The organism is Glutamicibacter sp. V16R2B1 (assembly GCF_005774635.1).
GTDB lineage: Bacteria > Actinomycetota > Actinomycetes > Actinomycetales > Micrococcaceae > Glutamicibacter > Glutamicibacter creatinolyticus.
The window spans coordinates 1-57,671 of the sequence record NZ_VATX01000011.1 but is presented as its reverse complement, the minus strand read 5'-3'; the positions used below and the strand labels follow the sequence as shown (position 1 = coordinate 57,671).

The window sequence follows — 57,671 nt, the reverse complement described above, 5'->3', positions numbered from 1 at the left end:
CGCATTCTGAATTTTCTGTGTTTTAACTTCCAGTCCCTCTTCACGGAAAAATCCCTCCTTCTGCGCGATGTATACGGGAGCAAAGTGGGCAACCGGAATCATCCCCACCGTGAGCAAGCCGTTTCCAGTGCCTGAACCGTTAGGAGCAGACTGCGTGGGACTTTGCCCCCCACATGCAGCCAGTAAAGGCGCGGCAAGCATTAGGCCTAAGACAGATCGGCGTTTCATCATCTGGGTCCTCCGTTAGAAAACTGCCACGTCCGTAAATCGGATGTGAGGTATCTAACCTAACGATCCCAGCACCCTTCCTATACGACAAGAAGGAATAACTTGCCTACCCTATAGGTTTTTCCTATATAACCTCTCGGGTTTCGTCCAAAGCCATCTCCAGAAACAGCTTCATGACCGCAGTAAACTCCGATTTCCGGCTATAAATCACAGCCGACTCGAGATGCGGTAATTCTTGCCTCAGTTCACGAAGCATTACTCCTCCACCCGGCATAGTACGAACCGGCTCCGGTACCAGAGATAGCCCTAGCCCTGCCGCGATAAGAGGCATGGCAGTGGGTACGGACTCCACAGTACGCACTCGGCCGGGACGCAGATGATAGTCACGCCATGCGCCAGTAATTATCTCAGGAAGGCTATCTACGCCGAGAGTAGAGCGAACCATGAACCACGTCGCACCATCGAGCTCCCTTAGATCTATCGGGGCATTTCCGCTGCTAAGTGCGGAGGGCAAAGCTGCAATTAGAGGAAATGATCCAGCCTTAACGATTTGTAGTTCGTGTCCCCAACGCTCTTTGAGTTCACTTGCCGCCGTCACCGAGACGACGCCGAGGTCCGCCTTCCTGGTTCGCACGTCCTCTAAGACTTGCAAAGGGGCTGGCGAAGTCACTGTCACGTCTACTTCAGGTGCAGCTTCGGCGAAGCGCTTCAACAAATCGGGCAAGGGGCCCCAGAGGAATGGCGAAACGACCGCAAGTCGCAGATCCCCTACACCACCCGCATCAATCAACTGCAACCGCTGACGCTCATCGTCCATTGCGCCCATCAGCTCGTTAGCGAATCGAGTCAGTTCCCGACCAGCCTGTGTGGGAATAATTCCCCGCGCAGCTCGTGTCACCAAGGATACTCCGAGGTCTCTTTCCAACTGGCTCAACGCAGAGCTAAGTGGCGGTTGAGTCATGTGCAGCCTTACTGCAGCACGGGAAATTGACCCTTCCTCCACGATAGCGAGGAAGTAGCGGAGTAGTCGTGTATCCATATCTTGCGAGTATACCGTTGTGGCTTTATTTGTATTGGATATATATCTCGACTGCTGGAAAGCTCGTTTCAGAATCTATTCCGAGGAGCGGGACGTGGACACTTTGCAAGATCCGAATAAAAGCGCTGGGAGAAATGACGCCGGCCCAAGACTGGGCAGGTTCCTCATTGACGGAAACTGGATTGAACCGTCTTCCGGCTCAGTACACTTGTGCACGAATCCAGCCAACGGTGAGGTCCTTGGCACGCTGGGTGAGGCGAGCACAGCTGAACTTAATGCGGCAGTCACTGCAGCACGCCGGGCCTTAGACTCGGGCCCATGGCGCAACATGCTTCCCAACGAGCGAGCCCGACTTCTATGGAGGGTTGCCGACGCAATCGAGACGAACGCCAGTGAATTGGCGCGTTTGGAATCACTGGATCAAGGACAGCCTCTTAGCCTTGCTATGAACATGTCTGTGCTTGGCGCGGCTGAACATTTCCGCTACTTTGCTGGATGGTGTACAAAACTTGATGGACGAGTGCCTTCGGTTTCTCGACATGATGCCATGCTGTACACAAGGCGCGTTCCGGTTGGTGTTTGCGGTCTAATTACACCGTGGAATTTCCCCTTGCTCATCGCTGCATGGAAATTAGCCCCCGCGTTGGCCACAGGAAATACAGTTGTTCTAAAGCCGGCTGAGCAGACTTCATTAACTACGTTACGGCTTGCCGAACTAATGCATGATGTTGGAATTCCCCGGGGTGTGCTGAACGTGATCACTGGGGCTGGACCAACAGGGCAAGCTATGACCGAGCACCCTGGGATCGACAAGATCTCGTTCACTGGCTCCACTGCAGTCGGACGATCTATCGTCCGAGCTTCGGCAGGAAACTTCAAAAGGCTCTCGCTGGAACTCGGTGGTAAGGCAGCCTCCGTGATCTGCCCAGACGCGGATCTTAACAAAATCGTTCCTAAGAACATCGCCAACGTTATTAACAATGCGGGTCAAGTTTGTGGCGCTCTTTCACGTTTCTACGTTCACCAGTCGTTACATGACGAATTCGTAGAACGGGCCGCTGCCGAACTGTCATCCGTCAGGGTAGGCGCTGGCCTGAACAAAACCAGTCAAATGGGTCCGCTGAATAGCGTTGAACATCTGGAACGGGTGGACCACATGGTGAAAGCCGCTATAGCTGAAGGAGCAACGCCTATCGTAGGAGGCTCCCGTTTGGATGGAATATACGCTTCCGGCAGCTTTTATCCACCAACGATGCTTGAGGGAGTCACAGAAGACATGTCGGTAGCTCGTGAAGAGATATTCGGGCCTGTGATGCCCATTATGACTTACAACGATGAGGAGGAGGTCATCTCCCGGGTCAACAACTCCGATTACGGTCTCTCGGCCTCGGTTTGGACTGAGAATCTCGCACGTGGACATCGACTCGCTTCCCACATTTCAGCGGGTGCGGTGCGCGTGAATACGGTGTCTGGCCTCGACCCAGCAGCCCCCTGGGGCGGTATGCGGGCCTCCGGATGGGGACGTGAGATGGGCGAAGAAGCCCTCGAGGCCTACACAGAGGTAAAAGCTACCTGGATTGGATTGGAATAAAAATTGAAACTAAAAGCTGCAGTCGTCGAGGCCGTCAATGCTGAGTGGGAAGTGCGTGAAATTGAACTCCGTGAGCATGATCTCCGTCCCGGAGAAGTCTTGGTTCGGATGGGCGCGGCAGGACTTTGCCACACCGATGAACATATCAGACACGGAGAGCTACCCGCTCAATTCCCTCTCGTTGGAGGGCATGAAGGTGCCGGTGTAGCAATATCTGTGGGAGACGGTGTAAGCCATATTTCTCCGGGCGATCACCTGGTTTTCACCTTCCGTCCGAGTTGTGGGTTATGCCATTATTGCGTAAATGGCATGGCCCACCTCTGTGTGGAAATCAATGAAATCAAGAACGGCGACCCCAATCCGCGATTCCACCACGCCGGCGAAGGACTCAATGCTCAAAGCCTCATCGGCACCTTTGCCGAATACGCAATTGTGAAAGCCACTTCATGCGTCATTGTTGACCGAGACGTTCCAATGGACGTCGCGGCGTTGCTAGGTTGTGCGATTCCTACGGGATACGGCGCCGCCGTCCACGCTGGAAGGGTTCGTCCGGGCGATCACGTAGTGGTGGTTGGAATGGGTGGCGTGGGCACGAACGCAGTTCAGGGAGCCAAAGTCTCTGGCGCTTCGACAGTAGTAGCTGTTGACCTATCCACAGATAAACTTGCACTCGCTCGCACTTTCGGAGCCGATGCCGCCTTCAAGTCGCTGGGTGAGGCCGCCACGTTCATCAGTGAATCGAGCAGTGGCGGTAAAGCGACCGTGGTCATTCTCACCGTCCCGGTAGCGCAATTAGCCATCCAGGCAGTGTCCGTCCTTGAGCAGGGTGGACGCTTGGTACTCGCAGCGCTCGGCGATCCATCCAGATTCCGCCTCGATTTGCCCATTAACCAATTGGTCATGAACGACATCACTGTACGGGGAACGGTAATGGGTTCTTCGTCTTTGCGAAGGGACATTCCAACAATTTTGAACCTATACCGTCAAGGCAAGTACAAACTTGACGAACTCATCACACACCGTTTCTCTTTAGATGAAATTCGTGAAGGATACTCGCGGTTGGATCAGGGAGACGTTGTACGTGCAGTAATTCAATACGGATAAGGAAGCAGGGGGCGATCGTAACTAAGCGATCGTCCCCTGTCTGCGTACGCCGCGTCGGATTGATCAGCCGGGCCCATACTCTCGTCTTCAAATCATCGAGATCCCACCGCTTGAAGTTCGCAAATGACGTCGTGTCCCGGCAGCAATTGGTCGGCGCGGCTAATGGCCGACCGGCTGACGCAGCTCATCCACGCGCACCAGCACGACCCCGCCGACGATCAGCAGGCCACCGAAGAGCTGGATCAGCCCGGGCAGTTCTCCAAGCAGCAGCCACGCCCACAACACCGCAAAGAGCACTTCGGTCAGTGAAATGAAACTGGCGACCTTGGATCCCAGGGCCCGGGCGGCCATGATCCCAGTGACATAGGCGATGACCGTAGACAGGATGATCATTCCGCCCAGGGCGACCCACCATTGCGTCTGCAGAGCAGCCAGGTTCACCTCAGTAAACGTCACCTCCATGGACAGGATGCCGAACAACCCGATCAGGGCCATCATCAGCGAACCGACCAGCAAACCACCGGCGGACAGCATAATCGGCGGCAGCGCGCCGTTGACCCGGGCACTGACAAAGAAGTAGACGGTCAGGCCAATGGCTGCGCCGATTCCCCACATCACCCCGATGGGATCAATGCTCGTGGTTCCGGCAATATCCAGCACGGCCATGAGCCCCACCAGTGCGACCAGGGTGCCGGCGATGGTGGGAATGCGCGGACGCTTCTGGTGCCTGATCCACAGCACCAGCACAATGAAGACCGGCGCCAGGTATTCGAGCATCAGCGCCACCCCGACATCCAGCCGCTGCACGGCCAGGAAGTAGCACAGCTGGCAGGCGGCCACCCCGAACAACCCAAAGAGCAGGATCGGTGCCCAGTTCGTGCGCAGCAGCGTCCAGCGTCCCCGCATCGCGATGATTGCGGGGATGGCCAGCACCAGCGCAGCACCGGCCATTCGCCAGGTCACCGCCGCGGCCGGAGACCATCCGGCCTCCATCAGGGCCTTGGCGAAAGAACCGGATAGGCCGAAGACCGCGGAGGACAGCAGCGCGATCCACACTCCGACCATGTTTCCGGTCTTGCGGGGCTTGGAAGCAGCATGCGGAAGGGCCTCGGGGGCTGAAGATATCTCGGGCATGGGTGCTGGCTTTCGGAACGGGCTCCCGGTTCCCGCGCGCCCCTCAGAGCACGACCCGCGCACGGGAGTCAGGAGTCATTGAATGTATGATCATGACAATACGATTCTGCCGAAATGCTCGTCAATCCATGACGACTTACAGGAGTCACAATGACCTTTGCACCTGACACACAGGCTTCGCTGCGCACTGTGGTCAACCTGCTGAACACCAACTCCGGACTGGTGGACAAGCTCGAAACCGTCGGGGACCTGGACTACTTCCTAGACACCGAACGCTTCACCGGGGCCCGGGCGAACAACCTGGCCGAGCTGCGTTCCATCCGCCAGCTGCGCTCCCAGTTGCACGACATCTGGACCGCGGATGAGGACAACGCGGTGCGCCGGGTCAATGCCATCCTGCGCAACGCGCAGGCCCTGCCCCAGTTGATCAAGCATGACGAGTGGGACTACCACCTGCACGCCACCACCCAAAGCGCCCCGCTCTATGACCGCATGGCTGTGGAGGCCGCCATGGCCGTTGCCGAGGTGATCCGCTCCAAGGGGCTTGAGCGCCTGCGCATCTGCGCTTCACCGGACTGCCGGGCGGCGCTGGTCGACCTCTCCCGCAACCGGTCGAAGCTGTACTGCGACACCGGCAACTGCGCCAACCGCGAGCATGTCCGGGCCTACCGGGCACGTAAGGCCAGGCGCGCCTGAGGTTTTCACGCACGGGATTATTCCCGTGCCGGTACTCGCCGCAAAACTGCGGCACCTTTAGGATGAAACCACGAACAGACTTGATCTGCAGATCCACTTCCCGGTGTGCAGGACCTGGCACCGGAAAGTACGTCGGAGGGATGGACCATGAACGAGCACCACGCGTCTGAGGACTATGAAGCACGACTGGAACGCACCGATGATTCGCCCTTGAAGGCCGCAGCCCGCTGGACGGCGGCAGTGGCTTCGGCGGTCCTGGGCGATGCGGAGTTTGAACCCTCCGGTTCCAGCGTGGTGGTCTACTCGCGCACCGATGATTCCCGGGTCCTGACCCTGCCCACCTCGAACCTGGAAGAAGCCGAGCGGCTAATTGCCCTGGTGCGCCGGGATCTGGGGGAACTGAGCCCGGAGGACTTCCTCTCCGAATGGGGTCCGGCCGACGAGCCGGAGGAGTAGGCGCCGGCCCGCCGCGGGCGGCGGCAAGCCGAAACCCGGCCGATGACAATGGTGGGCCGCCCCTTGCTCAAGGGGCGGCCCACCATTGTTTATGGCTCTGCGGGTGTTTCCGGCGCCTAATCAGTCCTTCTCGTGCGGGCGATCCGAGGCGCGGTTCACGCCGGATCCCTTGCCGAGGGTCGGGTCGTTTTCCTTCGACGCCATGGTGAGCACCGAGATCACCAGCAGGCTGGCGATGAAGGCGATGCCAAAGCAGATCAGCCCGACATCGATGCGCAGGTCGTTCTCGGAGCCGCCGGTCACGCTGATCATCCCGACAAAGGCGGCAACGATTCCCAGCACCAGCGAAAAGACCAGTGGAGCCTTGATCGACTGACTCCATGGTTGCTTCTTGGGTGAATTATTTGACACCAGGATCTCCATTTCTATTTCCTCGTGTTGCCATCAAGTCTAGTCAGTTTCGGCCGCAGGGTTTTTGCGGGAGTCATGCAGGTGCCCAAAGGCCGCGATCAGTTCAAAGACGGCAAAGACCACAGCGCTGCCGCCAATCATCCCCAGTACCCCATGGGTGTCCAGCTGTCCGGCGAAGGCCAGAGCCACACCGACCCCAGCGGCCACCGCGCCGCTGATCAGCTGGTTGCGGAACGGCGGGAACTCATGACGGTACTTGGCGAACACGACGATTTCCGAGACGCCACCGACCAGCAGGCCGACCGCAGCCATGTAGGCGACCATGGCCGGGGTGGAGGCGAACAGCGTGGTGATGCCGGCCAGCAGCATGATGCCGGCACCAAAAGCATAGGGGGCCCGCGCCTTGGCCGGAACGGTGGCCACGGAGGCGTACTGCCACATGAACACGCCGGTAAGCACCAGCAGGCCGGCGGTGGAATAGGACAGGACCTTTAGGTCGGCGCCGATCCAGAAGATGGAAATCAGCGCGTAGGCGGCGGCAGTCAGGCCGCGCAGCAGTACGGGCCGGAAAACTTCTTGGGCTTGGATTGCAGTGGATTTTGGTGCAGGCACACGCCTATTCTACGCGGTATAGAAGACCCTGACACCTGAGCCTGGGCTGGGTGACCGGCGGCACATTTAACAACGCCGGTCACCGCGATGACCCGCTAGCGATTCAGTGCCGGACTGGCCGTACGCCCGGCGCGCACCCGGATGAGCTCGGGTGTCAGTTCCCGGATGGATCCGGCTCCCATCAGCTGCATGTTGACCTCGACTTCCTTGGCCAGCAGCTCGATGGCTCTTTCGACCCCCTGCTGTCCGCCGGCCATCAGCCCGTACAGGTAGGCCCGGCCGATAAGCACGAAGTCGGCGCCGGCGCACAGGGAGGCGACGATGTCCGCCCCGGACATGATGCCCGAGTCGAGGATGATTTCCATCTCCGGACCCACCTCCTGGCGCACCTGCCCCAGCGCCTCGAACGCGATCGGGGCGCGGTCCAGCTGCCGCCCTCCGTGGTTGGAGACCACCAGTCCGTCCGCTCCGGCGGCCACCGACTTGCGGGCATCCTCCACGGTGAGCACCCCCTTGACGAACAACTTGCCCGGCCACAGGTCGCGGATCCAGCGCAGGTCATCGAAGTCCAGCGAGGAGTCGAACATGGAGTTGATGATGGTGGGCAGATCAGAGGAGGTATTGGACAGTGAGGCAAACTTCAGCGAATCGGTGGTCAGGAAGTTGAACCACCATTCGGGCCGGTAGGAGGCATCCAGCACCGTCTTCAGGCTCAGTTCCGGCGGGATCTTCATCCCGTTGCGCACATCGCGCAGCCGCTGGCCGGCCACCGGGGTGTCCACCGTGACCAGCAGGGTGTCAAAGCCAGCCAGCGCGGCCCGTTCCACCAGGGCCCGGGACTTCTCGCGGTCCTTCCACAGGTAGAGCTGGAACCACTTGCGGGCGTTTGGGGCGGCGCTGGCCACTTCCTCAATGGAGCGGGTGCCCATGGTGGACAGGCTGAAGGGGATCCCGGCCTTCTCCGCGGCCCGGGAACCGCCGATCTCACCCTCGGACTGCATGAAGCGGGTGAAGCCGGTCGGTGCGATCCCAAAGGGCAGTGCCGAATTCCCGCCGGCAATCGTGGTGGACAGATCCGAGTGCGCGGTGCCGTGCAGGATGCGCGGCAGCAGCTCCACCGAGTCAAAGACCTCCCGCGCCCGGTCCGCGGTGATTTCCCGGCCGGCGGCGCCGTCCACGTAGTCGAAGGCCGCGGCCGGGGTGCGGCGCTTGGCGATCTTGCGCAGGTCCCACAGGTCGGCGGCCTTCGCCAGCCGCGCCTGGCGGCGGCGCAGGGTGGGCAGGGAGAACTTCATCAGTGCGGCCAATTCCTTGACATCAGGTATTTGGCGCTGCAGGTTCGACACTGCGGGTTCCTTTCATTGACAACAAATCTGGTTCTGGGGGCCCGGCTCGCCCCGGCGTTCATCTATGCCCGGCGGGAGACCCTGGTTCCAAGGAAGATCGCCACCGCGGAGCTCAGGCAGCACAGGGCCAGGAATCCGGCGGGCAGGGTAATCGCCCCGCCGCCCAGCTCCAGCAGGGTGGCGGCAATCAGCGGTGACATGCCGGCGACCAACGCTCCGTTGAGTTCCCGGGCAATCGCGATCCCGGTGAAGCGCACCTGGACCGGGAACAGTTCGGTGAGAAACGCGCCCTGCGCCCCACTGGTGCAGGGGATGACCAGCGCATAGCCCAGGGCAATGGCCAGCATGCCCAGCGTGAACTGGCCGGTGGCCAGCAGCCAGAAGATGGGGAAGGCCAGCAGCAGGCCGCTGATGTTCCCGGCCGCCAGGGTGCGCGAAGTTCCCCAACGGTCGGCCAGCCGACCACCGACCGGGGTGAGCACCACCGAGACCAGGGAACCGACTGTCACGGCCAGCAGGGCATGGCTGCGTTCCATGCCCGAACCGACCATCAGGCTGATGGAGAACACGGCCAGGATGTAGTTCACGGCGTTGTGCCCGGTGATGGCGAAGAACCCGAGCAGCACTTCGCGCCAATGCCCGGAGAAGACCTTCAGCACCGGGAGCTTGCCGGTGTTGCCGTGCTCTTGCGCCCGTTGCATGGCCCGAGCGTATTCGGGGGTCTCCTCCAGCCGGTTGCGGATGTACAGGGCCAGCAGGAACAGCACTGCGGAGATCAGGAAGGGGATTCGCCAGGCCCAGCCAAGCAGGGCGGCGTCCCCGAGGGCTGCCACGGCAAAGAAGCTCACGGTGGCCAAGGCGATGCCCAGCGGCGGGGTGGCCAGCACCAGTGAGGTGTACCAGCCGCGCTTCTTCGGTTCCACGTATTCGGCGACCAGTGTCATGGCACCGGTCAGTTCGGCTCCGGCCCCGAAGCCCTGGATGAGGCGGAAGAGCACCAGCAGGGCCACCGCCCACACCCCCCAGGAATCGGCCGTGGGCAGCAGGCCAATGCCGACGGTGGCAATGCCCATCAGGATCACCGAGAGCAACATGGCCGGACGCCGCCCGAACTTGTCCCCCAGGTGTCCAATGATGACCCCGCCGAAGGGGCGGGCCACGAAGCCCACCGCGAAGGTGGCGAAAGCGGCCAGCGCCTCACCGGTGGAACCGGCGGCCGCGAAGAACAGCGGACCGATCACCACCGAGGCCGCCGCCCCATACAACGCGTAGTCGTACCATTCGATGGCGGTGCCCAGCACGGAGGCGAAGATCGCCCGACGGCGCTGCTGCGCATGGTGCTGCTGGGCGGGGCCAACGCCAACGCTTGTGTCCTGCGGTGCCATGATGCGCTCCATTGGAAGGTGGGGAAGGTATCCGCCGATGACAGATACCTGAAATATCTTTCAGGTCAGACTAAGGTGTAGCTAGGGTCACAGTAAAGACCCGAGGACAAAGATTACGCGCCAGACTCTGGCGGGAGCCGGGATGGGAGATGAGATGGCCACCTCGCTCACCGAGAAGCTCACCGCCGAACTGCGTGAGCGGATCCTGTACGGGGTGATTGCCCCGGGAACCATGGTGGTCGAGCCGCGCCTGGCCGAGGAATTCAAGGTGTCCAAGACCCCGGTGCGCGAATCCCTGCGCCAGCTGACCAGCGAGGGACTGCTGCAGATCCTGCCCAAGAAGGGGTACCTGGTCCGCGGGGTGACCCTCAATGACGTGTACGAGACCCTGGACATGCGGATGCTGCTCGAGCCCTTTACCGCCGCCGGTGCCGCGCGGCATGCCACCGCGCCGTTCATTGCGGCCCTGCGCAGCCAGCTTGACGAGCAGTCCCGGCTCGCGGCGGAGGATCCAATCGGCTCGATGCGCTGCGCCCAGCAGTTCCACCGGCAGCTGGCCGAGGGGGGACGCAATTCGCGTATTGCCGCCGCGCTGGAGCGCTGCTTCCATGACACCGCCCGTGCCCATTACGTGCTGCCCGGAATGCAGGCCTACATGTCCACTTCTCGGGAAATCCAGGAACATGAGGCCATCTTGCAGGCGATCGAAGCCGGTGAGGCCAAGGCGGCCCAGCAGGCGATGGCCGAACACCTCAAATCGATCCGCAACGCCATGCTCGACCAGTTCGAAACCGACGACATCTGGAGCTAGCGCCACTGGATTTGGCCTTGCCCGCCAGCAGGAATCCGCTCTTGGCTACTTGGTCTGCGCGGCGCGCAGGACCTCGGCGCGGTTGCTTCCGGATTCGGCATCGATTTCCCGCAATGCGGGGACCGCATGGCGCGGGATGAGCACCGCGAAGGCCACGAAGGCGCAGAAGATGACCAGCACCGTGGCCATCCACGCGTTCCATCCCAGGCTGTCGGCCACGTGCGGTGCGAAGAGCACCGAGGTGAGGATGAACAGGTTCTTGACCACGTCGTTGAAGCCGAAGGCAAAGCCGTGGCCCTCCGGATGGATTTCCTCAATGGCCTCGGAGAAGCTGGCCATCCACGGGGAGAACACCGCGCCCAGTGAGCCGCCGATGAGCACGAACAATCCCATGACCAGGATGCCCGGGGTGCTGGGCCAGGTGAACATCACGGTGACCAGGGTTGCCAGCAGCGCGGCGGCCGTCAGTCCACCGCCAATGACCATGCCGCGGCGCACCCGCAACCGGTCCGAAAGCCGGGCGAAGAACAGCGAGGCGCCCAGGTTCGCCACCCAGAAGCCCATGGCGACCACCGAAGCCATGCGCACGCTGAAGCCAAAGAATTCCACGAGCATCAGCTGCGCGTAGGCGTTCATGGTGGCCAGGAAGAAGTAGAGGCAGGAGATGGCCAGGACGTGGGTCCAGAAGGCCCGGCTGGTCAGCAGGCTGCTGCGTGACCCGGCGCCCCCGGACAGGGATTCGCGCGTCGCCCCTTCGGTGTCCCGGATCTGTCGGCGCACATCCGGGTGCAGGTCGCGAAGGATCAGCACGATGATGATGGCCCCGAGCAGCGCCACCCCGGCCATCAGGTAGATCTGCGCCCGCCACGAGTAGTCGAACAGCTGCAGCGTCAGCGCGGCAATCGCGGCGGCAAAGAAGTTGGCCCCCACCGGCCCCCAGGTCCAGAAGGCGTAGGCCTGGGCGCGTCCGGTGCGCGGGGTGAAGTCGCGGATCAACGGCGCGGTGCCGGCCATGGCGATGCCCTCGACGAAGTTCATCGAGATGCGCGCCGCCGTGAAGTGCAATACATCCGGGGCCATGGCCATGTACAGGCAGGAGGCCGCCGAGATGAAGGCGAAGGGGATCAACACCCTTACCCGCCCAATGCGGTCCACCATTTCCCCGCCAAGGTACCCGGCCAGTGCGCCGGCGAGCAGGGAGACGGCGGTAATCGAGCCGTAGAACGCCGGGGTCATTCCAAGGTCCTTGAGCAGCAGCGGCAGCACCGGTGCCAGCTGGCCCTCGAAAGCGGAGATGAACACGGCCAGCACCACCACGCCCAGATAGACCCGGCGCCGTGCTCCGGTCGGGTATTCAAGCAAATAGCGGCGCGAGCGCATGTCGGGGCACCTTCCACTGAAAGAAGTTAGACAGAACGTCTAAGACTGATCTACCCCAAGTTACGTGATGTGAACCAGCTCACGCAAGGTCTTACGCGGAAAAACTTTTCCGTGACGCGCAGCGGGCGCCGCAGCGGCAGTATGACGATTTCTTCGCCCCGCTGGGCGCGGCTCACCGCGGGCCCCGCTGGAGCACACCCTGCCGGGGCGGGGACTGCGAAAACGTGCCCACGAGGCAAAAAGCCTGCCCCGCACGAAGCCTTTCGTACGGGGCAGGCGATGCGGCCCTGACCGGCCGCACTATGGCGTGACGCTGAATCCCGAGGCCCAGTGGCGTCCGTAGCGCGAGAGGTCGGCCAGCGTCTGCACCACCTGGTCCAGCCCCGGACGCGGCGCCGGGGCATCCAGCCACCACAGCAGGACCGCCACCTGCTCCCCCGCCCATGCCTGGGCGATGACCCGCAGATCCACGCGCGGACGCACATCCTGCGCATGGACACGGTCGGCGAAGATCTGTTCGGCGACCGCGGCCCAGCGCTCGATGAGCAGGCGAAGGCCGCGCCCGTCCCCCTCCCCGCGCAGGATCATCCGATAGGCGTTGGGGTTCTTCGAGGCGTGCCCAAACAGCGCCCGCACTGGCTGGCCGGTGAAGCCGGCGTGCTCGCGGTCCACATCCTCCAGCAGCAGGCGCAGCTCGCCCAGGATGCTCTCCACCGTGTAGTCATACAGGGCTTCCTTCGTGGCGAAATGCGTGTAGAACGTTGCCCGCCCCACTGCGGCATGCGCCGCGACATGTTCGACTTTCACGGCGGCATAGCCCCGCTCCAGCACCAGTTCCACCAGTGAGTTGGACAGGGCGGCGCGGGTGCGCACCGTGCGCGGGTCTTCATAGCTCATGGTGCATTCATAGCAAACAAACTCCCCTCTGGACACTTCCTAGACAGTGTGTCTAAGATCATGACTAATCAATCGTTCTCTGGAGTAGGCATGAATCTTGGTACTTATCTGAATCGCTCGAAGCGCTACTGGCCCGACACCGAGGCCCTGGTCGCCGGGGACCGGCGCTGGACCTACCGCCAGCTCGACGATGACGCGAACCGCCTGGCCTCGGCCCTGGGCGGGCTGGGCGTGGAGGCCGGCACCAGCGTGGCCACCCTGGCCAGCAACCGCGGGGAACTGGTTGTCACCGAATTCGCCCTGGCCAAGTGCGGGGCGGTCCGGGTGCCGCTGAGCGTGCGCCTGGCCCCCACCGAAATCGCCCACGTGCTTTCCGACGCACAGGTGCGGGTCATCCTGGTGGATCCCGAGCAGCTGACCACCGCCCGCGACGCGATCAGCGCCGCCGGGGCGGACTGCCAGGTCGTGGTCTTTGAGCCGGTACCCGAGGCAAGGTCCGGAATCCTGGCCTACGAGGACCTGCTGGCCTCCGGCTCCACCGAGACCGTGGAGGTGGACGTTCCGGTGGACCACCCCGCGGTCCTGAACTTCACCTCCGGGTCCACCGGCACCCTGAAGGCCGCGGTGCAGACCGTGGGCAACCGGCTGGCCAACCTGCGCAAGATGACCATGAACCCGCAGGGCTCCATGTCCGCCGGCAGCATCTACCTGGTCACCGGGCCGATCACCCACGCCTCCGGGATGGGCGTGCTGGCGTGCGTGTTCCGCGGGGTGAAGGTGGTGGTGCTGCCCCAGTTCAGCGCCGAGGAGTTCCTGGCCACCGTTGAGCGGGAACGGGTGCAGCTGACCTTCATGGTGCCGGTCATGCTCAACCGCATCCTCAGCTTCCCGAGACGCGAGAAGTACGACATCTCCAGCCTCAAGGGCATCACCCTGGGCGGTTCGGCGATCTCCCCGGCCCGGCTGCGCGAGGCCTACGAGGCCTTTGGCCCGATCGTGAACCAGGGCTACGGGCAGGGCGAAACCACCAGCGCCGTGCTGTTCCTGACCAATGACGACGTCAGGCGCGGGGTGGAGGAAGACCCGCAGATCCTGCAGTCCTGCGGCCGGGCCGTGTACGACACGGAGGTGCGGGTCATCGACGAGGACGGCCAGCAGCTGCCGCCGGGCGAGGTGGGCGAACTGGTCGCCCGCGGCGCGGACTGCGTCACCGAGTACTTCCGCAGCCCCGAATCCACCGAGCAGACCTTCCGCAACGGCTGGGTGCACACCGGGGACCTGGGCTATATGCGCGAGGACGGCTATTTCTTCATCGTGGACCGCAAGAAGGACATGATCATCTCCGGCGGCTTCAACGTGTACTGCACCGAGGTCGAAAGCGTGCTCTACGAACACCCCGACGTCTTCGAGGCCATTGTCATCGGAGCCCCGGACGAGCGCTGGGGCGAAACCGTCAAGGCGTTCGTGGCCCTGCGCCCCGGCGCCAGCCTAACCCAGGAGCAGCTGCAGGAATTCTGTGCCCGCTCCCTGGCCAAGTACAAGGTGCCGCGCCTGGTCCAGTTCGTTGACGAGCTGCCCAAGAACCGCAACGGCAAACCCGACCGCCGCGCCCTGCGCGAAGGCGAATGGGCGGCCAGCGACCGGAAGGTGGGTTAGCGAAATGACCTTCTCACTGCGACCCAGCTACCGCGAGAACCCGGCCCTGGCCGAACTGGTGGCCAGCCTGCGTGACTACCTGAACGGGGAACTGGCCGACTACGAGGCCGAACTGGGCATCAACCACGAATCCGTGCTGCAGCGCAGCATGCTGCAGCCGGTCTGGCGGCGCAGCCGCGAACTGGGCTTCTACGGCATCCACCTGCCGGCCGAATACGGCGGACGCGGGCTGAGCTATGTGGAGCTGGCGGCCCTGAAGGAAGAGGTCGCCGCCTCCCGCCGGGTGCTGGCCACCAGCGTGCTCGGGGACATGGGCGGCCCGCTGCGGGTCGGGGCGATCTTCCAGATCGCCACCGAGCAGCAGCGCGAAAAGTACCTGCTGCCGGTGGTCGCCGGCCAGCGGGCCTGCTGCTTCTCCATGACCGAAACCGATGCCGGCAGCGACGTGAAGGCCATGAGCACCACGGCCACCAAGGTGGCCGGCGGCTACCGGATCAGCGGGCACAAGGTGTTCTCCACCGGCGGTCCGTTCGCGGACTTCAGTGTGCTGATCGCCCGGATGGCCGGCACCGACAACGTCTACAGCGCCTTCCTGGTGGACCTGGACGCCCCCGGGGTGCAGGTGCTGCCGGGCCAGACCCCGCTCAGCGGCCAGCACATGGAGGCCGACATTGTGCTTCAGGACGCGTTCGTGCCGCAGGAGAACCTGCTGGGCGCGGAGGGTGAGGGTCTGAAGGTGGGACTGGGCCGCGTGGTGGTCAACCGGCTGCTGCACTGCCCCACCGCCCTGGGGGCGGCGCGCACCGCACTGGAAATGACGCTGGACTTCGCCGCCACCCGGATGATCGACGGTGAGCCGCTGATCCGCAAGCAGGCCATCGGCCACGAGCTGGCGCGCATGGCCACCGACTTCCAGGCCGCCCGCGCCCTGACCTATCAGAGCCTTGAGGCGCTGGACCGCGGGGAGGTGCCGGCCATCGACTCGTTCATGTGCAAGTACCTGGTGGCGGAGAACTCGTTCAGGATCGCGGACGCCTCCCTGCAGATCCACGGCAAGGCCGGGATGGTCCAGGGTTCGCCCATTGACCAGATCTGGCGCAGCCTGCGGATGTTCCGGATGCTGACCGGTTCCTCGGAAATCCAGCTGAACGGGATCGCCCGCCAGCTGGCCAAGCAGGCCGGGCAGAAGAACCTGGAGGTGGCCAAATGAGCCCGCACACCGCCGTGGCGCACGATTCCCTGCGCGGCTTCATCGCCACCCGCAGCGATCCGCTGATCCGGGACGAGAACGGCGAGGTCGTGGTGGACCTGGCGGAATACGCGTTCCTGCAGCAGGACCCGGCGCCCAGCGCCGATGCGAAACTGTGGACGCATTCGCGGCACACCGCCGCCCACGGGTTGTTTGAGATCTGCCCCGGCTTCTACCAGGTGCGCGGCTTCGACCTGGCGGCGATGACGCTGATTGAGACCACGCACGGGGTGCTGGTGCTGGATGTGCTTTCCTGCAACGCCACCGCCGCGGCCGCCCTGGAGCTCTACTTCCAGCACCGCGGACGCCGCCCGGTCACCGCGGTGGTCATCACCCACCCGCACGCCGACCACTTCGGCGGGTTCGGCGCGGTGCGCGAACACCTGGCCGAGGACGCGGCGATCATCGTGCCGCGCGGCTTCCGGGAACACGCGATCAGCGAGAACATCCAGCTGGGGCCGGCCATGAAGCGCCGGGCCGGGTACATGTACGGTTCGGCGCTTTCCGCCGGGCCCGAGGGGCACCTGGGCTGCGGCATCGGCCAGCGGGTCGCGGCCGGGCCGATGAGCCTGCCCGAACCCACCGTGCTGGCCGAGGCCACCGGCGAGCGCTTCACCGTGGACGGGCTGGAATTCGAGGTGCAGCTGACCCCGGGCACCGAGGCCCCGGCGGAAATGAACCTCTACTTCCCGGCCGGGAACGTGCTGTGCATGGCGGAGAACGCCCTGCACAGCATGCACAACATCCTGACCCTGCGCGGGGCGGAGGTGCGCGACGCGCAGGCCTGGAGCCGCTACCTGGATGAGGCGCTGCGCCGCTACGGGGCGAAGGCCCAGGTGCTGTTCGCCACCCACCACTGGCCCACCTGGGGCAACGAGCAGATCCGCGACTTCTTGAGTGTCCAGCGTGATCTGTACGGCTACCTGCACGACCAGACGGTGCGGCTGATCAACCTGGGGTGCACACCGCGGGAAATCGCCGAACAGCTGGTGCTGCCCCCGGCACTGGAGGCCCGGGACTGCGCCCAGGGCTTCTACGGCTCGCTGAGCCACAACGTCAAGGGCATCTACCAGCGCTACCTGGGCTGGTACGACGCGAACCCGGCGAACCTGTGGCCGCTGCCGCCGCAGGATGAATCCCGGCGCTGGGTGCAGCTGCTGGGCGGGGCCGAAGCGGCCCTGGCCAGCCTGCGCGGCCAGCTCGACGTCCTGCCGGAATCCGGCGCCGAGCCCGCCGAACAGGTGGACACCGGGCAGCTGCGCTTCGCCGCGACCGTGCTGAACCACATTGTGTTCGCCGCACCCCAGCTGGGTGCGGCCCGCGAACTGCTGGCCCGGGTCTACCGGCAGCTGGGCTACAGCTGCCGCAACGCCACCTGGCGCAACATCTACCTCACCGGGGCCGGCGAACTGCTGCACGGCCCGGTGAGGGAAACCGGGGGTTCACGCATCGGCGCCGGGGTGGATTTGTCCACCATGCTGGACGTGCTGGCCGTGCGCATCAACGCCCCGGAAGCCTGGGACCGGCCGCTGGGCATTGACCTGCACGCCACCGACACCGGAGCGCGGATCCACCTGCGCCTGTCCAACGGGGTGCTGCACCACCACGAGGTGGACAAAGCCGGGGACACGGACTGCTGCCCGCCGGCGCAGGCGGCCTTCACCGGCCCGGCCGCCGCCCTGCCCGGGGCGCTGCGCGGGAAGCTGGAGACCGTGCAGGCCAGCGGGGATGTGGCCGCCACGCTGCAGCGCCTGCAGCGCATCATCCAGGCCCCGGACCCCGGCTTCGCCATCGTCACCCCGTAGCCGGCTCCCGGCCCACGGCATCCAAACAACGTACAGAGCACCGCCAAGAAGGAGAAAACCATGAGCGTCTCAGCCGCAACCGATTCCCAGAAGGACACCAAGCCGGCGTCGAAGAAGACCTCCCAGCTGCCCGACCACGACATCTTCCTGCTCGACGAGCGCGATGACGAGCAGGTGCGCCAGGTGCGCGAAAAGATCCGCGCGTTCAACACCGAACACGTCGAGCCGATCATCAACGACTACTGGGAGCGCGCCGAGTTCCCGTTCGAGCTGATCAAGCCGCTGGCCGCGCTGAACATTGCCGGGGGCACCATCACCGGCAACGGCTGCCCGGGGCTCTCGGTGCGCGCCTCCGCGGCGGTGTCGGTGGAGCTGGCCCGCTGCGACGGGTCGATCAACACCTTCTTCGGCGTCCACTCCGGCCTGGCGATGGGCTCGATCAACATGCTGGGCAATGCGCAGCAGCGGGCCCGCTTCCTGCCGGCCATGGCCAGGCTGGAGAAGATCGGCGCCTTCGCCCTGACCGAGCCGGAGCACGGCTCGGACTCCGTGGCCCTGGAGACCAGCGCCCGGCGTGAGGGTGACAACTGGGTGCTCAACGGCGCCAAGCGCTGGATCGGCAACGCCTCCTACGCCAACATCGTCATCATCTACGCCCGCGACGAGGCCGACGGGCAGGTCAAGGCGTTCGTGCTGGAGCGCGAACCGGGCACCGAGTTCCCGGCCGGGTTCGCCCCGACCGTGATCACCGGCAAGGTCGGCAAGCGCGCCATCCTGCAGCCGGACATCGTCATCAAGGACCTGGTGATCCCCGAGGCCAACCGCCTGGAGCACTGCAACTCCTTCAAGGACGTGAACAAGGTGCTGAACGCGACCCGCGCCGGGGTGGCCTTCGAGTCCCTGGGACACGCGATCTCCGTGTACGAGGACGCGGTGAAGTACACCGCGAACCGGGTGCAGTTCGGCAAGCCGATCGCCAGCTTCCAGCTGGTGCAGAACAAGCTCGCGAACCTGCTGGCCGAAGTCAGCGCCATCAAGCTGTATGTGGACCGGATCCTGGAACTGCAGGAATCCGGGCAGATGACCGGCACCATGGCCTCACTGGCCAAGATGTACTGCTCGCGCACCGCGCTGCAGGTGGCCAGCACCGCCCGCGACCTGCTCGGCGGCAACGGCCTGCTGCTGGAAAACCATGTGGCCCGCCACCTGACCGACATGGAGGTGGTCTACACCTATGAGGGCACCGACCACATGCAGTCGCTGATTGTCGGCCGGGCCATCACCGGCATCTCCGCCTTCGCCTAACCACCACGAACCCCCAAGGACACCTCATGAACGACGCCGTCATTGTCAGTGCGGTGCGCTCCCCGATCGGGCGCGCCCACAAGGGCAGCCTGCGCGAAATGCGCTCCGATGAAATGGCCCACCAGATCACCAGCGAAGCCATCGCCCGGGTGCCGGGGCTGCAGCCCGAGCAGATCGATGACCTGATCCTGGGCTGCGGCATCCCGGAAGGGGAAAACGGGTCGAACCTGGCCCGGGTGGTGGCCGTGCGCAACGGCTGGGACACGGTGCCGGGCACCACGGTCACCCGCTTCTGCGCCTCCAGCGTGCAAAGCACCCGGATGGCCCTTCACGCCATCCGCGCCGGGGAAGGGGAAATCTTCGTCTCCGCCGGGGTGGAGTCCACCAGCTCGCTCGGACGCCACCGCCTGGACTCCGATGTGCGCAACCCCTACTTCCGCGACGCATGGCAGCGCACCGCGAAGCGGGCCCAGGGCGGCGCCCAGACCTGGAGCGACCCGCGCGGGCAGGGACTGGTTCCGGACATCTACATCGCCATGGGCCAGACCGCGGAGAACGTCGCCCAGCTGCGCTCGGTCAGCCGCGCCGACCAGGACGCCTGGGCGCTGCTCTCCCAGCAGCGGGCGCAGGCCGCGGCCGAACGCGGGTTCTGGGACAAGGACATCACCGCGCTGACCCTGCCCGACGGCAGCACCGTCAGCACCGATGACTCCCCCCGCCCGGGCACCACCGCCCAGGGGCTGGCAGAGCTTGAACCGGTGTTCCGCCCGGACGGGACGGTTACCGCCGGCAACGCCTGCCCGCTGAACGACGGGGCCGCGGCCCCGGTGATCATGAGCTCGGCCAAGGCCGCCGAACTCGGGGTGCAGCCGCTGGCGCGGATCGTGTCCACCGGTCTCAGCGCCCTGTCCCCGGAAATCATGGGCCTGGGACCGGTCACCGCCACCCGCCAGGCGCTGCAGCGCGCCGGCATGGGCATCAAGGACATTGACCTGGTGGAGCTGAACGAGGCGTTCGCCGCCCAGGTGTTGCCCAGCGCCGAGGACTTGGGCATTGACCACGACCGGCTGAACGTCAACGGCGGGGCCATTGCCCTGGGCCACCCCTGGGGGATGACCGGGGCGCGGATCACCACCACCCTGATCAACTCGCTGACCGAACGCGGCGCCGGCACCGGACTGGTGACCATGTGCGTGGGCGGCGGGCAGGGCATGGCCATGGTCATTGAACGCCTGGGCTAGCCCGCACCCTTCGCGCACCGAATCAACTTGCAACGAAAGAGAAGCCATTACATGAGCAACCAACGCACCGCCATCGTCACCGGGGCCGCCCGCGGCATCGGGGCGGCCAGCGCCGCCCGCCTGGCCGCTGCCGGGATGAACATCGCCGCCGTGGACCTGCAGGAAGAGCACTGCCGGGACACCGTCGAGCAGATCAACCAGGCCGGCGGCACCGCGGCGGCCTTCGGCGCCGACGTCTCCGATGAGCAGTCCGTCGAGGAGCTGGTGCAGCGCATCGCCGAGCAGCTCGGCGCCCCCACCGTGCTGGTGAACAACGCCGGGGTGCTGCGCGACAACCTGCTGTTCAAGATGAGCGCCAGTGACTGGGACACGGTGATGAACGTGCACCTGCGCGGGCACTTCCTGATGTCCCGGGCCGTGCAGCGCCACATGACCGAGGCCGGCTGGGGGCGGATCATCAACCTGTCCTCCACCTCGGCGCTGGGCAACCGCGGTCAGGCGAACTACGCGGCCGCGAAGGCCGGGATCCAGGGCTTCACCAAGACCCTGGCCATTGAGCTGGGCCAGTTCGGCGTCACCGTCAACGCGATCGCCCCGGGGCTGATCGAGACCGCGATGACCCGGGCGACCGCCGAACGCATGAAGGTGCCCTACGAGGTGTTCACCGCCAAGGCCGCCGAACGCATCCCGGTGCGCCGCACCGGCAAGCTGCAGGACATTGCCGCCGCGGCCGCGTTCTTCGCCTCCGAGGACGCCTCCTTCATTTCCGGGCAGATCCTGTACGTGGCGGGAGGACCCCATGCCTGAGCAGAACCTGACCGACTCCCCCACCCTGTTTCCCAGCCTGCAGGCCTTCGCCCAGGCCGCCGGCCAGCACCTGGGCCACAGCCCGTGGGTGCGGGTAACCCAGGAGCAGGTGAACCTGTTCGCCAACGCCACCGATGACCACCAGTGGATCCACGTGGATCCCGAGCGTGCGGCCAACGGGCCGTTTGGGGCCACCATTGCCCACGGGTTCCTCTCCCTGTCCCTGCTGCCCTCCTTCCTGCGCCAGATCTACACCGTTCAGGGCCTGCGCATGGGGGTGAACTACGGACTGAACAAGGTGCGCTTCCCCGCCCCGGTGAAGGTCGGGGCGAAGCTGCGGGCCGGCGCCGAGCTCGTCTCGGCCGAACCCACCGAGCGCGGGCTGCTGTCCACCATCAAGGTGACAGTTGAGGCCAAGGACGTGCCCGCCCCAGTGTGCGTGGCCGAGTTCCTGACCCTGCAGGCCTAGCCGGAACCCAGCCGGGTGCGCCCCGGCACCGAATCACCGTCCACACCATGCATGAGAAGCGAAAGTAGCACCATGAAGTCCTATGCGGCATTTGAAGACCTGAGCATCCGCGAGGTCATCAGCGAAGAGAAGGACCTGGCACCGCGCGAGGTGCGCCTGTCCATCACCCACTGCGGGGTCTGCCACTCCGACATCCACCTGCGCGAGGGCCACTACGACCTGGGCAGCCGCGGGAAGCTGGAGCTGGCCAAGACCGGCATCACCTACCCGATGGTGCTCGGCCACGAGATCGTGGGCACCGTGAGCGCGGTGGGCAGCGAAGTGACCGGCGTGCAGCCCGGGGACAGCCGGATGGTCTACCCGTGGCTGGGTTGCGGCAAGTGCGCCACCTGCTTGGCCGGGGATGAGAACCTGTGCGCCTACAACACCTCCATCGGCCTGGTGCGCCCCGGCGGCTACGCCGAGGCGATCACCGTTCCGCATGAGAAGTACCTGCTCGGGCACACCGGCATCGACCCGCGCTGGGCGGCCACGCTCAGCTGCTCGGGGTTGACCGCCTACTCGGCGGCGCGCAAGGTGCTGCCGCTGGACCCGCAGGCCCTGGTCGTGGTCATCGGTGTCGGCGGGGTGGGCGGCATGGCCGTGAACATCCTCTCCGCCCTGGGGCACCGCAACATCACCGCGGTGGACCTGAATCCGGAAAACCTGAAGCACGCGCAGGCGGCCGGGGCCAGCAACACCCTGCTGCTGCCGGGCAATGGCCAGCGGGCCGAGCAGCAGGGTGAACTGCGCGGCAAGGCCCGCGCGGTGATCGACTTCGTGAACAACGGGACCACCGCTGAGCTGGGCTTTGACCTGCTGGCCAAGGGCGGCACGCAGATCATGGTGGGCCTGTTCGGCGGAGAGCTGGTGGTGCCCACGGCCATCATGGCCACCAAGGCGCTGAACCTGCGCGGAAGCTATGTTGGCAGCCTGGGTGAGCTGAAGGAACTGGTGGAGCTGGCGGCCACCGGCAAGATCAAGCCGCTGCGCCTTAGCGCCGGGGAGCTCAGCGCCCCGGGCGTCAGCGCCGCCCTGCAGGACTTGTCCGAAGGCAAGGTCACCGGGCGCCTGGTGCTCGAACCCGTAGGGGCCTAACCCCTCCCACGCCCCGGCCGGTCCCGGCATCCCCGCCCCTGCGGCGCGGATGTCGGGACCGGCCCGCTTTAACCCAGTTGTTTCATCGGTTGCCTGGAGAGCGCTGGAACAACTGGGCTGCGACGCAGTACAGAACCTGCGCCTATCCCCGGGTTCCAAAGGAGTTAAGGGTGAAGGCCGCGCGCTACTACGACCGCAAGAATATTCAAGTTACGCACGGTCGTCCGGAACGAGGCTTCACACCGCCGGGGTGATCGCCGGAGGTCACACCACACTATGGTGAACTATTGACTCATAAGTTTCGGGCTTTAGATCGAGTCAGCTGGAAAACCACCAGAAAAAGAACAAGGGCTACTAATAGATGGACAGATGATTCATTGCTGGCTTTGAGCAACCAACCCTTTATGCCAGGCATGGTTCCATCTGCAACGCTCTGCAACGGGTCACGTCCAGGTCCACTTGAAAAGTTGATAATCAGCAAAACACCGGAAAATACAACAAAACTAGTACTCACCGCTAATCTGACTGGCAGCGAGAAATTTCGAGGAGCATAAGCGACAATGTACGCGGTTAGTACTCCCATGCACATGATTGCAGTCATTTGGAGGGCCGGAATTTTCGGATATTGAACCCCAACTACAATGTTGTTGAGATTAAGGACAGCGCCACTTCTGGTCGCTGTGGCCTGGACAGACAAGATGCCCACTACAGCCATATGGACGACCGATGTGAGGCACCCACCCACGGTAGCGATGAGAAGATTAACCCACTTGATCTTTAACATTTAGTTCCTCGGAAATTTTCGCGTCCCTTAATGCACCCAACAATCTAGTTTAGCGTTTCCTCTTATATTCCGAAAAGACCAAGAATAGTTACTGGGAGCGTTTTTTGCCGTCTGGGTCTTATATTGTTAATCATTCCTGCGTTACCTGTATTGAAGGCTACAACCTGATATCCGGGATGCGGGTAATAAGTTCTGATGGTGTGGCTGCCGATGCCCAGGGCAACACTTGAAGAACCTCCAACGCCGTTAAGCCATCGCTGCGCCCGGCGCCAGCCGGATCAGAGACCCAGGCGCATCCACTTGTCGGTGCGGGCCCGCACCCCCAGGGTTATCATCCGGGCCAGCATGTATCCCCCGGCGAAGGACACCCAGATCCAGATCATGGAGCTGAGCTGGTCCTGGGCAAGGACATCCACTGCCCAGAGCATCGGCAGGTAGGCGGCCAGGTTCACCACGCCCACCAGTCCCAGGTAACGGGCGTCCCCCGCTCCCATCAGCACCCCGTCCAGCACGAACACCACGCCGCAGATCGGCTGCGAGATGGCCAGCAGCCACAGCCCCGGGGTGGCCAGTTCATGTACCGAGGAATCGGAGCTGAGCAGCACCGGCAGCACCCAGGACAGGGCGAAGATGAACAGGCCGGTGAAGATCCCGAAGTAGACGCCCCAACGGGTCATCACCCCGGTCAGCTTGGTGGCCTGCTCCTTGTCCCCGGACCCCAGCTCCTTGCCGATCAGCGCCTGCGCGGCAATCGCCAGGGCGTCCAGGGCGAAGGCCAGGAAGGAGAAGAGGGTGAACACCAGCTGGTGGGCAGCCAAGGTCACCTCGCCGGCGTTCGTTGCCACCACCACCGTGGCCAGCAAGGCAATGCGCATGGTGGCGTTGCGCAGCATCAGCCATGACCCCACGTGTCCGGTGGCCTTGAAGCCCGCCCAGGTGGGAGCCAGCGGCAGCCCGGCCTGGCGGATCTGCGGAATGATCAGCCGGAAGTAGACCAGAGCCATGACCCACTGGGCGATCGAGGTGCCCAGCGCCGCCCCGCTGACGGACATGTTGAACCCGTAGACCAGCGTGAAGTTCAGGACAATGTTCAACCCGAACCCGGCGGAGGCCACGATCAGCGGGGTCTTGGTGTCCTGCATGCCGCGCAGCACGCCGGTGGCGGCAAAGACCAGCAGCATGGCCGTCACCCCGGGCAGGGAGTACATGATGTAATCCACCGCGAACTGCTGCACGGCGCCCTCAGCCCCCATCAACCGCACCAATGGTTCGGCGCCAAAATACCCAATGACTGTCAGCACCAGGCCCAGGGCCAGGGCAAACCACATGCCGTCGCGCCCGGCAGCCATGGCCCGACCAAACTGGCCGGCCCCGATGGCCCGGGCCACGGCGGGAGTGGTGGCGTAGGCCAAGAAGATCATCAACCCCACCGCGGTCTGGATGACCGTGGTCCCCAGACCCGCACCGGCCAGCTCGGAGACACCCAGGTGCCCGATGATCGCGGTGTCGGCCAGCAGGAATAGCGGCTCGGCGATCAGCGCGCCGAGCGCGGGAATCGCCAGCGCCAGGATCTGGCGGGCCATGGAGCGGTTGGATTCGGTGGGTGCGGTGCGAGGCTTCACGGAACTACTCTACGAAGCCGGTCCGGGCATCTCCATTTCGGCGCCGCGGGCCGCGTCATGCTCGCCCCGAATACGTCACCGTGTCTTCACAAGATATCCAGCTTCCCGTCAACTGGCGCCCCTACCATGGGCAGGATGAACACCGCTGCCTCTTCCCCGAAACCAGCTGCCCCTGCCCGGGGCCTCTGGGAAGTGTTTGCCGTGTTCCTGCGCCTGGGCCTGACCTCCTTCGGCGGCCCGGTCGCCCACCTGGGCTACTTCCACAACGAGTTTGTTGTGCGCCGCCGCTGGCTGAAGGAAAACACCTACGCCGACATGGTGGCCCTGTGCCAGTTCCTGCCCGGGCCGGCCTCCAGCCAGGTGGGCATGGCCGTGGGGTTGCAGCGCGCCGGGCTGCTCGGGATGCTGCTGGCCTGGGTTGGCTTCACCCTGCCCTCGGCACTGCTGCTCTTTGGGTTCGCCCTGGGAGCTCCCTGGCTGTCGGCCACCCTGGGCACCGGCTGGATCAGCGGCCTGAAGGCGGCGGCCGTTGCCGTGGTGGCGCACGCGGTGATTTCGATGGCCAGGATGCTGACCCCCGATGCCCGCCGCGCGACTCTTGCCGTTGCCACCATGGCCGTGGTCCTGTTGCTGCCCGGCCCGCTCACCCAGGTGTTGGCCATGCTCGGCGCTGCCCTGATCGGGCTGCTATGGCTTCCGGTGCCGGAAGCGGCTGGCCAGCAGGAGGCGCAGCTGAAGCCGAAGGTGGCCCGGGCGATCTCGGTCACCTGTCTAGTCCTGTTTGTCCTGTTGCTGGCTTTGCTCCCGGTACTGCGCACCCTAAGCCCCACTGCCGTGGTGGCGCTGACGGACGTCTTCTACCGTACCGGTGCGCTGGTGTTTGGCGGCGGGCATGTTGTACTGCCTCTCCTGGAATCTGAAATGGTGGGCAACGGCCTGGTTGACCAGGAAGTATTCCTGGCCGGATATGGAGCGGCGCAGGCGGTTCCCGGCCCTTTGTTCACCTTCTCGTCATTCCTTGGGGCCAGTGCGCAGCTGCCTTTGGCGTCCTGGGCCGGGGCGTTGATTGCCCTGGTGGCGATCTTCCTGCCTTCTGCACTGCTGGTGATCGGCGTGCTGCCATTCTGGGAAGGGCTGCGGCACAATGCGATCGTGCGCCGCGCCCTAGGCGGGGTGAATGCCGCCGTGGTAGGTCTGCTCGCCGCCGCACTGTATTCGCCGGTGTTCACTCACGGTGTGCCCAATACCGCCACGTTCGTGGTCGCGGCGCTAGCCTTCGTTGCCTTGTCCGGATGGAAGGCCCCGGCCTGGGCGGTGGCACTGGGTGCGGCGGTCCTTGGCGGCTTCCTGTTGTAGTCACCGCCGGAGCGCGCTCCGTCAGCGCTTGCGGTACAACACGGTGTAGGAGTATCCATTGCCGTTCTTGAAGCAGCAGCGATCGAGCCGAACAAAGGATCCAATGCCGGGTTGTGCTTTGTTCAGCGCCGCCTGGCACTGTGCTTGGGTGTGAAACCAGTACATGTCGGCGCCTGCCTGGTTCACAGGCGCCGATACACCCCGTGGCCAGTGGGCAGAAAGCACCCTCCGCCCTTGGGCTTTAGTACTGTGAACCAATCTTGACAGATGAGCCAGAGCGAGCTATTAATCTATATCAAACGGCACAGGTCCTTGTTAACGTTGTGATACAGAAGTTTCGCTACCGGAGGCAGGGAGGTGAGAAGAATGGCGAACACCCAGGAGCGTGTCGAGTCATGGTGGACAGTGCCTGAAGTAGTCCCCTTCGCGGTTCTGACTGCGTCCACGCTCGACGAACATCGCGTAGCAGACTCACTCGAACTGGCCCTCACCCCAGCTGACCTTGTCTTTCTTCACCAACTGAGCCTTAAACTCGAGTACTTTGCCAAGCGCTCGGACCCCCCGGGCACTAGAGGAAGAACGAGCACCACGAATGCAGACCTACCGGATCAAGTTTTGCTGCCGAGGGCTTTGCGGGTATCTGGTACTTTAGGAGACTCGTACACTCGCGACATATTGCGCTTCAGAGCGCGCGCACCACCCCTGGCAGAAATCCACCTGGATGCAGTACAGAAAACAATGGGCAGGGGCTTCTAGAGCACCTGCCCATAAATCTGCCTCAGTAACCGCAACCCTGTGCGCCGACTACCAAGGGTTGAAATGAATCGGGGGCACGGAATCGAGCCCTAATCATAGATGAACGCCCCCATTGGGAATGGTCCTGCGCTTACTGCAGGTTCCGCGGCTCGCCATGCCATGGGGCAGTTAGCTACATGCTTCGTAGAAGTCAGTGAAACTGGGAATTTTTCCACCCTCGACCAGCGACGTTGCGAGCTGGGAACCGGAGGAGTTTACCGACTCAACAAGACATTGAATCGTGGACAGTTTGGAGCTCCAATAAGAGGAATTCCCTGCCCCTTCGAACTGATACGCGTCCTGCAACTGCTCCAGGACGTGTTCCCGGTAGAGGCATAACGCGTTCCGCAGTTCCTCCACTTGATCGTCATCAAAACGCAGGACTACCTGTGACTTACGCATTTCGGTTCTCCTTTGTCTCAGGGCTTGGGGTCAGCTCCGAAACTCGGAGCTGACCCCAAGCGGGACCAAACGGCAGAGCGCCTTTACCGAAGATCGCTGGGGCAGGCGTCATCACCACAGAGAGCTAACCGGCGTTCACGGGGAAATGGCCTACTTCCTGCAAGGAATAGTCCAACAGGATCGTTTCTTCAACCCGGGATCTCTCTGGGAGCGCCCATACGATTCCGGCTTGTCGCCCACTTCAAGCCGAAGTATCGGTATTGCCTTCTAAGAGGTCAGCTCCTTTGAGCGATTACCCTTGGTGATGGCGATTCGCTTCGGCTTCGACTTCTCGGTGATAGGAATATCCAGGCGCAGCAGCCCGTCCTCGTAATGCGCGTGGATGTTGTCCACATCGAGGTGATCACTGAGGATCAAGTCTCGACCGAACGCACCCCATGCCCTCTCCCGAACCAGCAACTGGTCATCAGTGGCTTGCTCTGGTCGAGTGGCGCGAATCTTCAGGACATTCCTTTCCACCGAGAGTTCAACAGCGTCCGGGTCAATCCCTGGAATCTCAAGCTCGGCATGGAAGCCTTGCTCATCCTTCCAGGCGTCCATCGGCATCAAATGTGCCCGGTCGAACCCCGGAGAACCATTGAACGCTTGTTTCACCATCCGATCAAACTCACGAAAGACGTCGTTGTCCAGCAGCATCACAGTTCTCCCTTCTCCTTTGGCTGTCTCCTTCCAGCTGCCCTAAAATCTATATCAGCTGGTAGAGTTTTTATAACACCAACCACGAGTTCACGCAACCAAAAGGGAGGAAAAAATTTGGCACATAGACCACAAGCATCCGTAGTGCCAGAGAGGACATACTCGATCTCGGCGGCAGCGCAGTTGGCTGGCGCCGGTGTTCAGTCAGTGCGGCTATACGAAGCACGGGGGCTGGTGACACCCCGAAGAACTGCGGGCGGAACGCGGAAGTATTCGCCGGCGGATGTTGCCCGGATCGAAAGAATAGTCGTATTGCTCGATGCGGGACTGAATTTGGCCGGGATCGAGATGGTGTTACACCTCGAAGAAGAGAATCATAGGTTATGGTCAGCCCTCCATCCCATATCCCAAGAGCGAGGATGAACTAACGACGAACGCTGCCCAACCGGGCGACGAACCTCCAATTCCCCTTATCTTCAATACTCGCCGGCAAGCATCGCAGCAGAGTGCAGGCCGACCTTTAGTGCTGCTGCCTTTCCGGTCCGTGCCGGATGTGCCACACCTGCCTCTGGACTTCTCAGGGAATCATTTGTATCTTGTCGGCACAGACCAAAAAATCCGGGAGATCAGAGAGGTGCACCCCTAGCGAGGTTCCCAGAAGGCGTCGCCTGACTTCCGGCAATAATAGGTTCCAAACCTCAGCAGTCAGCCTCAGCACACGATGAGAGGGATGAGCGATATGACTTTCGAGCCCCTGCCTCCGGACACCGAAGTCTCCGAGGTGGATTTGGTCGACCAACGCCTAGAGGTGGATCCCGACATCGAAGATGAACAAATCCCTCCGCTGCACACAGCTAATGCACCTGTAAATGAGGCTGATTGGATTGACCAAAAGATCACCGTGCAGCTCGATGATCCCGGGGAAGAAGTTGTCTAGCCACCCCTCCCGTACCACGGTCGAAGCGGTTGGGGACCAGAAACTCAGGGCGAACGCATCATAACGGCGCCGTCGGCGAATACGGCACCCTCCATAGCTACGTGACGGCATCCAAATAAAACTTTGCAATCCCCGTAACGGCTTTGCAGTAATGGGTATCCAAACCGACGAACCAGCAACTGAAGTCGCTAGAGATCTGATGCACGGCGCCAATCTCTACAGCGGTGCTGGCTTTCCCACCGCTCCCTCCTACTAGGACCAAGCGAAGCGCCTTCTCGTCTTTTGCCACATCACCGAATTCAGAACAAACCGTACCGGGTTCTGTCGCGCAGGCAGTGTTCAAAGTAGCGTGGTGGCTAATCGACCAGGAGGACAGGGACCAACCATGAACCCAGCAGATGCACCATGGCAATGCGCAGGATGCGCAGTGGAGTTCGAACCCTCGCGCACCCTGCCCACCCATTGCCCCATTTGCGAAGACGAGCGCCAATACATCCCCGGTGGCACTCAACGCTGGACCTGTTCCGAAACACTTGAGCGCGAGGGCCACCAGATCCAGGTGCGGGAGCTGGAGGAGGGTTTGACCGCCCTGCGGGCACCCGAGGTGGGAATCGGGCAAAGCGCACTGCTGATCCGTTCCGAAGACGGGAACCTGCTCTTTGACGTCCCCGGGATGATCAGTTCCCATGCGGTGGAGGTCATTCGGGAACTCGGTGGTATTGCGGCCATTGTGGCCAGCCACCCGCACATGTACGGCGTGCAGGTGCAGTACAGCCAGGCCTTTGATGATGCACCGATTTATGTGGCCGAGGCCGACAAGCAGTGGGTGCAGCGCAGCAGCGATGCCATCCGCTACTGGAGCGAGTCCTTTGAGGTGCTGCCGGGCATCTGGCTGCATCAAGTGGGCGGCCACTTCCCCGGAAGCACCGTGGCCGAGTGGGCCGCGGGAGCCCGGGGCGGTGGCGCGTTGCTGGCCGGGGACGCGGTCTTTCCCGTGGCCGATGGCAATGTCACCTTCCTGCGTAGCTATCCCAACCGGATCCCGCTCTCGGCGGCGGTGGTGCGGCGCATGGCCGCCCAACTGGACAGCCTGCGCTTTGACCGCCTCTACAATAATTTCGCCGCCTGCGTCCCGTCAGATGCCCACCGGGTCGTGCAGTTCTCCGCCGAACGCTACGCCAGGTGGGTTGGCGGAGACTACGACGAGCTGACCTAGCGGCATGGCGCGCTTATTTCCTGCGCGCCCTGACGATCTGCAGCACCTTTTCTTCGGCGTCTTCACCGGCCGGGATTCCGCCGGGAACCTTGACGAAGTACACGGCCCCAAGGACCCACCACAGCGCGAAGATCAGCCACGGCTCCCAGCTCAGTGAGGCGGGCATGCCGGGCATGTATAGGCTAAACAGCGCCGCGGTGAGCAGCACCGAGATCCAACCGATGACCTCGCCGAAGCGCCCCCGACCACCGATGCGCAAGGGCCGGCTCATGTTCGGCTCCCGGCGGCGCAGCAGCAGGAATGTCACAGAGACCAGGAAGTAGGCGATGATGATGCTCGGTGCCCCGGAATCCACGAGCCAGCCAAGCATTTCCGCACCGAAGAACGGGGCCAGAAGTGAAATGCCGCCAATGAAAATCAACGCGTTGCTCGGAGTCTGATACTTGGGGTGGACCCTGGCAAACCATTGCGGCAGCATCCCGGAACGTGCCAGTGAGAAGACCAGCCGGGAGGCGCCCAGCAGCAGTGAGTTCCAGGAGGTCAGGATCCCCGCGATTCCGCCGGCGATCAGGATCTTCGCCATGATTTGGGAGTTAAACAGCGCGCCGAAGGCATCGGCAGTGGCGATGTCCGCGTTGGCCAGTTCGCTGGCGGGCATTGCCGATGACGTTGTCAGGACGACCATGATGTACCAAACGGTTGCCATGAGCACCGAAACCACCACCAGCTTGCCGATCTGCCGGGAGGGGATCTTCACTTCCTCCGCGGACTGCGGGATCACGTCAAAGCCGATGAAGAGGAACGGGACCGCCACCAGCACCGCGAAGAAGCCGGACATTCCGGGAGTGAACCAGGGTTCCATATTTGATGCTTCTCCGGAGGTCACCGAGCCGAAGATCATCATGGCGCCGACCGCCAGCAGGAAGAGCACTGTGAACGTCTGAACGACGCTGGCCTGCTTCACGCCGCGCACGTTGATCCAGGTGATGAAAAGCCCGGCCGCCACACCCACCAACGCCCAGGTCAGGTTCACTTCGAATCCGGCCACCGTCCATAGCGGAATCCGGCTCATGCCCGGGAAGATGTACTCCACGGTACGGGGGAAGGCAACCGCCTCGAACGCCACGATGGTCACGTATCCACCGGTGATGGCCCATGAACCGATGAATGACGGTCGGGGGCCAAGTGCGCGGAGAATGAAGTTGTGTTCACCCCCGGCCTTGGGCATCGATGCGGTTAGTTCCGCATAGGTCAGGCCCACCACGGCCATGATGCCGCCGCCGACCATGATGGCGACCATGGCACCCAGGGTTCCGGCATTGGAAAGCCAGCCGCCGGTGAGGACGACCCACCCAAAACCGATCATGGCGCCAAAGCCCAGCGCCAGGGCATCCCAGTTCCCCAGGGTCTTGGCCAGGGTCGTATACCCGTGGGGTGATGTTGAATTCTGTGTCTTGCTCATCGACGCCTTCCTGCGTGATCTCCACCCTTCTCCGTTGAAGGGCCGCAGAAAATCCTGCCGGATGTGTCGGCGCCGGGACCGGCCAAGTGACGCGCATCAAACCACGAATCCGGCGAACGGCGTCAAACAAGCCGACGAACGGTTACCGCTTCATTCAGTACTACGTTCGATGACGGGCTGTGGCTGGCGCGGCGGCCTGAGGAACCAGGCGGCCGCCGCGGCCACCAGCTGCAGGCCCACCACGCACCCCACCAGGGCGGACCAGCCGAAGTGCATGAAGGGGATGCCCAGCAGCCACCCGAACAGCGAGGAGCCGATGTAGTAGCCCAGGTTGTAGAGGCTGGCAGCCTGCGCCCGGGTTTCCGGGGCCAACACCGGCACCCAGCCGCTGGCCACGGCGTGCGCGGCGAAGAACCCGGCGGTGAAGATCAGCATGCCAAGGATGATCACCCACAGAACCGCAGACAGGGTCAGCAGCAGCCCGGCCATCATCACCCCGATGCCCAGCAGCAGTGAGGTGCGCCGGCCCACCCGATTCACGATGCCGCCGCTGGCCATGGAGGACCAGGTCCCGGCAAGGTAGGCCAGGAACACCAGGGCGGCCAGCGCCGGGGGAATCATGAAGGGCGGGGCCTCCAGGCGGAACGCCAGATAATTGTAGGCGGCCACGAACCCGCCCATCAGCAGAAAGCCCTGAAGGTAGAGGATGCGGCGCCGCCCCTGCAGGCAGGCGCGAAAACGCCGCAGCACCGGGCGCAGGTGGACATCGGGCACGGGGGTGAAGCCCTGCGCCCGCGGTGCCTTGATAAAGAACACGATCATCGCCGCGGCCGCCAGCAGGCTGACCGCGGCAACGCCCCACCGCCAACCCAACGGCTGTGCGACCCAGGCGGCCAGCAGGCGACCAACCAAGCCGCCGACCGTGGTGCCCGAAATGTAGATGCCGCTGGCGATGGCCACCGCCCGGGCGGAAAGCTCCTCGGCCAAATAGGCCAGGGTGGTGCCCGGAACCCCGGCGAGCGCCACGCCCTCCAGGAACCGGACCGCCAACAACAGCTCCACGCTGGGGCTAACCGCCCCGGCCAGTCCCAGCACCACGGAGGAGACCAGCGCGATGCCAATAACCTGCCGACGGCCCATCCGGTCCGAGGCAATCGCCCACGGGATCACCGCCAGGGCCAGGCCCAGGGTGGCGGTCGAAACGCTGAGCGCCGCCTGCGCCTCGCTGATGTTCAGGTTCCGGGACATCTCCGGCAGCAGGCCCTGCACCGAGTACAGCTGTGAGAAGGTGGCCAGGCCGCTGGCAAACAGCGCCAACAGCATCCCCCGGTAGCCGCGGCTGTGTGGTTCATGGTCGGTAAACGTGGCTTACACCCCCGCGGCGGGCAGCAGCGGGGCCAGCGTGTAGAGCACCAGCAGGGCCATCCCGTTGTTGGCCACGTGCAGCATGTAGGCGTAGGCCAGCGACTTGCCGGTGAGGATGTAGGCCAGGGACATCATCAGTCCCAGCATCAGGTACGGCAGGATTTCCACCACGGAGCCGATCCCCCCGCCATTGGCGAAGTGGATCGAGGCGAACAGGACCGTGGAGATCAGGGCACATACCCAGATGTTGACCTTGCGGGAGAGCTTGCCGATCAGCAGGTGCCGGAAAATGTACTCCTCCACAAACGGCCCGAACAGTGCCGTGGTCACGAACATCACCGGGAACGGCACCGACTGGGTCATATCCTGCAGGGCCTGCTGGTTCATGCTGGTCTGGGGACCACCGAAGAACATGGTGATGAATGCGGAGATCATCACCGTCAGCAGCCAGCCGCCGGGCAGCATCAGCCATTTGAGCCACGGGTAGTAGCGCATGGTGGCGAAGGATTCGAAGAACTGGGGCCCGCACTGGATCATGGCCAGGATGAAGAACACCGTGTACAGGATCATGTTCACCCCGAACAGCGCCGAGTCCTCATCCGGGAACGCGTGCATGTAGCCGGGGATCAGGGCGATCAGCATCGCCCCACCGAGGATGAAGAACACAATGTACGCCGCGACGGTGAACAGGTCACCCTTCTTGACCGCCCCGGCCTCGAAGACGCGTTGCCGGCGCACCGGCGGCAACCCTGGCTGGTGGTAATACGGCGGGGTGTGAGACATGCTCCTAGCCTATCGACCGGATCCGGTCGACGCCCGACCCCTTGCAGCGAATCGGCTGTGTCTCACATCCCAGCGTCTCCTCGGCCACTTTCGTGGGCCGTTTCCTGGACGGCACGCCTTGGTCAGCTTGCTGTTTCCAGTACCCGCCGCCGCGGATCGACAATCCACGAGCCAACCAGCCCCGCCGTGACGCCCAGCAGGTTTCCTTCGGCGCGTTCCCACAGCTGCTGGGAGCTGGTCCCGGGCGCGGCCAGATCCAGCATCAGCATGATCAGTGGGGTGAAGAAGCTCAGCGCCAGCCCGTAGTTGCGGGTCATGTACGCCTCGGTGGGGAACATCAGCAGGATGACCGCAATGCCCAGCGCCGTCTGGTTCAGGTGCAGTTCAAAGAGCACCAGCAGCACACCCAACCCGGCCACGGTTCCGGCGACGCGATGTGCCGCCCGGCGCACCCGGCCGCGCGCATTCCCGGCGGCCAGCGGCACCACGGCACCGGCCAGCACCCACTGCAGGTGTTCAAAGCCGAACAGGATCCCGGCCGCGCCAGCCAACAACACCACCAGCCCATAGCTTGAGGCGTGTCGTGCCGTGTACGTCCAGGTGGGAATCGGCACCGGAGCCTGCTGCCCGGAACACCGTCCCAGCTGACCCAGCAGCAGACTCACCAATACCGCCAGGGCGTACGCCGCCAGCCCGGCCAGGTCCGGTTGTTCGTGTCCGGGCAATGTAGCCAGCGCGCCGAACGCGAACAGCGGGAAGAACGCCCCGTGCGGGCGCAGCGCGAACCGGTCGGCAATCACCAGGCTGGCCACCGCGCACCCCACGCTGACCAGCACCAGTGACCAGCTCCGCAATCCCAGGGGCGCGGCAAGGATTCCGCCGAACCCGGCGCCCAAGAGCATTCCGCCAGCCAGCAGCTGGTCACGCAGCCGCTGGCCCCGGTGTGGGCTGCGACCGTACATCCCGGTCACCGAGCCAAAGACCGCGTAGATCATCAGGTCGGCCCGCCCCACCAACAGCAGGGTGGTGCCTGGAATGGCCAGTCCCACCCCCACGCGCAGCGCAGGCCGCAGATCTGGGGACGTCCGCCAGTTCCTTGGCCCAAGACGCCCGACACCGGCTGGCCCCCGGGATGATGCGGGCAGCGTCATCGGCATAAAGCGCTTCTCACCGGTCTGCATGAGGCAAGCGTGCGGAAGTCGGTTCGCTGGACATCGAGATTCCCTCTCACGAAAAGGCTGGATGAAGGGCCGGGAAGGGCCCACTATCCAGAGTTCCGCAAGCTCTTGATTACGTCCAAGACTTATCTTCGATGAATCAATAGGCAGCTCTTATTGTCCTGTAGGAAACAGCAGAAAACGACATCATGCCGGGCAGTGCCCGTGGAAGGCGCTATGAATACACTTCCCGTGCGGTGCGCAACAGGGCGCGGGACATCAGCGGCATCGGCTCGCTGGCGTTCAGGACGAGGCTGATCTGCGGGGAGAGCTCCGGCTCGCTCAACGCTGTCATCCGGATTCCCGGCAACGGGCCCAGCGGGGCCAGCCATTGACGGGGCACGATGCTGGCCCACTGGCCGGTGGCCACATGGGAGAGCAGCGAGAGAACCGAATCGGTTTCGATGCGTGGTGAAGCGCTCATCCCGTGGCGTTCCAGCGCGGCATCCAATACCTGCCGTCCGCGCATCCTGGAATCCAGCAGGCACAGGGGCAGGTCCAGTGCCTGCCGCCACCCGGGGACCGCGGCTTCGGTGAGCATTCCCGGGCCGGTGATCAGCACGTGATCCTCCGTGTACAGCGGGAGCACCACCAGATCCTGCGCATCCTCCGGCGCCGCGTAGATGATCCCGGCGTCCAGTTCGAAACCGCGCACCTGCTCGATGATGTGGGAGGAGTGCAGGCTGGTCTGCACCTGAATCGAGACCCGCCGGTGGCTCGCGGCAAAGGGAACGGTCAGTTCCACGACGGTGGAGCTGACCGCCGGCACGACGCCCAGGCGCAACCTTCCGCTCAGGGCCTCTTGCAGCCCCTCCACTTCCTGGCGCAACGCCTCATGGTCCAGCAGCATCCGCCGGGCCCACGGCAGCACCTTCTTCCCCTCCGCGGTGAGCCCCTGGAAGGAGTGGCCGCGGCGCACCAGCGGTACGCCGAGTTCGGCCTCCAGCTTTCGGATTGCCTCGGACAACGCGGGCTGCGAGACGTAGCAGGCGGCGGCCGCGCGGGCGAAATGCTGTTCGCGGGCCAGCGCCACGAAGTATTCCAATTGCCGTAACATCACGCCCTTATTGCATCACGTGCCCGCCGCCAAAGGGCAGCTGGCGCTCGGGGGCGGAAGCGCTGGGACGCCAGCCGCTGCTAGACCCCGGACTTGCGCGGGGTGCCTTCCACCGCGTCGACCGCCCGGATGAAGCCCAAATGGCTGAAGGCCTGCGGGAAGTTCCCGGCGAGCCGCCCGCCCGCCGAATCGTATTCCTCCGCAAAGAGCCCCAGGTCGGTGGCGAAGCCGGCCAGACGGTCCAGCAGCTGCCTGGCTTCGTCGCTGCGTCCGGAGCGGGCGTATTGTTCCACCAGCCAGAAGCTGCACATCAAGAACGAGTACTCGTTGCCCGGCAGCCCGTCCATGCCGGTTTGGGTGCGGTAGCGGCGCACCATGCCCGCCTCGTCAAGCAGGTCCGCCTCGATTTTCGCCACGGTGCCCAGCATCTTCGGGTCCTCGGGGTGCAGCAGCCCGGTATTGGGCAGCTGCAGCAGTGAGGCGTCGACTTCCTTGTTCGAATAGGTCTGGGTAAAGGAATTCAGCTCCGCGTCGTAGCCGCGTTCCATGATCTCTTCCCGCAGCCTCTCGCGCAGGTGCCGCCAGCGTTCCACCGGCCCGCTCAGCCCGTGCTCCTCCACCGCCCGCACCCCCTGGTCGAACGCGGCGAACATCATGGCCCTGCCGTGGGTGAAGAAGTCCGCGTTGCCGCGCATTTCCCAGATCCCGTGGCCCTTGCGTTCCATGTTGCGCTCCAGGAAGCTGAGCAGGTTGCGTTGCAGCGCCCAGGAGAACTCATCCTCCCCGTGCCCGGCATCACGCAGGGCCGCCAGGGCCAGCATCACCTCACCGACCACGTCGGCCTGGTACTGCTCGAACGCGCCGTTGCCCACCCGCACCGGCCGGGACTGCTCATAGCCCTGCAGGTGGTCGAGCACTGATTCGGTCAGTTCGCGTTCCCCGGCGATCCCGTACATGATCTGGATATCGTCCGGGTCTCCGGCCACCGCACGCAGCAGCCAGTTGCGCCAGTGCAGCGCACCGTCGGTGAAATCGTGGGCCACCAGGGTGTCAATGGTCAGCGAGGCATCCCGCAGCCAGGTGTAGCGGTAGTCCCAGTTGCGCTGTCCACCGAACTCCTCGGGCAGCGAGGTGGTCGGGGCGGCCACGATCCCGCCGGTGGCCTGGTCGGTCAGCGCCCGCAGCACCATCAGCGAACGCAGCACCTGGTTGTCATAGCGGTCGGTGACCTGCACCCGGGCCGACCAGTCGCGCCAGTACCTGACGGTGGCCTGCAGCGCCTGTTCGGCATCCAGCGGCTTGGGCGGCTGCAGATGGGACTTGTGCCAGGTCAGTACCCAGTCCTGGGTCTGCCCCGCCTTCAGGGTGAACCGTCCAGTCAGCCGGTCCGGGACCGCGCCCTGGTAGTCGGTGGGCCGGCCCTGGCCACGGTCCGCGCTGTCCTGCCGCTCACGGCGTTCATGGCGCTGGTTCCAGGCATGGTCGGTCTCCAGCTGCGGACCGGTCAGCAGCAGCGCGTCCGGTCCGGCCACAGAGAGCAGGCCGGTGGCGCCCTCCTTGGTCAGCGTGACCTTCCGGGTCCAGGGTTTGGCGCGGTTGTAGTCGAAGCGGATGCGCAAGTCATGTTCGATCTCGGCCTCCCCTTCCAGGCAGGTGACCCTGCGGATGACGTCGGCCTGCTCGATGCTGGGCGGCATGAAGTCCAGCACTTCCAGCGTGCCGGTGGCGGTGCGCCAGATGGTTTCCAGGACAAAGGTGCGCGGCAGGTAGCGGCGGGAGACCACGCTTCCCTCCGGAGCCCAGAGCCGCCAGCGCCCGTCGGAGGCCGAACCGAGCAGGGCGGAGAACACGGCCGGCGAATCGAATCTAGGAAAACACAGCCAGTCAATGCTCCCGTCCCGGCTGAGCAGCAGCCCGGTGCGCAGGTCCGAAAGCAGCGCGTAGTCTTCCAGCGGCGTGGATCCAGTGTTCTCATTCTCGCTAGCCATGACCTCATTCAAACAAACTGGGCGATAGCGCGAAAGGGTACAGTTCCCTCTTCACAGGGAGTAGGGTGCGGGGCATGGACAGCATCAAGAATCTGGTAATTTTTGGCGCCACCGGCGATCTGGCCTCCCGTCTGCTCCTCCCGGGCCTGGGCACCTTGCTGCGTGCCGACCCCGAGTGCCGGGTCACCGTCATCGGCGCCGACCGCAACGATGACGGCACCTGGAAGCAAACGGTGCAGCAGGCCTTTGACACCGTGGACAGCCACGGCCCCGCCGCCGAGCACACGCTGAACACCACCCGCTTCATCACCTGTGACGCCACCAGCGCTCAGGATCTGCAGTCCCTGCTTGATGGCCTGGAGGAACCGGCCTGCCTCTACTTTGCCCTGCCGCCCCAGGTGACCATGAAGTCCCTGGAGGTGCTGAAGGGACTGCAGCTGCCCGAATCCCTGGTGCTGGCCCTGGAGAAGCCCATCGGCCACGACCTGGAGTCCGCCCGCAAGCTGAACCAGCTGGTGGCGCGGCTGGTTCCCGAGAAGCAGACGTTCCGGGTGGATCACTTCCTGAACCTGCCCGCGGTGCATTCCTTCGCCGGGCTGCGCTTCGCCAACCGGCTGCTGGAGCCGCTGCTGAGCCGGGAGCATGTGCAGTCCATCGAGATCACCTACGACGAGACGCTCGGGCTGGAGGGGCGCGCCGGGTTCTACGACTCCAGCGGTGCGTTCCGCGACATGATCCAGTCCCACCTGCTGCAGGTGATGTCCCTGGTGATGATGGAGCCACCGGCCCGCATTGACCATGTGGAGCTTCCGGCGCTGACCGCGCACGTGCTGCGCTCGGCCCGGTTGTGGGGCAAGGACCCGGCGTCCTCGGTGGTGCGCGGGCGGTACACGGCCGGCAGCGTGGGGGGCAAGGACCTTCCCGACTACGTGTCCGAACAGGGGGTGGACCCGGTAAAGAACACCGAAACCTTCGCCCAGGTGACCCTGGAAGTGGACAGCTGGCGCTGGAACGGTGTGCCGGTGACCCTGCGTTCGGGCAAGGCCATTGGCAAGCCGCGCAAGGAAATCACCATCAATTTCCGCCGCCCGCCCCACGAGTACCCACAGTTCCCCCACAACGGCCGGGTGCCGCCGAATGTGATGCGCCTGCGCCTGGACACCGGCCAACTGGAGTTCGAGATGAACGTGGGCGGCCCCTTCGCCGTGCAGGGCATGGAGCGGGTGACCTTCCAGACCGACACCTCGGCCCCCAGGCTTTCGGCGTACGGCAACGTGCTCAAGGGCATCCTGAGCGCCGATGCCACCTTCAGCGTGCGCGGGGACGCCTCCGAACAGGGCTGGAGGATTCTGGCGGACATCCAGAAGCTCTTTGATGACGGCCTGGTTCCGATGAGCGACTACGCCGCGGGCAGCCCAGGCCCCACGATCCCGCCGCTAAGCAGCAAATAAGACCGCACATGCATGACGGCGGATCCAGTTCGCCTCAGGATTTGGATCCGCCGTTATGAGTGCGAGTAGTCTGGCTACTGCACCACTTGGCTCAGCGCGGTATTGCTTGCAATCTGTGCACTCATGGACTTGGTCATGAGGCTCATCATGTCGAAGACCACGGTTGCTGCAGCCAAGGACGTAACATCTGCATGATCATACGCGGGAGCAACTTCGACAACGTCGGCCCCAACTATATTGATGCCGTCAAGTCCTCGCAGTAGACGAAGAAGTTCTCTCGAGTGCAGCCCACCCATCTCTGGAGTACCAGTGCCTGGGGCGAATGCAGGATCCAGCACATCAATGTCAACAGAAAGATATACCGGGGTGTCCCCCAAGCGTTGACGGACTCGTTCAATCGCCGATTCAACGCCGATACTGTCTATATCTGTGGCCCGGATGATTTGGAATCCGAATTCGTGATCCCTCAAAAAATCATCCTGATCATAAACCGGACCGCGAATGCCGACGTGCATCGACTTATCCTCCAGCAACAGCCCTTCTTCGAAGGCCCGACGGAACATGGTTCCGTGGGTGATCGGCTCTTCGAAGTAGGTATCCCAGGTATCCAAATGCGCGTCAAAATGCAGCAGCGCCACCGGCCCGTGTACTTCGGATACTGCCCGAAGCATTGGCAATGCGATCGTATGATCACCACCTATAGCAATTACGCGTTTGGCCGCATCGAGCAAAGGCCTCACCTGTGACTGGATCTGCGACACTGCCTTGCCGATATTGTAGGGCGTGCACGCTACGTCGCCCGCGTCTACGACCTGCATTTCCCTCACGGGTGTGACATCAAGTTCAACGTGGTACCCCGGACGAAGTAGACGTGATGCTTCACGCACGGCTGATGGGCCGAACCTCGCGCCTGGACGGAAGGACGTCCCTGTATCAAAAGGAACCCCCAGGATGGCGATGTCGTAATCCGGCACCTGACCGATTTGTGGGAGCCGGGCGAAAGTACCCAGACCGGCATACCGTGGAACTTCAGTTGCTTCTACAGGTCCCACCGGAACATGCGTGCTCATGTAGAGATCTCCTTGTCGTATCTGTTGGGCGTTTGTTGTTGGGGTTTCAAAGTTCTGCCGACTTAGCCGGCACGACTTGCTGGTTGGTTTCGGAATGAGAGCTCGTGTAGCCGGTCGTTTCACTCAATGAGCGGTTTGCCGTTTCAGGCGCCAAGAACAGAGTTCCTAGGAAGCCTACGAGCGAGACCAGTGCACCGATCAGCAGTGCCCCGGCAGCCCCGAAGGTGATAATTGCTAATGGCATTAGGTAAGTGCTCACAGCCGAGCCAATACGGCTTATGGCCGTCCCGAACCCCACTGCCGTGGCACGAATTTCCGTTGGAAATAGTTCGTTGGGGTATACCACCTCGAGAAAGCTGGAAGCGCCAGAGGCCAGAGCGAAAATGGCCAATGCTGTGAACAGTACGCTCGCAGTTACGCCGGGTATAAACACCGGGGCACCTAGAGCGAGCACAATGATGGCGAATGTCCACAACAGCAGCTTGCGTCTCCCGATCTTCTCCACGAGCCACAGACCTGGGATCCCACCGATAACGAATAAGAGCGAAATCAACAAGGATCCGCCATAGAGATTCGCATCACCAGTCAATCCGAACGAAGTTAAAAGTTCTGGCGCAAAGGTGTAAACGGCGAAAAGTGGGATCACCTGAGCTGTCCAGAAGATCGCTACGAACAGCGTGCGCCTGAAGAACTTCCTGTTGAAGATGTCCGTAAAACGAGCCGTGGTTGAAGTTTCCGCGCTATTTTCGCCAAGTGATTCGATGTCATAACCCGGCCCAAAAACCTTCTTGATGACGTCTCGTGCCTCGTTTACTTTTCCCCGAGACAGGAGCCAACGGGGAGACTCAGGCGTACCCAGCCGACATAGAAGCGTGATAATGGCGAAGATAGCCGGACTGGCCAACATGTACCGCCACGCTTCTGGGCCTACGTCCTTGAGAAGGAAACCAACCGCGAAGGCGGCAGCAGCTCCGACTGCCCATACGACAAAGGTCGCACCGAGCAGCCTGCCCCGAACCTTCCGAGGAAGAAACTCCGTCAGGAGAGAAGTGGCAATTGGGTAATCAGCCCCGATTGCCACACCCAGCAAGAACCGCCAAAGCACCAATTGCCATATGTCCGTCGAAAATGCGCTGAGAATAGAAAAAGCGGCTAGCGCAATGAGGTCCAAAATGTACATCGTGTGTCGGCCGACCTTGTCGGTCACCCAGCCGAAGATGCCGCCTCCAAAGAAGATGCCGATAAGGCTCGCTGCGCCAACCAAGCCAATCTCTGCAGGCTTGAGTCCTAACGCCGGTGTCATGGTGATAAAGGCAAGACCAATGATCGACAAAGCGTAGCCGTCAATGAATGGACCGCCCGAGGAGAACACCGTGAGTTTTACATGGAACTTGCTCAACGGTGCGTCATCGATGAGATTCGTGCCTGTGCTCATCGCGATACCTGCCTTAATGAGGGAAACCAACGGAAGTGATGAACTTGCACCTCCACTATGAGTGAGCTAGATCACGACACTCAATAGACATATGTGTACAATCGCATCGCCTAGATATACCGGTGTATGAAATGACCGTCGCGACCAGTAGATCCACGAGGAATCAAAATGCCAATGACTGTTCGAGAGCTCTTAGATGAACCCCATTTGGGTCTGCGCTTAATTGCTGGCGAAGCAGGAGTAGAACAACCGATTACCTGGTCTCACACATCTGATCTGCCGAATTTGTGGGAATGGGTATCCGAGGGCGTACTGCTGTTGACAAATGGGCTTTCGATTCCAGAATCAGCTGAAGGGCAAGTGACTCTAGCAGAGCGGCTGGTTTCATCGGGCGCCGTGGGATTGGCTGTCGGCGACGAAATGCACGCCCCGAAATTCACCGAGGCCTTCTTGAATGCATGCAGCGAACTTCCACTGCCCCTACTCGCCGTTCCATACCCGCTTCCTTTTATTGCCATCTCTCGCTCAATCGCCGAAGCCTTGCTAATCGAAGAATCACGCCGAATTAAGCAAACGGCGCGGCTTTACGACATTCTGCGTCGCTCGAGTACACCCGGCAACGCGTGGGACATCTTGCTGCACGATCTTTCTACTGAACTGGGTTCCTACCTATTTGTCATCGACGACTATTGTTTGCATCCGTGGAACCATACGGACCCGATACCGGATGCGACAACCCAAATTGGCATCCTTCGCGCCCGTCAGGAAGCTGGTACAACATCGCGTCACTTTCATTGGACTAAGCACGACGGGCGCTCGATCCTCCTGATGGACATCCCTACACACGCCAACGCCTTGCTCGCAGTGGCTCCCCACTCCGAGCATCCCCATCCTGACGGAGTCGTACTGCTGCATGCAGCCACAATTATTGGGCTTGCCATGTCACAACAAGCTCTCTACATCACAGAAAATCAACGGACCGCTGAAACCTTGTTCTCACAAGTAGTCCTTGGTGGAAGTTCTGAAACAATTGGTTCCCGCTACGGTTTAGTGAGCGATGACATCCGGGTTGTCTGCTACCAACCTCCCGCTGAAGGCGCCCCCGGTGATTACGCTCAACGCCTGCGTCGCCACGGGGTTCCGACAATCGCTACCGTTCTTCACGGAACTGCGTATCTACTAGTTGCCGCCGATAGCTCTCTTGCAACCATCAGACATATTTTAGGCCCTGAAGCTGTAGGCGGAATCAGTTCAAGTATGGATAAGTTTCAAATATCGCGTGCGGTACTTGAGGCACGCTGGGCATGCGGCAAAGCAAAGCAAGAATCAGCGGGACTTCTTCAATATTCCGAAGACGAATCATGGCTGGGTTTCGCCAGCCTTCAAGAAGGCGAGCAATTGGTATCCCGGATGCTCGCGCCACTTCTTGAATACGACCAGCGCACAGGATCGGACCTGACCGGCACGTTGAGACTGTACCTACGCCTACAACGCTCGGCGCAAAGAGTTGCCAAGACAACTTTTACCCACCGACAGACAGTGATTTCACGTCTAAAAAAGATCGGAAATCTCATCGATTCAGATCTATCTGAAACCCATGTTCTTGCGATGCTATGGCTAGCTCTGCAGTTTCACGACGCGTTGTCCCCGGCGCAGGGAAATGCGCCGGGGCAATTCAGCGAATAGCTATTTCCCCATGTATTCGAAGTGCCAGGCTTCGGCGTAGGGGTTCTTGGAACCATCCGACCGGTACTCCTCCAGGTTCTTGCGGTGGGTCCAGTTGTACTTGTGGGAGTTGGCTTTCAGCCACTTGTAGTACTTGCCGCGGAAGGAGTAGTCGTAGGTTTCGGGCACGTCAATGGCCAGGCCCCAGCCGTGGTTTGAGGTTCCGGGCTTCGCCGCAATGTAGGAACCCAGCTCGGCATAGAGGTATCTCTGGGTATCCAGCGTCCGGTAGGCCAGGTCGATGTCCAGGTTCTTCCCAAACTGCTTCTTGAAGGCGGTGTTCAGCCGGGTCAGGTCCTTCACGGCCGGTGCGGCGATGAGGGTTTTCTCCTTGTCCCACGGCACTGCGGCCAGCATGGAGCTGGAAACCTTGCCGTTGGGCTGCTTGAGCACCTGGGCGCGGGTGTATCCCTTCGAATTGGTGGTGCCCGCATTGCTGCTGCGCTTCAGGTCGCTGGCCTTCATCCAGCCGTTCAGCCCCTGGGTGCGCACGAAGTACCAGCCGGCCACCTGCCCGCCTTCCTTCTCCCACTTCAGGTCCCGGTAGACGATGGAGTTCTTTGGAATATCCCCCACCCTCCGGGTCCCGCCGACGGCGGCATAGAGGTCGCTGCCGTTGGCCTTGGTGAAATACCGGTCGCTCAGCCCGGCCCGGTTGGTGGTGTAGTCGCCGGTATCGACCTGGCATCCCTTGGAGCAGGTCTTGACGTACTTGTTCGACACCCAGCCGGTCTTGTTCTTGTAGCTGATCTTGTACCAGCCGTTTGCGGCCCGTTCGGTCGCCTTGGCGACACTGTTCTTCGGCAGGGTACCCACGGAGGCGTGCCCGGTGCTGCTGCCCTTGCGGATATTCACGTTCGCGCTCGCCGTCACCCACAGTTTCACCGTGCTGGTGCCCTTCGGGGCCGGCTGCTTGGGCGCGGTGCTCGCTGCGACCTTGGTGTACTTGTTCGAGATCCAGCCCGTCTTGCCCGCATAGCTGACCTTGTACCAGCCGTTGGAGGCGGTCGCCGAAACGTTGACCGTCTTGCCCTTGGGAATCGTTCGGATCACCTTGTGCCTGGTGCTTGAACCGGCGCGCAGGTTCAGGTTGGCGGTGGTCGTGACCTTGGTGACGACCTTCTTGGCCGCGGCCGGGGCGGCAGCCAGGTGCGGTGTGGAGAGCGCCGGAACATCGGAGGCCGGGGCGGTGAAGCCGGCCGCCGCGGTGGCGCCGCCGGCAAGGGCAACCGCCAGGGCGCCGGCGCTCAGGGCGCGCAGTACGCGCGTACGGGGAACGGGCATGGGGTGGGCCTTTCGTGGACACGAGGATGATAAGGCGACATGGTGCGCAGGCGAAGGCAGCACCCGCGGGGAACATGTTCTGTTTGAACAGTAGTGTCCCCTGTCCCAAAAGGTGAATTGCATCCAGTCATTTCAGAGTCTGCGCCCGTTCTCCCGCACGCCCCCTGGCAGACTCCGGGCAGTGCAAAGGGGCGCAAACACCCTGATGGTGTTCGCATCCCCTTAATCCGTCGCTAACCCGCGACTACTTCTTTTCCAGCAGCCGCTGGACGCGGGGCTTCACCTCGGTGGCCAGCAGCTCGATGGATTCGAGCAGCTGCTCCTGTGGGATGCCGCCGACGTCCATCTGCAGGAAGTGCCGCATATGGCCCAGGTAGCCGTGCAGGTGCACGATGCGTTCGGCCACTTCGTCCGGGTCACCGACGTAGTAGGCGCCCGGTGCCTCGGCCTGGATGTCGTAGGCCCGCTTGTCCGGGGCCGGCCAGCCGCGCAGACGCCCCATTTCCAGGTTCAGGTTGTACCAGCCCGGGTAGAAGCGCTCCAACGCCTCCTTCTTGGTCGGGGCGATCAGGCCCATGGCCGCCACGGAGACCTTCAGGGTTTCCGGTGCGTGCCCGGAGGCGGCACCGGCCTTGCGGTACAGGTCCGCCAACGGGGCGAAGCGGTGCGGTGCCCCGCCGATGATGGCGTAGGACACCGGCAGGCCCAGCTGGCCGGCGCGGGCCGAGGAGCTCGCGTTGCCGCCGGTCGCCAGCCAGATCGGCAGCTTGCCTTGGGCCGGACGCGGCACCACGGCCAGGTCGTTCAGGGCCGGGCGCTTGTTACCGGACCAGGTGACCTCCGGGGCCTGCGAATCATTGATGGTCATCAGCAGATCCAGCTTGTTGGCGTAGAGCTCGTCATACTCCTCCAGGTCATAGCCGAACAGCGGGAAGGTTTCCACCGAGGAGCCGCGGCCCGCGGTGATCTCCACACGGCCGCCGCCGGAGATGATGTCAGCGGTGGCGAACTGCTGGTAGATCCGCACCGGGTCATCGGTGCTGATGATGCTCGCCGCGCTGCCGAGCTTGATCTGCTCGGTGGCTGCGGCGGCCGCCGCGATGATGGCTCCGGGCGAGGAGGCCGGCATGCTGGTGGTGTGGTGCTCCCCCACCCCGAAGTAGTCCAGCCCGCTGCGGTCGGCCAGCTTGATGGCCTCGAACAGGTTGGTGATGGCTTCCGAGGTGCTGCGCAGTGAATCGTCAGCGTTGCGCTGGGTGTCGCCGAAGCTGTAGGCGCCGAGTTCCATGTCGTGGGTTCCTTGTCTTGGTGGGTAGCGGTGATGTGGTTAGCGGGAGACGCGGGCAGCGTTGAGCTGCTCTTCCATTTCCGCCGCGGTGAAGCGCCCGTTGAAGATCGGCGTTCCGGGTTCGAACAGCCGCCCGGAGCGCAGGTCCCCGGCGATCACCGGGGCGAAGCCGACGCTGCTGATGAACTCGGCGACCTCCTGGACGGCCCGGGGGTCATCCCCGGCCAGGGCCAGGGCGCGGGCCTCGCCGTCCCCGGCTCCCCCGGCTTCCGGCTCCATGTCGTGGTAGCCGACGTGGTTGAAGGACTTCACCAGGTTGACCCCGGCCAGGTGCTGGGCGATGACCTCGCTGGAGGACTGGGTGGGGTCCTCGAATTCGGCGATCTCCCCGTCGGTGCCCGACCAGTAGTTCATGACGTCAATGACGGTCTTGCCCTGCAGCAGGGCCGGATCCACGGTGCGGTACTTGTGCAGGGGCACGGCGACCACGATCATTTCCGCGTCGGCCAGGTCGCTGGCGTTGACGGCCTCGGCGCCCGGGGTGACGATGTCCACGATCAGGCTGATCTCGCTGGCGGGCTTGGAGGTCGCGATCTTGACCCGGTAGCCGGCGTCCAGGGTCAGGCGGGCCACGGCGGTGCCGACCCGGCCGGCACCCAGAATCCCCACGGTCTTCTGGTCGCGCTGCTGAACTGAATCCATCTGACACACCCTTCAAATATGTTGTAGTACAGACTATATTGATTACAGAACATCTATGCAAGCGCATATATTCCGATAGAATGGATGACATGAACACCGCACCGGACACCGTCACCGCCCCAGCCGCCGCCAGCACCCCCAATCCCGGGGACCTGGCCTGGCATCTGGGCATGATCCTGCGCGGGCATCAGTCGCGGTTCGCCGAGGCGGTCGCCGGGATCCCCTGCGGGGTGCGCGGCTTCCAGCTACTGTCCACCGTGGTGCACCATGACCCGGCCAACCAGCAGGCACTCGGTGGGCACCTGGGAATTGACCGCACCGTGCTGACCTACCTCATTGACGACCTCGTGCAGGCAAACCTGGTCGAACGCATCCCCGCCCCCTCCGACCGGCGGGCGCGCAAGATTATCGCCACCGCGCAGGGGCTGGAAACCCTGAAGCGGCTCGAGGGCAAGGTCGCGCAGGCGGAGCAGGAACTGCTCGCCCAGCTCGATGAGAGTGAAAGCCGCCAGCTGCAGGAGCTGCTGGCCAAGCTCTCCCTGACGGTGCGCAACCTGCAGCCGGGCACCAACCCCTGCGATGCCGTGGAACAGCTGGGCTAGGAGCCCACACCCAGAAGACCCCGGGAACCGGCGGTCGGCCAGAAAGCCGATCACCCGTTCCCGGGGTCTTTGCACGCCAATGCGCCGCCTCGTCAACCGCGGGGCACCCGGGGGCAGGTGCATGCTAGTACAGCACGGCGTCCCGCTCAATGGGGCAGGTCATGCAGTGCCCGCCGCCGCGGCCGCGGCCCAGCTCGGCGCCGACAATCGGCAGCACCTCGATGCCGGCGGCACGCAGCGCATCATTGGTTTGGGTGTTGCGGTCATAGGTGTACACCACGCCGGGGCGCAGGGCCACGGCGTTGTTGCCGCTGTCCCACTGCTGGCGTTCGGAGTCATAGTTGTTCCCGGCGGTGGCCACCACCCGCAGCTTGGGCAGGTTCAACGCCTGGGCGACCACGTCGGTGAAGCTCTTGGTGCCGTGGTCAATCACCGTGACCCCCGGATCCTGATCGGAGGGACGCAGCGAGAAGGTGTGCACCTCGTCCATGATCTTGGGATACAGGGTCACCACGTCATGGTCCACGAAGGTGAACACGGTATCCAGATGCATCGCCGCACGCAGCTTCGGCATCCCGGCCACGATCACGTGCTCAGCCACCCCCTGGCGGAACAGTGAGGAGGCCAGCTGGGTAATGCCGTGGCGGGAGGTGCGCTCGCTCATGCCGATCAGCACCACCCCGTTGCCCACCGGCATCACATCCCCGCCTTCCACGGTCACCTGGCCCCACTCCTGTTCGGGATCCCCCCACCAGATCGTCGAATCCCGGAATTCGGGATGGAACTTGTAGATCGCCTTCATCAGCAGGGTCTCATCCCGGCGGGCATCCCAGTACAGCGGGTTCAGGGTCACTCCCCCGTAGATCCAGCAGGTGGTGTCCCGGGTGTAGAGGGTGTTGGGCAGCGGCGGCATCAGGTACTCATAGATGCCGCGAGATTCGCGGGCCAGGTTCACGTAATCGGTGCGGTAGTCCTCGGGCAGGTCGCTGGTGGCCATGCCGCCCAGCAGCAGTTCGGACAGGCGCCACTCGTCCAGCGAATCCAGGTAGGCCCGGGTGCCCTCGACCAGCCCGCCGCCCACCACGTTGGGCACCACCTTGCGTTCCAGCAGCCACTGCCGGGCTTCGGCCTGGGCCATGGTCTGGGTGAGCACCTCCTGCAGCTCCAGCACCTCCACCCCGTTGCCGCGCAGGTTGGAGACGAAGTCTGCGTGGTCGCGCTGGGCGCTTTCCACCCACATCACGTCGTCAAACAGCAGGTCGTCACAGTTCGATGGGGTCAGCCTGCGGTGGGCCAGCCCCGGCGCGCACACCAGCACCTTGCGCAGCTGCCCGACCTCCGAATGCACACCCTTGCCCGTGGTTTCGCTCATGGTCCGTGTTCCTTCCGTTCCTTGCGAATCGGACAGCCGCCCGACCCTGGTGGTTTCTCGTTGTGCAGTTCAGCGGTTGGCGCCCTAGAGGTGGACCCACCCCGCGCCCAGGGCCACGACGCCCAGCAGGGCGCCGAGCAGGGAGAGCGCGAAGATCACCGGTTCGCGGCCTTCGAAGGCCTTGCGTCCCTGCTCCCGGCGGGCCATGACGAACAGGATGGTGGCCGGGGCGTAGATGATGAAGGAGAGCAGCAAGAAGTGCCAGCCGGCGGCGAAGACCAGGAAGGCGGTGTAGGCCACCGCCAGCACCGAGGTGAGAAGATCCCTCCCGGAGGCCCGGCGCTCCCCCTGCCCGTGCCGGGCGGCGTAGGCCACCTTCACCGCGTAGAGCGCGGCGAGCAGGAACGGGATCAGCGTCAGGGAGCTGGTCAAATCCAGCGCCAGGTCCAGCGCGTCCTCGGCGAACAGCAGGATGACCAGCATGCCCTGTACCAGCACGGAGGTCAGCAGCACCGCGTTCACCGGCACGTCGGTGCGGTTCAGCTTGCCCAGAAAGCAGGGCATGTCCCGTTCGTTCGCGGCCACGCTGAGCACCTCGGCGGCCATCAGCGACCAGGCCAGGTAGGCGCCCAGCACCGAGATGATCAGCCCAATGCTCACAAACCAGCGGCCCCACGGGCCGACCGCGTATTCCAGGATCCCGGCCATGGAGGGCTGCTCCAGCTGGCTGATCTGCTCCATCGGCATCACCCCGTAGGAGACGATGGTGACCGAGGCAAAGATCGCGAACACGGACAGGAACTCCAGGATGGTGGCCCGTCCCACGTCCGTCCGGCGCCGGGCGTGGCGCGAATACACGCTCGCGCCCTCCACGCCCAAGAAGACAAAGACGGTGACCAGCATCGTGGAGCGGACCTGCTCAAAGAGTGATCCGGCGTAGTCCGCGCCGTACCAGTTCTGCCGCAACGCCTCCGGGTCCAGCACGAACAGGCAGATCAGAATGAAGATGATGATCGGCACCAGTTTGGCGATGGTGACAATCTGGTTGACCAGGGCCGCGCTTTGCACGCCCCGGCGGATCAGCAGGAAGAAGACCCACAACCCGATCGAGGACAGCCCCACCGCCAGCAGGGTGGCTCCGGAACCCAGCCCGGCCACCCCCAGCCCGGAGAGGGTGGACATGATGAACACCCAGTAGAAGGTGTTGCCCGCGCATGCGCTGGCCCAGTACCCGAAGGCGGCGAAGAATCCGAGGTATTCCCCGAATCCGGCCTTCGCATAGGCGTACACCCCGGCGTCCAGCTCGGGCTTGCGGTTGGCCAGCATCTGGAAGACAAAGGCGAGCATGAGCATGCCGGCCCCGGCGATGATCCAGGCGATGACCGCACCGAAGATCCCGGTTTCGCTGGCGAACCTGCCCGGCAGTGAGAAGACCCCGGCGCCCACCATGGAACCGACGACCACGCCGGTGAGGGTGAGCATGCTGAGTTTGGCTACGTGGCCCTGTGTTGCTTCCCCGGTCTCAGCTGCCATGCTTGGTTCATCTTTCCCTCGGCGTGCCACTGCGAACATGCATCCGGCCACTCATCGTGGTACCCGATGCCCGGGCCCCGGTTCGGGCCGCACGCTCCGGACGACGCAACGACGTTGGAAAACAGCCAAGTGGTCGGCGATCCGCTGTCAGTATCCAACTATCCAAAGCGGCCTGTCAACGCTCCCGGCGCGCTGCCAGGAAGCTGGATTTCCGCACGGACACCGGCATCCGCCCGTGCTGCCGGGCCCGTTCCACCTCCGGCGGCACGGGGGTTGCCGCCGCGGCATGGGCAACATCACTGCGCGGGGTAGGCCCCTTAAATGCGTCAGGGCCGCGATGGCGGGAAGGGGTGCTTCCCGTCGTCGCGGCCCTGCGGGCAGGACTACCGTCCGGTCTCGGACTGCTCCCCCGGGGTGGGGGAAGCGGCGGCGGCCGGGCTTCCGCCGGTCACCGGCACGGCGGCGGTGTCCGGGTTGGCGTCCACGTCCTCGGCCGGGCCGGAGAACTGGGACTGGTACAGCCGGTAGTAGGCGCCCTCGGCGGCCAGCAGCTCTTCGTGGCTGCCCTGCTCCACGATCCGTCCGGCCTCCATCACCAGGATGGTGTCCGCGTCGCGGATGGTGGACAGGCGGTGGGCAATCACGAAGCTGGTGCGGTCGGTGCGCAACGCCGCCATGGCCTGCTGCACCAGCAGCTCGGTGCGGGTGTCCACCGAGCTGGTCGCCTCATCCAGGATCAGCAGCGAGGGGTTGGCCACGAACGCGCGGGCGATGGTGATCAGCTGCTTCTCACCGGCCGAGACGTTGGTGCCCTCCTCGTCGATGACAGTGTCATAGCCCTCGGGCAGGGCGCGGACGAAGCGGTCCACGAAGGTGGCCTTCGCCGCCTCGATGACCTCGTCATCGGTGGCGTCCAGCCGGCCGTAGCGGATGTTTTCCATGATGGTCCCACCGAACAGCCAGGCGTCCTGCAGCACCATGCCCACCTTGGAGCGCAGGTCCGCGCGGGACAGGTGGGTGATGTCCACGTTGTCCACCAGGATCCGCCCGGAGTTCAGCTCGTAGAAGCGCATCACCAGGTTCACCAGGGTGGTCTTGCCCGCCCCGGTCGGCCCCACGATCGCCACCGTGTGCCCGGGATCCGCGTCAAAGGACAGGTTCTCAATCAGCGGCTGGTCCGGGGTGTAGGAGAAGCTCACGTCCTGGAAGGAGACGTGCCCGTCGGTGCGGGCCGGCAGCTGGGTGCGCGCATCCTCCGCCTCCTGCTCCTCGGCGTCCAGCAGCTCGAAGGTGCGTTCGGCGGAGGCCACACCGGACTGCAGCATGTTGGCCAGCCCGGCCATCTGCCCCAGCGGCTGGGTGAACTCGCGCGAGTACTGGATGAACGCCGTCGCGTCCCCCAGGCTCATCGACCCGGAGGCCACGCGCAGCCCGCCGACCACGGCGATGCCCACATAGGAGAGGTAGGAGACGAAGTTCATCACCGGCATGATCATGCCCGAGACGAACTGGGCCCCGAAGCTGGCTTTGTACAGTTCGTCGTTGCGCTGGGTGAAGCGCTCCACCATGTCGTCCTCGCGCCCGAAGACCTTCATCAGCTCGTGGCCGGAGAAGGATTCCTCGATCTGCCCGTTCAGCGCACCGGTGTTCTTCCACTGGGCGGTGAACAGCTTCTGCGCCCGGGTGCCGATGATGCCGGCTGCCACCGCGGACAACGGCAGCGCCACCAGTGCGATCAGCGCAAGCTGCCAGGAGACCACGAACATCATGATCACAATGCCCAGCACGCTCAGCGCGGACTGCACCAGCTGGCTCAGCGCCTGCTGCAGCGCGTTTTGGATGTTGTCCACGTCGTTGGTCACCCTGGAGAGGATGTCCCCGCGCTGGCGGGTGTCGAAGTAGTTCAGCGGCAGTGCGTTGATCTTGTCCTCAACGTCCTTGCGCAGCCGGTACACCACCTTCATCACCAGGCGGTTCAGCAGCCAGCCCGAAAGCCACATGAAGATCGAGGCGATGAAGTACATCGACAGCACGATCAGGATGAAGCGGGAGAGCTGGGTGAAGTCGATGCCCTGCCCGGGCACGAAGTCCACCCGGGAGAGCATGTCGGCCTGGGTGTCATCGCCGCTGTCGCGCAGCTGCTGGATCAGCACGTCGGCCGGGGTCCCGGCCGGGATGTTCTTGCCGATCAGCCCGGCGAAGATCACGTCCATGGCCCGTCCCAGCACCCGCGGGGCGGTGACCGAGAGGACCACGTAGATGCCGATCATCGCGAAGACGATGCTCATCCCCAGCTTGTACGGGGCGAGCAGTCCGACCAGGCGCTTGGCCGAGGGCCAGAAGTGCTGGGCCTTGCGTACCGGGGCCTCGTCCCAGGTGTCGCTGCTGGCCGCGGCCGCGAATTCGTCGACCTCTTCCAGGCTCGCATCCACCTCGGGGGCCGAGGAGTTCTTCTTCTGATCCGCCATCTAGGCCACCTCCTCCGCACTGTGCTGGGACGAAACGATTTCCTGGTAGGTTTCCGAGCTTTCCAGCAGCTCCTCATGGGTGCCGCGAGCCACGATTTCCCCGTGGTCCAGCACCAGGATCTGGTCGGCCCGGGTGATCGTGGAGACGCGCTGGGCCACGATGATCACCGCGGCGTCCTTCGTCGGCTCGGCCAGGGCGGCGCGCAGCTTCGCGTCGGTGGCCACGTCCAGTGCCGAGAACGAGTCATCGAACAGGTAGGTGCGCGGCTTGGCGGCCAAGGCCCGGGCGATGCACAGGCGCTGGCGCTGCCCGCCGGAGACGTTGGTGCCGCCCTGGGAGATCTTTGAGTCCAGCTGCCCCTCGCGTTCGGCGACGAAGTCCGCCGCCTGGGCAATGTCCAGCGCCTGCCACAGCTCAGCATCGCTGGCCCTCTGCGCCCCGAAGCGCAGGTTGCTGGCGATGGTGCCGGAGAACAGGTAGGGGCGCTGCGGGACGGCGGAGATGTTGCGCGAGATCGCATCCCGGCCCAGTTCATCCACCGGCACCCCGCCGATCAGGATCTGCCCGCGGGTCACGTCGTAGAGCCGCGGGATCAGGTTCAGCAAGGTGGTCTTGCCCGAACCGGTGGACCCGATGATCGCGGTGACCTTGCCCGGCTGGGCGGTAAAGGAAATGTTGTTCAGCACCGGGGCCTCGGCACCCGGGTAGCCGAAGCTGACGTTGCGGAACTCCACGGTGCCGGGGGTGGGCAGGTGCACCTCGCGGTCCTCGGCCTCGGTCATGCTCGGCTTGGTGTCCAGCACCTCGCCGATGCGGTCGGCGGAGACCATGGCGCGCGGGACCATCATGGCCATGAAGGTGCCCATCATGACCGCCATCAGGATCTGCAGCAGGTACTGCAGGAATGCGGTCAACGCCCCGACCTCCACCTGCCCGGCATCCACCCGGTGCCCGCCGAACCACAGCACGGCGGCGGTGGACAGGTGCAGGATCATCGAGATCGCCGGGAACATGAGCACGAACAGGTTGCCGACCTTGACACCCAGGTCGGTCAGCTTCTGGTTCGCGTCCGCGTAGCGCTCGGTCTCGTGCTGTTCGCGCACGAACGCGCGCACCACGCGGATGCCGGTGATCTGCTCGCGCAGCACACCGTTGATCCCGTCAATGCGCACCTGCATCTGGCGGAAGAGCGGCATCAGCTTGATGACCAGGATGCCCACCACAATCAGCACCACTGGCACCGACACCCAGACCAGCCAGGACAGGCCCGGATCCTCGCGGATGGCCATGATGACCCCGCCAATGGACATGATCGGGGCGGTGATCATGAAGTTCAGCAGCATCAGGGTGAGCATCTGCACCTGCTGCACGTCGTTGGTGCCGCGGGTGATCAAGGTGGCGGCCCCGAACTTGTTCACGTCCTGCGCGGAGAACGTGGAGACCTGCTCGAACACGGCCTGGCGGATATCCCGGCCCAGGCTCATGGCGGTCTTGGCGCCAAAGTAGACGGCGCCAATCGCGGTGATCACCTGCACGAAGGCAACGACCAGCATGATCCCACCGGTGCGCCAGATGTAGTCAATATCGGTGTTGACCACACCCACGTCAATGATCTTGGCGTTCAGGCTGGGTAGGAACAGGGTGGCCATGGTGGTGGCCAGTTGCAGGATGAAGACCGCAACGATCCACCCGGCATAGGGTTTAGAGTGTTTTAGGATGAGCTTCAGAAGCATGTGGTTAGTCCTCGCTAGCGTCAGCCCCGAAACCGCTGGGCGCGAACCGGTTTTTCGGCGCAGGGATTTGAGGGCGAAAGCCAGTCTAGTAGTCCCCGTTGGGCTTTGGAGTCATCCTTTTGATTGAATTGTGCCAATCACTTATGGGGTTCGACACGTTCCCCACCGCGCAGGACTACCCGCCAGGGCTGAAGTTGGCAGGAATCCGCGAATCGACGCGCAACAACCGGCTCAGGGCAGCGCGTCCGCGACCGCCTTGGCGGCGCGATGGCCGGTGACGGCGGCGGCCAACAGCCAGCCGATCACCAGCAGGTAGCCCGCCCCGGCCACCGCGAAGCCAACAGGGGGCCGAAAGAGCGCCGCGCACAGCACGGAAGCCGCCAGCAACAGCCATCCGCTGCGGGCTGCGCGGGCCATCTGCGGAACCGCGGCGGCGTGGCCCGTCAGCCAGGCCTCGTCCGAGGCCAGCGTGGCGCTGGTGCGAAGGCCCACCACGGCGTTGCGCCGCAGGCTGCCGCTGCGCATGGATCCAACCAGCAGCTGGCCGGTCAACGTGATGATTCCCAGTCCCGCCAGGAACGGGATCACCTCAACCCAGCCCATACCCCTGCTTCCCTTGCCGCCTCTGCCACGGTTTGCCGCGGCTGCCTCCACGGTACCGCAGATCCCCGGCGCACCCGCGCCCGGTCTTCCCTGTACGCACAAGCCGCAGGGGGTTCACTAGGGGTTTTGGCAAACGCCGCGTGACCGCCCGGCAACCAGCATGGACAAGAGGTGAACTCCGGCAGAACTTGTCCGAACAGGCCCGGTTTTTCATTGTCTGACGCCCGCCGGCGGGCCACCATGGTCATGGCCCGGCCAGTTCCGGGCGGATCATCCTTTTGAACTCTGACCATTGAGAACACCCGTGAAATCATCCTCGCGCATCCGCGCATCCGTGGCCGCTTCCGCGCTGGCGCTGGCCGTAATTGCTCGGTCGCCGCCGAACCGGCCTCGGCCCCGCAACCCCAGCTGGCCGCCAAGAAGTCCACCGCGGCCCATGAGGGGCTGCCCTCGGGCGTGCACAAGAAGAAGACCCTGGTGATTGGGCTGGATGGCGCCTCGATGGCGCAGATCAACAAGCGCAACACCCCGAACCTGGCCAAGCTGTGGGCCGAGGGCATGCTCGCCAACTCCAACCTCTACGCCAACCCCATGGCGCCCACCGTCTCCGGGGCCGGCTGGTCCACCATTGCCACCGGCGCATGGCCGGACAAGCACCAGGTGCCGGACAACTCCTTCTCCAACCCCAACTATGATCAATACCCCGATTACCTCACCCGCCTGGAGGCGGCCCGGGCCAAAAGCTCCACCCTGGTGGTGGGCACCTGGGGACCGATCCCGCAGCAGGTCTTCGCCCAGGGCGCGGACCTGTTGCTCGCCGGAGGCAATGACGCCGGCACCACCTCCACGGTGGTCGACTACCTGAAGAACGGGAACCCGGACAGCACCTTTGTGCACCTGGATGAGATCGACGGGGCCGGGCACAGCAACGGCAGCGACTCGATCTCCTACACCCGTGCCCACGCGAAGGCGGATCAGCAGATCGGGGACATGCTGCAGGCCATCGATGAGCGCAGCACCCGGCACAAGGAGGACTGGCTGGTCATTGTCACCTCGGACCACGGCCACACCCCCGGTGGCGGGCACGGCGGCAGCAGCATCCGCGAACGGGCCACCTTCGTGATTGCCAACGGCAAGAAGTACGCCCCGGGCAGCACGCGGCATGATGTGAAGCTCACCGACATCGCCCCCACCGTCCTAAGGCACCAGGGCGTACGCATCGAGGACGACTGGGCCCTGGACGGGCAGGTCATCCAATCCATCAAGCCCGATGACTTTGACTCCCTGCGTCCGCACCTGAAGAAGGCGAAGGACGAGTCGAAGCTCGGTGCGAAGACCAAGGGCTGGACCCACACCGCACCCAGCGGCTGGAGCATTGAGAACAAGGACATGCCCAAGGGCGGAGTGCGTGAATGGCGCGGCTGGTCCTTCACCACCGACGAGTTCTGGACCAATGCCGAGCTGAACCAGGGCCGGGAGACCAGCGTGCACAACCGCAACGTCTTCGCGGTGGCGGACTCCGATGAGTGGGATGACAAGTCCCACGCCGAGGGGCAGTTCGATTCGACCCTGGTCAGCCCCAGCTACAAGGTCAAGGGAGGCAAGCAGGCCACTTTGAGCTTTGCCTCGAACTACAAGGTGGACGGCCCGCAGAGCGCAGAAGTGTTCATCAGCTTCGACAATGGTGAGCCGGTACTGGTCAAGTCCTATGAAAAGGACTTCAACGGGGTGGAGAAGCTCTCCATCGACGTGCCCAAGAAAGCCAAGCGCGCCCAGGTTTCCTTCCGGTATACCGGAACGAACTCCGCGTTCTGGACCGTGGACCAGGTGTCGTTGAAGAAGTAAGCGGCCCGGCACCAAAGCCCCACGGCCGGTGGCTTAACCACCAAGGGTGGCGCACGAGAACCGTGCGCCACCCTCACCTGTCCCCGGCCTGACGGCGAGGGGGTATGGACTAGCGTCCGG

At 63.7% G+C, this 57,671-nt stretch carries 50 protein-coding genes (1 of these 50 running past the window's edge); 21 read left to right on the top strand and 29 right to left on the bottom strand.

Translation table 11 applies throughout. The features are described from left to right. Both FDN03_RS07305 and FDN03_RS07300 read right to left on the bottom strand, forming a co-directional pair. On the bottom strand, positions 1-231 hold the 5' portion of the coding sequence (locus FDN03_RS07305; protein WP_138175534.1) for an ABC transporter substrate-binding protein. It extends 741 nt beyond the left edge of the window; the window shows 231 of its 972 coding nt (coding positions 1-231); its start codon is at positions 229-231; its stop codon lies off the left edge, out of view. Between the two features lie 121 nt (positions 232-352). Beyond that, positions 353-1,045 (bottom strand): LysR family substrate-binding domain-containing protein, encoded by a 693-nt coding sequence (locus tag FDN03_RS07300; RefSeq protein WP_249354403.1) that lies wholly within the window; start codon positions 1,043-1,045, stop codon positions 353-355. 241 nt (positions 1,046-1,286) lie between these two features. Here FDN03_RS07300 and FDN03_RS07295 point away from each other — a divergent pair, with 241 nt between their 5' ends. Then, positions 1,287-2,858 (top strand): aldehyde dehydrogenase family protein, encoded by a 1,572-nt coding sequence (locus FDN03_RS07295; protein ID WP_212743876.1) that lies wholly within the window; start codon positions 1,287-1,289, stop codon positions 2,856-2,858. Between the two features lie 3 nt (positions 2,859-2,861). After that, positions 2,862-3,962, top strand: a complete 1,101-nt coding sequence (locus FDN03_RS07290) for an alcohol dehydrogenase catalytic domain-containing protein (protein WP_138175529.1) — start codon at positions 2,862-2,864, stop codon at positions 3,960-3,962. Positions 3,963-4,121: 159 nt separating this feature from the next. Here FDN03_RS07290 and FDN03_RS07285 read toward each other — a convergent pair whose 3' ends face one another. After that, positions 4,122-5,027 carry an EamA family transporter gene (locus tag FDN03_RS07285; RefSeq protein ID WP_249354408.1) on the bottom strand — a complete coding sequence of 302 codons (906 nt, stop codon included), beginning with the start codon at positions 5,025-5,027 and terminating at the stop codon, positions 4,122-4,124. 219 nt (positions 5,028-5,246) lie between these two features. Between FDN03_RS07285 and FDN03_RS07280 the strand changes: the two genes are divergently transcribed. Both FDN03_RS07280 and FDN03_RS07275 read left to right on the top strand, forming a co-directional pair. Next, complete coding sequence (locus FDN03_RS07280) at positions 5,247-5,792, top strand: CGNR zinc finger domain-containing protein (RefSeq protein WP_054821190.1); 546 nt, start codon at positions 5,247-5,249, stop codon at positions 5,790-5,792. A gap of 147 nt (positions 5,793-5,939) precedes the next feature. Then, a complete protein-coding gene (locus FDN03_RS07275; RefSeq protein WP_054821189.1) occupies positions 5,940-6,248 on the top strand; it encodes a hypothetical protein in 309 nt (102 codons plus the stop codon). A 120-nt stretch (positions 6,249-6,368) separates the two neighbouring features. Here the strand turns inward: FDN03_RS07275 and FDN03_RS07270 are convergent, their stop codons facing one another. The 4 genes from FDN03_RS07270 to FDN03_RS07255 all read right to left on the bottom strand — a co-directional run bounded on the left by FDN03_RS07270 (position 6,369) and on the right by FDN03_RS07255 (position 10,002). Then, positions 6,369-6,671, bottom strand: a complete 303-nt coding sequence (locus FDN03_RS07270) for a hypothetical protein (RefSeq protein ID WP_246049608.1) — start codon at positions 6,669-6,671, stop codon at positions 6,369-6,371. A gap of 27 nt (positions 6,672-6,698) precedes the next feature. Continuing rightward, a complete protein-coding gene (locus FDN03_RS07265; RefSeq protein WP_138175525.1) occupies positions 6,699-7,271 on the bottom strand; it encodes a DUF308 domain-containing protein in 573 nt (190 codons plus the stop codon). 95 nt (positions 7,272-7,366) lie between these two features. Continuing rightward, positions 7,367-8,608 (bottom strand): alpha-hydroxy acid oxidase, encoded by a 1,242-nt coding sequence (locus tag FDN03_RS07260; protein WP_283205478.1) that lies wholly within the window; start codon positions 8,606-8,608, stop codon positions 7,367-7,369. Between the two features lie 71 nt (positions 8,609-8,679). Continuing rightward, complete coding sequence (locus tag FDN03_RS07255; protein WP_138175523.1) at positions 8,680-10,002, bottom strand: MFS transporter; 1,323 nt, start codon at positions 10,000-10,002, stop codon at positions 8,680-8,682. A gap of 142 nt (positions 10,003-10,144) precedes the next feature. Here FDN03_RS07255 and FDN03_RS07250 point away from each other — a divergent pair, with 142 nt between their 5' ends. After that, entirely contained in the window at positions 10,145-10,813 is a 669-nt protein-coding gene (locus FDN03_RS07250) for a GntR family transcriptional regulator (RefSeq protein WP_249354401.1), read from the top strand. Between the two features lie 45 nt (positions 10,814-10,858). On the opposite strand, the gene FDN03_RS07245 is transcribed toward FDN03_RS07250, so the two are convergent. After that, positions 10,859-12,193 (bottom strand): MFS transporter, encoded by a 1,335-nt coding sequence (locus FDN03_RS07245; RefSeq protein WP_138175521.1) that lies wholly within the window; start codon positions 12,191-12,193, stop codon positions 10,859-10,861. Positions 12,194-12,493: 300 nt separating this feature from the next. Beyond that, complete coding sequence (locus FDN03_RS07240) at positions 12,494-13,090, bottom strand: TetR/AcrR family transcriptional regulator (RefSeq protein ID WP_138175519.1); 597 nt, start codon at positions 13,088-13,090, stop codon at positions 12,494-12,496. 90 nt (positions 13,091-13,180) lie between these two features. Between FDN03_RS07240 and FDN03_RS07235 the strand changes: the two genes are divergently transcribed. The 8 genes from FDN03_RS07235 to FDN03_RS07200 all read left to right on the top strand — a co-directional run bounded on the left by FDN03_RS07235 (position 13,181) and on the right by FDN03_RS07200 (position 22,759). Beyond that, positions 13,181-14,746, top strand: coding sequence for an AMP-binding protein (locus tag FDN03_RS07235; protein ID WP_138175517.1), 1,566 nt, complete (start codon positions 13,181-13,183; stop codon positions 14,744-14,746). Positions 14,747-14,750: 4 nt separating this feature from the next. Next, positions 14,751-15,956, top strand: a complete 1,206-nt coding sequence (locus FDN03_RS07230) for an acyl-CoA dehydrogenase family protein (RefSeq protein WP_138175515.1) — start codon at positions 14,751-14,753, stop codon at positions 15,954-15,956. Further along, positions 15,953-17,800 (top strand): alkyl sulfatase dimerization domain-containing protein, encoded by a 1,848-nt coding sequence (locus FDN03_RS07225; protein ID WP_138175513.1) that lies wholly within the window; start codon positions 15,953-15,955, stop codon positions 17,798-17,800. Before FDN03_RS07230 ends, FDN03_RS07225 begins: the two co-directional genes overlap by 4 nt. Positions 17,801-17,860: 60 nt before the next feature. Further along, the gene (locus tag FDN03_RS07220) at positions 17,861-19,105 is read left to right on the top strand and encodes an acyl-CoA dehydrogenase family protein (protein WP_138175511.1); all 1,245 of its coding nucleotides are present in this window, start codon (positions 17,861-17,863) and stop codon (positions 19,103-19,105) included. A 26-nt stretch (positions 19,106-19,131) separates the two neighbouring features. Continuing rightward, positions 19,132-20,346, top strand: a complete 1,215-nt coding sequence (locus FDN03_RS07215; RefSeq protein WP_138175509.1) for an acetyl-CoA C-acetyltransferase — start codon at positions 19,132-19,134, stop codon at positions 20,344-20,346. Between the two features lie 51 nt (positions 20,347-20,397). Next, positions 20,398-21,153 carry a 3-oxoacyl-ACP reductase FabG gene (gene fabG, locus FDN03_RS07210; RefSeq protein WP_138175506.1) on the top strand — a complete coding sequence of 252 codons (756 nt, stop codon included), beginning with the start codon at positions 20,398-20,400 and terminating at the stop codon, positions 21,151-21,153. Beyond that, a complete protein-coding gene (locus FDN03_RS07205; protein ID WP_138175504.1) occupies positions 21,146-21,622 on the top strand; it encodes a MaoC family dehydratase in 477 nt (158 codons plus the stop codon). Before fabG ends, FDN03_RS07205 begins: the two co-directional genes overlap by 8 nt. Before the next feature lie 72 nt (positions 21,623-21,694). Then, positions 21,695-22,759, top strand: coding sequence for an alcohol dehydrogenase (locus FDN03_RS07200; protein WP_138175501.1), 1,065 nt, complete (start codon positions 21,695-21,697; stop codon positions 22,757-22,759). Positions 22,760-23,051: 292 nt separating this feature from the next. On the opposite strand, the gene FDN03_RS07195 is transcribed toward FDN03_RS07200, so the two are convergent. Next, positions 23,052-23,543: a hypothetical protein gene (locus FDN03_RS07195; protein WP_138175499.1), complete on the bottom strand. Its 492-nt coding sequence runs from the start codon at positions 23,541-23,543 to the stop codon at positions 23,052-23,054. 278 nt (positions 23,544-23,821) lie between these two features. Beyond that, positions 23,822-25,126: an MATE family efflux transporter gene (locus tag FDN03_RS07190; RefSeq protein ID WP_138175542.1), complete on the bottom strand. Its 1,305-nt coding sequence runs from the start codon at positions 25,124-25,126 to the stop codon at positions 23,822-23,824. A gap of 174 nt (positions 25,127-25,300) precedes the next feature. On the opposite strand from FDN03_RS07190, the gene chrA reads away from it, so the two are divergent. Beyond that, complete coding sequence (gene chrA, locus FDN03_RS07185) at positions 25,301-26,521, top strand: chromate efflux transporter (protein WP_212743875.1); 1,221 nt, start codon at positions 25,301-25,303, stop codon at positions 26,519-26,521. A gap of 924 nt (positions 26,522-27,445) precedes the next feature. On the opposite strand, the gene FDN03_RS07180 is transcribed toward chrA, so the two are convergent. Beyond that, entirely contained in the window at positions 27,446-27,718 is a 273-nt protein-coding gene (locus tag FDN03_RS07180; RefSeq protein WP_138175495.1) for a hypothetical protein, read from the bottom strand. A 267-nt stretch (positions 27,719-27,985) separates the two neighbouring features. Next, positions 27,986-28,414: an Hsp20/alpha crystallin family protein gene (locus tag FDN03_RS07175; RefSeq protein ID WP_246049611.1), complete on the bottom strand. Its 429-nt coding sequence runs from the start codon at positions 28,412-28,414 to the stop codon at positions 27,986-27,988. Here FDN03_RS07175 and FDN03_RS07170 point away from each other — a divergent pair. The 3 genes from FDN03_RS07170 (at position 28,328) to FDN03_RS07160 (ending at position 30,567) form a co-directional block, all read left to right on the top strand. Continuing rightward, positions 28,328-28,837: a MerR family transcriptional regulator gene (locus tag FDN03_RS07170; protein ID WP_138175490.1), complete on the top strand. Its 510-nt coding sequence runs from the start codon at positions 28,328-28,330 to the stop codon at positions 28,835-28,837. The two genes, FDN03_RS07175 and FDN03_RS07170, sit on opposite strands and share 87 nt — an antisense overlap. A 307-nt stretch (positions 28,838-29,144) precedes the next feature. Next, positions 29,145-29,351 carry a hypothetical protein gene (locus tag FDN03_RS07165; RefSeq protein WP_138175488.1) on the top strand — a complete coding sequence of 69 codons (207 nt, stop codon included), beginning with the start codon at positions 29,145-29,147 and terminating at the stop codon, positions 29,349-29,351. 427 nt (positions 29,352-29,778) lie between these two features. Further along, a complete protein-coding gene (locus FDN03_RS07160) occupies positions 29,779-30,567 on the top strand; it encodes a hydrolase (RefSeq protein ID WP_171021165.1) in 789 nt (262 codons plus the stop codon). Between the two features lie 13 nt (positions 30,568-30,580). On the opposite strand, the gene FDN03_RS07155 is transcribed toward FDN03_RS07160, so the two are convergent. The 6 genes from FDN03_RS07155 to FDN03_RS07130 form a co-directional block, all read right to left on the bottom strand. Further along, entirely contained in the window at positions 30,581-32,029 is a 1,449-nt protein-coding gene (locus FDN03_RS07155) for an APC family permease (protein WP_138175483.1), read from the bottom strand. Between the two features lie 150 nt (positions 32,030-32,179). Further along, positions 32,180-33,352: an MFS transporter gene (locus FDN03_RS07150; protein ID WP_138175481.1), complete on the bottom strand. Its 1,173-nt coding sequence runs from the start codon at positions 33,350-33,352 to the stop codon at positions 32,180-32,182. 45 nt (positions 33,353-33,397) lie between these two features. Then, entirely contained in the window at positions 33,398-34,177 is a 780-nt protein-coding gene (locus FDN03_RS07145) for a type II CAAX endopeptidase family protein (RefSeq protein ID WP_138175478.1), read from the bottom strand. A gap of 122 nt (positions 34,178-34,299) precedes the next feature. Next, a complete protein-coding gene (locus FDN03_RS07140; protein ID WP_171021164.1) occupies positions 34,300-35,226 on the bottom strand; it encodes an FUSC family protein in 927 nt (308 codons plus the stop codon). A 343-nt stretch (positions 35,227-35,569) separates the two neighbouring features. Continuing rightward, positions 35,570-36,451, bottom strand: a complete 882-nt coding sequence (locus tag FDN03_RS07135) for a LysR family transcriptional regulator (RefSeq protein WP_249354407.1) — start codon at positions 36,449-36,451, stop codon at positions 35,570-35,572. 80 nt (positions 36,452-36,531) lie between these two features. After that, positions 36,532-38,439: a glycoside hydrolase family 15 protein gene (locus FDN03_RS07130; protein ID WP_138175470.1), complete on the bottom strand. Its 1,908-nt coding sequence runs from the start codon at positions 38,437-38,439 to the stop codon at positions 36,532-36,534. Between the two features lie 74 nt (positions 38,440-38,513). Here FDN03_RS07130 and FDN03_RS07125 point away from each other — a divergent pair, with 74 nt between their 5' ends. Continuing rightward, on the top strand, positions 38,514-39,890 hold the full coding sequence (locus FDN03_RS07125; RefSeq protein ID WP_138175468.1) for a glucose-6-phosphate dehydrogenase: 1,377 nt from the start codon (positions 38,514-38,516) through the stop codon (positions 39,888-39,890). 74 nt (positions 39,891-39,964) lie between these two features. On the opposite strand, the gene speB is transcribed toward FDN03_RS07125, so the two are convergent. Together speB and FDN03_RS07115 are read right to left on the bottom strand one after the other, a co-directional pair. Beyond that, positions 39,965-40,960 carry an agmatinase gene (gene speB, locus FDN03_RS07120; RefSeq protein ID WP_138175466.1) on the bottom strand — a complete coding sequence of 332 codons (996 nt, stop codon included), beginning with the start codon at positions 40,958-40,960 and terminating at the stop codon, positions 39,965-39,967. Positions 40,961-41,006: 46 nt separating this feature from the next. Further along, entirely contained in the window at positions 41,007-42,395 is a 1,389-nt protein-coding gene (locus FDN03_RS07115) for an MFS transporter (RefSeq protein ID WP_138175464.1), read from the bottom strand. Positions 42,396-42,569: 174 nt separating this feature from the next. On the opposite strand from FDN03_RS07115, the gene FDN03_RS07110 reads away from it, so the two are divergent. Further along, a complete protein-coding gene (locus FDN03_RS07110; RefSeq protein WP_171021163.1) occupies positions 42,570-44,081 on the top strand; it encodes a PucR family transcriptional regulator in 1,512 nt (503 codons plus the stop codon). Here the strand turns inward: FDN03_RS07110 and FDN03_RS07105 are convergent, their stop codons facing one another. The 3 genes from FDN03_RS07105 to FDN03_RS07095 all read right to left on the bottom strand — a co-directional run bounded on the left by FDN03_RS07105 (position 44,082) and on the right by FDN03_RS07095 (position 47,394). Continuing rightward, a complete protein-coding gene (locus FDN03_RS07105) occupies positions 44,082-45,404 on the bottom strand; it encodes an SH3 domain-containing protein (protein WP_171021162.1) in 1,323 nt (440 codons plus the stop codon). Positions 45,405-45,648: 244 nt separating this feature from the next. Further along, positions 45,649-46,692, bottom strand: a complete 1,044-nt coding sequence (locus tag FDN03_RS07100) for an LLM class flavin-dependent oxidoreductase (RefSeq protein ID WP_138175457.1) — start codon at positions 46,690-46,692, stop codon at positions 45,649-45,651. Positions 46,693-46,731: 39 nt separating this feature from the next. Continuing rightward, on the bottom strand, positions 46,732-47,394 hold the full coding sequence (locus FDN03_RS07095) for an NAD(P)-binding domain-containing protein (RefSeq protein ID WP_138175454.1): 663 nt from the start codon (positions 47,392-47,394) through the stop codon (positions 46,732-46,734). 89 nt (positions 47,395-47,483) lie between these two features. Between FDN03_RS07095 and FDN03_RS07090 the strand changes: the two genes are divergently transcribed. Next, a complete protein-coding gene (locus FDN03_RS07090; RefSeq protein ID WP_171021161.1) occupies positions 47,484-47,996 on the top strand; it encodes a MarR family winged helix-turn-helix transcriptional regulator in 513 nt (170 codons plus the stop codon). Between the two features lie 124 nt (positions 47,997-48,120). Here FDN03_RS07090 and arcA read toward each other — a convergent pair whose 3' ends face one another. The 5 genes from arcA to FDN03_RS07065 all read right to left on the bottom strand — a co-directional run bounded on the left by arcA (position 48,121) and on the right by FDN03_RS07065 (position 55,706). Continuing rightward, positions 48,121-49,368, bottom strand: a complete 1,248-nt coding sequence (gene arcA / locus FDN03_RS07085) for an arginine deiminase (RefSeq protein WP_138175448.1) — start codon at positions 49,366-49,368, stop codon at positions 48,121-48,123. Positions 49,369-49,452: 84 nt separating this feature from the next. Next, on the bottom strand, positions 49,453-50,901 hold the full coding sequence (locus FDN03_RS07080; RefSeq protein ID WP_138175445.1) for a basic amino acid/polyamine antiporter: 1,449 nt from the start codon (positions 50,899-50,901) through the stop codon (positions 49,453-49,455). 383 nt (positions 50,902-51,284) lie between these two features. Next, positions 51,285-53,369 carry an ABC transporter ATP-binding protein gene (locus FDN03_RS07075; RefSeq protein ID WP_138175443.1) on the bottom strand — a complete coding sequence of 695 codons (2,085 nt, stop codon included), beginning with the start codon at positions 53,367-53,369 and terminating at the stop codon, positions 51,285-51,287. Next, positions 53,370-55,103, bottom strand: a complete 1,734-nt coding sequence (locus FDN03_RS07070) for an ABC transporter ATP-binding protein (RefSeq protein WP_138175441.1) — start codon at positions 55,101-55,103, stop codon at positions 53,370-53,372. A gap of 231 nt (positions 55,104-55,334) precedes the next feature. After that, entirely contained in the window at positions 55,335-55,706 is a 372-nt protein-coding gene (locus FDN03_RS07065) for an SdpI family protein (RefSeq protein ID WP_138175439.1), read from the bottom strand. A gap of 456 nt (positions 55,707-56,162) precedes the next feature. Between FDN03_RS07065 and FDN03_RS07060 the strand changes: the two genes are divergently transcribed. Next, a complete protein-coding gene (locus FDN03_RS07060; protein WP_138175437.1) occupies positions 56,163-57,551 on the top strand; it encodes an alkaline phosphatase family protein in 1,389 nt (462 codons plus the stop codon). Positions 57,552-57,671 lie beyond the last annotated feature (120 nt).

Bases quoted from the DNA above. Each gene is read 5' to 3' on its own strand.
- FDN03_RS07090 (WP_171021161.1), top strand. From the start codon at position 47,484: ATGAACACCGCACCGGACACCGTCACCGCCCCAGCCGCCGCCAGCACC.
- FDN03_RS07175 (WP_246049611.1), bottom strand. From the start codon at position 28,414: ATGCTGCTGGACAACGACGTCTTTCGTGAGTTTGATCGGATGGTGAAA.
- FDN03_RS07250 (WP_249354401.1), top strand. From the start codon at position 10,145: ATGGGAGATGAGATGGCCACCTCGCTCACCGAGAAGCTCACCGCCGAA.
- FDN03_RS07285 (WP_249354408.1), bottom strand. From the start codon at position 5,027: ATGGTCGGAGTGTGGATCGCGCTGCTGTCCTCCGCGGTCTTCGGCCTA.
- FDN03_RS07070 (WP_138175441.1), bottom strand. From the start codon at position 55,103: ATGCTTCTGAAGCTCATCCTAAAACACTCTAAACCCTATGCCGGGTGG.
- FDN03_RS07170 (WP_138175490.1), top strand. From the start codon at position 28,328: ATGTGCCCGGTCGAACCCCGGAGAACCATTGAACGCTTGTTTCACCAT.
- FDN03_RS07180 (WP_138175495.1), bottom strand. From the start codon at position 27,718: ATGCGTAAGTCACAGGTAGTCCTGCGTTTTGATGACGATCAAGTGGAG.
- FDN03_RS07095 (WP_138175454.1), bottom strand. From the start codon at position 47,394: ATGGATTCAGTTCAGCAGCGCGACCAGAAGACCGTGGGGATTCTGGGT.
- FDN03_RS07165 (WP_138175488.1), top strand. From the start codon at position 29,145: ATGAGCGATATGACTTTCGAGCCCCTGCCTCCGGACACCGAAGTCTCC.
- FDN03_RS07220 (WP_138175511.1), top strand. From the start codon at position 17,861: ATGAGCGTCTCAGCCGCAACCGATTCCCAGAAGGACACCAAGCCGGCG.
- FDN03_RS07075 (WP_138175443.1), bottom strand. From the start codon at position 53,369: ATGGCGGATCAGAAGAAGAACTCCTCGGCCCCCGAGGTGGATGCGAGC.
- FDN03_RS07200 (WP_138175501.1), top strand. From the start codon at position 21,695: ATGAAGTCCTATGCGGCATTTGAAGACCTGAGCATCCGCGAGGTCATC.
- FDN03_RS07235 (WP_138175517.1), top strand. From the start codon at position 13,181: ATGAATCTTGGTACTTATCTGAATCGCTCGAAGCGCTACTGGCCCGAC.
- FDN03_RS07155 (WP_138175483.1), bottom strand. From the start codon at position 32,029: ATGAGCAAGACACAGAATTCAACATCACCCCACGGGTATACGACCCTG.
- FDN03_RS07105 (WP_171021162.1), bottom strand. From the start codon at position 45,404: ATGCCCGTTCCCCGTACGCGCGTACTGCGCGCCCTGAGCGCCGGCGCC.
- FDN03_RS07225 (WP_138175513.1), top strand. From the start codon at position 15,953: ATGAGCCCGCACACCGCCGTGGCGCACGATTCCCTGCGCGGCTTCATC.
- FDN03_RS07205 (WP_138175504.1), top strand. From the start codon at position 21,146: ATGCCTGAGCAGAACCTGACCGACTCCCCCACCCTGTTTCCCAGCCTG.
- FDN03_RS07145 (WP_138175478.1), bottom strand. From the start codon at position 34,177: ATGTCTCACACCCCGCCGTATTACCACCAGCCAGGGTTGCCGCCGGTG.
- FDN03_RS07245 (WP_138175521.1), bottom strand. From the start codon at position 12,193: ATGCGCTCGCGCCGCTATTTGCTTGAATACCCGACCGGAGCACGGCGC.
- FDN03_RS07190 (WP_138175542.1), bottom strand. From the start codon at position 25,126: ATGGCCCGCCAGATCCTGGCGCTGGCGATTCCCGCGCTCGGCGCGCTG.
- FDN03_RS07080 (WP_138175445.1), bottom strand. From the start codon at position 50,901: ATGGCAGCTGAGACCGGGGAAGCAACACAGGGCCACGTAGCCAAACTC.
- speB (WP_138175466.1), bottom strand. From the start codon at position 40,960: ATGAGCACGCATGTTCCGGTGGGACCTGTAGAAGCAACTGAAGTTCCA.
- FDN03_RS07130 (WP_138175470.1), bottom strand. From the start codon at position 38,439: ATGGCTAGCGAGAATGAGAACACTGGATCCACGCCGCTGGAAGACTAC.
- chrA (WP_212743875.1), top strand. From the start codon at position 25,301: ATGAACACCGCTGCCTCTTCCCCGAAACCAGCTGCCCCTGCCCGGGGC.
- FDN03_RS07275 (WP_054821189.1), top strand. From the start codon at position 5,940: ATGAACGAGCACCACGCGTCTGAGGACTATGAAGCACGACTGGAACGC.
- FDN03_RS07115 (WP_138175464.1), bottom strand. From the start codon at position 42,395: ATGAGCACAGGCACGAATCTCATCGATGACGCACCGTTGAGCAAGTTC.
- fabG (WP_138175506.1), top strand. From the start codon at position 20,398: ATGAGCAACCAACGCACCGCCATCGTCACCGGGGCCGCCCGCGGCATC.
- FDN03_RS07255 (WP_138175523.1), bottom strand. From the start codon at position 10,002: ATGGCACCGCAGGACACAAGCGTTGGCGTTGGCCCCGCCCAGCAGCAC.
- FDN03_RS07240 (WP_138175519.1), bottom strand. From the start codon at position 13,090: ATGAGCTATGAAGACCCGCGCACGGTGCGCACCCGCGCCGCCCTGTCC.
- FDN03_RS07150 (WP_138175481.1), bottom strand. From the start codon at position 33,352: ATGCTGTTGGCGCTGTTTGCCAGCGGCCTGGCCACCTTCTCACAGCTG.
- FDN03_RS07135 (WP_249354407.1), bottom strand. From the start codon at position 36,451: ATGTTACGGCAATTGGAATACTTCGTGGCGCTGGCCCGCGAACAGCAT.
- FDN03_RS07280 (WP_054821190.1), top strand. From the start codon at position 5,247: ATGACCTTTGCACCTGACACACAGGCTTCGCTGCGCACTGTGGTCAAC.
- FDN03_RS07215 (WP_138175509.1), top strand. From the start codon at position 19,132: ATGAACGACGCCGTCATTGTCAGTGCGGTGCGCTCCCCGATCGGGCGC.
- FDN03_RS07100 (WP_138175457.1), bottom strand. From the start codon at position 46,692: ATGGAACTCGGCGCCTACAGCTTCGGCGACACCCAGCGCAACGCTGAC.
- FDN03_RS07300 (WP_249354403.1), bottom strand. From the start codon at position 1,045: ATGGACGATGAGCGTCAGCGGTTGCAGTTGATTGATGCGGGTGGTGTA.
- FDN03_RS07125 (WP_138175468.1), top strand. From the start codon at position 38,514: ATGGACAGCATCAAGAATCTGGTAATTTTTGGCGCCACCGGCGATCTG.
- FDN03_RS07110 (WP_171021163.1), top strand. From the start codon at position 42,570: ATGACTGTTCGAGAGCTCTTAGATGAACCCCATTTGGGTCTGCGCTTA.
- FDN03_RS07195 (WP_138175499.1), bottom strand. From the start codon at position 23,543: ATGTTAAAGATCAAGTGGGTTAATCTTCTCATCGCTACCGTGGGTGGG.
- FDN03_RS07270 (WP_246049608.1), bottom strand. From the start codon at position 6,671: ATGGAGATCCTGGTGTCAAATAATTCACCCAAGAAGCAACCATGGAGT.
- arcA (WP_138175448.1), bottom strand. From the start codon at position 49,368: ATGAGCGAAACCACGGGCAAGGGTGTGCATTCGGAGGTCGGGCAGCTG.
- FDN03_RS07230 (WP_138175515.1), top strand. From the start codon at position 14,751: ATGACCTTCTCACTGCGACCCAGCTACCGCGAGAACCCGGCCCTGGCC.
- FDN03_RS07065 (WP_138175439.1), bottom strand. From the start codon at position 55,706: ATGGGCTGGGTTGAGGTGATCCCGTTCCTGGCGGGACTGGGAATCATC.